The following is a 57,671-nucleotide window of genomic DNA, read 5'->3' as shown; positions in this document are numbered from 1 at the left end:
ATCCGGGATATTTCTCTGGAACTGGGTGGCAAGAACGCAGGCCTTGTGTTCGCCGACTGTGACATGGACAAGGCTATCGAGGGCACCATGCGCTCAGCGTTCGCCAACTGTGGCCAGGTATGTCTGGGCACTGAGCGGGTGTACGTCGAGCGTTCCATTTTCGACGAATTCGTGGCTCGTCTGAAAGACGCCGCAGAGGGACTGAAAATCGGTCCGCCCGATGATGCCGACGCCAACATTGGGCCGCTCGTCAGCCTCAAACACCGTGAAAAGGTCCTTACCTATTACCAGAAAGCTGTCGATGACGGCGCCACGGTCGTGACCGGCGGTGGTGTGCCCGAAATGCCTGAAGAGCTGTCCGGCGGCGCCTGGGTTCAGCCCACCATCTGGACCGGCCTGCCGGAAGAGTCGGCGGTGATTACCGACGAAATCTTCGGCCCCTGCGTGCACCTGCGACCCTTCGATACCGAGGAAGAAGCCATCGGGCTGGCCAACAGTCTGCCTTATGGACTGGCTTCGGCGATCTGGAGTGAAAGCATCAGCCGGGCTCATCGCGTTGCTGGTCAGATTGACGCGGGCATCATATGGGTCAACAGCTGGTTCCTGCGGGATTTGCGCACTCCCTTCGGTGGCAGCAAGCAGTCCGGTATTGGCCGTGAGGGCGGTGTCCACTCCCTGGAGTTCTACACCGAGATGAAAAACATCTGCGTGAAATTGTGAGCTGACCATGACTGCACCTGAAAACAGCCCCGAAATCGGACGTGAGATAACCGCTGCCGGCTACCGCACCAACGTGCACGACCATGGTGCCGACAATGGCAAGAGTGATGTCCCGGTAATGATGATCCACGGCTCCGGGCCTGGCGTTACCGCCTGGGCCAACTGGCGCCTGGTAATTCCGGAGCTGGCGAAGAACCGCCGTGTGGTGGCCCCGGAAATGCTCGGCTTTGGTTACACCGAGCGCCCGGAAGACAACACCTACAACCGTGAGCGCTGGGTGGCCCATGCCATCGGCGTGATGGACGCGCTGGATCTGGAGAAAGTGGACCTGGTTGGCAACTCCTTTGGTGGAGGCCTGGCCCTGGCCCTGGCCATTGAGTACCCGGAACGGGTTCGCCGCCTGGTCCTCATGGGATCCGTGGGCGTCAGCTTTCCGATCACCGAAGGGCTGGATGAAGTATGGGGTTACGAGCCTTCCCTTGAAAACATGCGCCGCCTGATGGACGTGTTTGCCTTCAACAAGGGCCTGCTCACCGACGAACTGGCGGAAATGCGTTATCAGGCTAGCATCCGCCCCGGTTTCCAGGAGTCCTTCGCCGCCATGTTCCCGGCCCCGCGTCAGCGCTGGGTAGACAATCTGGCCAGCCGCGAAGAGGACATCCGGGCACTGTCCCACGAAACCCTGGTGATTCATGGCCGGGAGGATGAGGTGATTCCCCTGCAGACCTCCCTGACCCTGGCGGACTGGATCGACCGGGCACAGCTTCACGTCTTTGGCTGTTGTGGCCACTGGACCCAGATTGAACATGCCAGCCGGTTCGCCCGGCTGGTGAACGATTTTCTGATCGAGGCCGATCAAGCAGCTGCAGGAGCACAATAATGGAACAGACACGTATTCAGGCCCTTGGTGATGAACTCTACCACGCCATGCTCAGCCGGAAAGCGGTCGCTCCGCTGACCGGGCGCGGCGACGACATCACCATCGACGATGCCTATCACATTTCCCTGCGCATGCTGGAACGCCGGCTGGCGGATGGCGCGTCGATCATTGGCAAGAAGATCGGCGTCACCAGCAAGGCCGTGCAGAACATGCTGAACGTACACCAGCCGGACTTCGGTTATCTGACCGACGACATGGTGTTCAACAGTGGCGAAGTCATACCCATCAGCGACCGGTTGATTGCGCCCCGCGCCGAGGGCGAAATTGCGTTCATTCTCAAGAAAGACCTGACCGGCCCCGGCGTGACCAATGCTGATGTTCTGGCCGCCACCGAATGTGTCATGCCGTGCTTCGAGATCGTCGACTCCCGTATCCAGGACTGGAAGATCGCCATCCAGGACACGGTTGCCGACAACGCCTCCTGCGGCCTTTTTGTGCTGGGTGACCAGGCCGTGTCTCCTCGCAAGGTGGACCTGGTGACCTGCGGCATGGTGGTGGAGAAGAACGGCAGTGTGATCAGTGCCGGCGCCGGTGCCGCCGCCCTGGGTTCCCCGGTGAACTGCGTGACCTGGCTGGCCAATACCCTGGGCGAGTTCGGAATCACCCTGAAGGCCGGCGAAGTCATCCTGTCCGGCTCTCTGGTTCCACTGGAACCGGTCAAGGCCGGTGATTACATGCGCGTGGATATTGGTGGCATCGGCAGTGCCTCAGTGCGCTTCGCCTGATCGGGATTAATGAGGACAATGTTATGAGCAAAAAAATCAAAGCCGCGATCATCGGCTCGGGCAATATCGGCACGGACCTGATGATCAAGATCCTGCGCAATGGCCAGCACATTGAAATGGGTGTGATGGTGGGCATCGACCCGGAATCCGACGGCCTGGCCCGCGCCAGCCGCATGGGCGTGGCCACCACCCACGAAGGGGTGGACGGCCTGGTGAAGATGCCAGAGTTTGCCGACATCGACATCGTGTTCGATGCCACCTCCGCCAGGGCGCACATGCACAACGAAGTGTTCCTGCGCGGCCATAAAGAGAGCATCAGGATCATCGACCTGACCCCGGCGGCCATCGGCCCCTACTGCGTGCCGGTGGTCAACCTGGAGCAGAACCTCCATGAAGGCAACGTCAACATGGTGACCTGCGGTGGCCAGGCCACGATTCCCATGGTGGCGGCGGTGTCTCGTGTCGCCAGGGCCCACTACGCGGAGATTGTGGCGTCGATTTCCAGCAGGTCCGCCGGCCCCGGCACCCGCGCCAACATTGACGAATTCACCGAGACCACGTCCAGGGCCATCGAAGTGGTGGGCGGCGCCCAGAAGGGCAAGGCCATCATCATCCTCAATCCGGCCGAGCCACCCCTGCTGATGCGGGACACCATCTACGTGCTCTCCGATGCAGCCGACCAGGCGGAAGTGGAAGCCTCGGTGGAAGAAATGGTCCAGGCCGTCAACAGCTACGTGCCCGGTTATCGCCTCAAGCAGAAAGTGCAGTTTGACGTGATTCCGGAAGACCAGCCCATGAACGTCCCGGGCCTGGGCCGCTTCAGCGGCCTGAAGACCTCCATCTTCCTGGAAGTGGAAGGCGCCGCCCATTACCTGCCGGCCTACGCCGGCAACCTGGACATCATGACCTCTGCCGCGCTGGGTACCGCCGAGCGCATCGCCGAATCGCTGGTCAAGTGAGGAGACTGAATCATGACCTTTAACCCTGGCAAAAAACTCTACATCTCCGACGTGACCCTGCGGGACGGCAGCCACGCCATCCGCCACCAGTACTCCATCAGGAACGTGCAGGACATCGCGCGGGCCCTGGACAAGGCGAAAGTCGATTCCATCGAAGTGGCCCACGGCGACGGCCTGCAGGGCTCCAGTTTCAACTACGGCTTCGGCGCCCACACCGACCTGGAGTGGATCGAAGCGGTGGCGGAAGTGGTCACCCACTCGAAAATTGCCACCCTGCTGCTGCCTGGCATCGGCACCGTCCACGACCTGGACGACGCCTACAGCGCCGGCGCAAGAATCGTAAGAGTGGCCACCCACTGCACCGAGGCAGACGTCTCCAGACAGCACATCGAACATGCCAGAAAGCTGGGCATGGACACTGTGGGCTTTTTGATGATGAGCCACATGCAGACCCCGCAGGGACTGGCGGAACAGGCAAAATTGATGGAAAGCTACGGCGCCACCTGTCTGTATGTGGTGGACTCCGGCGGCGCCATGAACATGAACGACATCCGCGACCGCTTCCGGGCGCTGAAAGACGTCCTCAAGCCCGAAACTGAAACCGGAATACACGCCCATCACAACCTGGCGCTCGGCGTGGCCAACTCCATCGTTGCGGTGGAAGAGGGCTGCGACCGGGTCGATGCGTCCCTGGCCGGCATGGGCGCCGGTGCCGGCAATGCCCCTTTGGAAGTGTGCATGGCCGCCTTCGACAAGATGGGCTGGGAGCATGGCACCGACGTGTACGCCCTGATGGATGCTGCTGATGACATCGTGCGTCCGCTGCAGGACCGTCCCGTAAGGGTGGATCGCGAGACCCTGGCGCTGGGTTATGCCGGTGTCTATTCCAGCTTTCTGCGGCACTCCGAGGTGGCGGCGCAGAAATATGGTCTCAAGACCGTGGACATTCTGGTGGAGCTGGGCCGTCGCCGCATGGTGGGTGGCCAGGAAGACATGATCGTGGATGTGGCGCTGGATCTGCTGGCGGCCCGGAAGGAGCAAAACGCATGAGCAAGACATTAAGCCGCGAACAGATGCTGGCCCTGGCCGAGCATGTGGAAAACGCCGAACTGAAGGCTCAGGACATCACCAAGGTCACCAACGACTACCCGGACATGACCTTCGAGGATGCCTACGACGTGCAGTGGGAAATCCGCCGCCGGAAGGAAGAGCGGGGCAACAGAATCGTTGGCATGAAAATGGGCCTGACCTCTTGGGCGAAGATGGCGCAGATGGGTGTGGAAACGCCGATTTACGGCTTCCTGGCGGACTACTTCAGTGTCCCGGACGGCGGCGTGGTCAACACCAAAGAGCTGATCCATCCGAAGATTGAAGCCGAGATTGCTTTCGTCACCAAGGCCCCGTTGAAAGGCCCCGGATGTCACATCGGTCAGGTTCTGGCGGCAACGGACTTCGTGATCCCCGCTGTGGAGATCATCGACTCCCGCTACGAGAACTTCAAGTTCGACCTGGTGAGCGTGGTTGCCGATAATGCCTCATCTACCCGTTTTATCACCGGTGGCCAGATGGCCGACGTTGCGGATCTGGACCTGAAAACCCTGGGGGTGGTGGTCGAGAAGAACGGTGAAGTTGTCGACGTGGGTGCCGGTGCCGCTGTTCTGGGCCATCCGGCCTCCAGCGTAGCCATGCTGGCTAACCTGCTGGCGGAGCGGGGTGAGCACATTCCAGCGGGCACGTTCATCATGACCGGTGGTATTACCGCCGCCATCACCGTCGAGCCGGGTGACAATATCACGGTGCGTTATCAGGGGCTTGGTACTGTCTCCGGAAGGTTCATCTGAGGCCTAAACAAATAACGCTCCATGGAGCATGCAATCTATGAGTAATGCCGTCGATCTGCATCTGTATTTCAACTTTCGCAGCCCATACTGCTACCTGGCCAGCAGGCGCATGTTTGAGGTGTTCGACAGGTATCACCTCAATGTTCTCTGGCGGCCACTGGGGGGCTGGCACGGCCGTTCCGACCCGGACCGCGCAAAGATCAAGATGCCGATTGCCCGGCAGGATGTAGCACGATGGGCACGCCGGTTTGGCATGCCACTGACTCCGCCGCCAAAAACCACCGACCCGACCCGGGCGGGTGCAGGCTCCCTGCTTGCGGAAAAGGAAGGTTTACTCAGGCCCTACCTGGTGGCGATGATGCGCTCCGAATGGTCGGAGGGCCGGGACATAGGTGATACCGAGGTGCTGCTCTCAGTCGCAGAAAGCGTCGGGCTGGACAGGGAAGACTTTGCCCGGGCAATTGATGATCCTGAAAACCATGCCCAGCTTGCCCGGAACTGGCAAGAAGCGCAGGAGAAGGGAGCTTTGGGGGTTCCCACCTTTGTCATTGGTGATCAGATTTTCTGGGGACAGGACAGGCTCGACTTCGTGGCGGAGCACCTGCGGGAACTGGGAGCGGCACATTGATGGGCAGGTTAAGACTGATCGACAAACCCGAATGCCCGTTTTGCTGGCGAGTCCGGATTGCCCTGGCGCTGCAGGGAAGGCCTGCGGAAAGCCTGGACCGGTCAGACCCGGAGGTACTTGCGGAATGGCGGGAGCTATCGCCCAACCGCACCGTCCCTGTGTTGGTCGACGAGGACCTGGTACTGACCGACTCCGGCCCCATTCTGGAATATCTGGCAGAAACCGGCCCGGCATTGCTGCCTGACTCTCCCCGGCAGAGGGCGAAGGCACGAAGCTGGATGGTATACGGTGATCACGTTCTGGGGCGCTGCATTCGGGAGGTAGTGTTCGAAAAACGTGATAAGCCTGAGAAAGAATGGGACCAGGACAGAATTCGTGAGGGTGCCCGTGGATTCAGGGAGGGGCTGCCCGCATTGGAGGCAGCGTTGGGTGAGGAGCACTTCCTGAACGGATCCCAGCCAGCCCTGGCAGAGTGCGTTCTGTTCCCGAGGTTTGCGCTGGCCTGGGCCTATGGTGTGGGCATTCCTGAAGAGTTTCCCCGCATTCGCCAGTGGTTTGGACGTATGGCCGCTCATCCGGCTTTTGTGTCTGCGAGCCCGGAGCGATTCAGGAACCTTCTGGTTGATCTTACTTGAGGAGACACCATGCCAATAGCACAGCTATACATTCTTGAAGGCCGAACGGATGAACAGAAAGAGCGTCTTATCAGAGAGGTCTCTGAAGCCATGTCCCGCTCTATTGACGCTCCTATTGAACGGGTGCGGGTGATTATCACCGAGATGCCCAAAAACCATTTCGGGATCGCCGGCGAGTCGGCCAGCAAAGCCAGGCCCTGACGGGCCTTTTCCGTAAAAGCGGACTGCCGGAGGCACCGTGACCAGACTGCCAGTCCTGTATCTGTGTTGTGAAACCAGAGCACTGAATGCGTCCAAAGGACAGGCCAGCCTGTTTCGTCTGATCGGGCGTGATCGTCCCGTGGAAAGCGTACTGTTTATTACGGCAGAAGAGGATTCCAGACAGCCGGAAATCGTGTGCCAGAACGACAAGGCCGAGCTGGCTGAGCGACTGCAATCTTCCATGAAGTCCCAGGGGTTCGACATTCCCATCAGCGTGCCTCTGGAACCGGACCTTTTGCTGCTTGCCCGGAGCATGACCCAGTTGCTATCTGCGGAAGTGATTGAGCTGCGGCTCAGTATCGGCATGACCAGTCAGCGTTATCTTGAAATCGGTCAGTGCATTGAAAATTTTCGAGACAGGGGTGTGCTTCTGATCTGTCTGGACCGGATGCAGGCCGAAGAAAGCGCAGCCAGCCATCCTCAACCCCATGATAGCTATATGCGAAACCTGATTAAGCAGTGGGAAGATGAGCAACGCTGGGTAAGGGTGCTGGCGAACTCCAGTCTGCGAGACAATCACTCTTCCTCGGACCCTGGCAGCCCTGTGTCGGACCCGACGCTCTGTGTTCTCAATACGGCGTTTAGCCTGGGAGGAATGAAAGCGCCGGAGCGCCTGTTCGGATTTTCGCTCAATGAAAACAGCCAGGCTCTCGCCGGCTATGGCTGGATGCAATAAGCGACGACAAACGCGGGGAATCCTGTAGATGCTGAGACTGCTGATGGTGGGTGCCGGCGGCATAGGCGGATATTACGCAGCAAGGCTTCTGGACGCCGGCCACGAGGTTGTACTTACCGCCCGTGGCGCACATCTGTCTGCCCTCCGGGAAAACGGCCTGACGGTTCGTTATGGCGCTCGTGAAATGGTCTCTCAACCAGATGTGGTTGATCATCAGCAGCTTGTCTTCCGTTATCAACCGGACGATTTTGACGTTATTTTGATTGCCCTAAAGGCCACAGCGACTGCATCGGTGGCGAATGAACTGGGAGCCTGGCTGGGGCAGGGGCGATCGCCTGTGCTTTCCCTTCAGAACGGCGTCGATAATGAACCACTTCTGGCTGAAGCCATAGGCGCTAATCGAGTCTTTGGTGGGCTGGCGATACGGATTGGCGGCCATATTGTGGCGCCGGGTATTATCGAAGCTGAAGGCGTCGCCCAGATTGTAATGGGCAGATGGCCCAAAACCGGCGATCGCCCCGATTCCCGTGACGAGCTGCTGCAGAGACTGGCTGCCGGCTTCAACGAATCCGGCATCCCCACCTCCCTCTCCGACAATATCCGTTACGAACTCTGGCGCAAGCTGGTCATCAACAATGGGGTGAACCCATTGTCTGCGCTCACTGGCCTGGACACCCGAAGCCTCACTCACCACCCGGAATTCGCCAAGGTTGTTTATGGCATGATGGCCGAAACTGTAGTGGCTTCCAGAGCCGATCAGGTCAATCTCACCCAGAAAGACCTGGATGAAATGTTCGAACTGATCAGCAACTTCAACGCCATCAAAACCTCCATGCTGATAGACAGGGAAAAAGGCCGGCCCATGGAGCTGGAAAGCATTGCCGGTGCGGTACTTCGGCGATGTGAAGCGATGGGAGTGCAGGCGCCCTATACTTTTCTGGTGAATGCCCTTTTGCGCGCATCAGAAAATAGGGCCGGGCTCAGGTAAGGCGGCTTTCACGGCCACACATCCGATTATTAAGTGGTCAGGTCGGGATTTCTTGTTCAAGCCTGTCCCGGTAAGGAGGATCGCCCCATGAACACCGATACCGATGTAATCTTCATTTCCCATGGCGGCGGGCCCAGGCCACTGCTGGGAGGTCCGGGCCACCGTGAAATGGTGGATCAGCTCACGAAGTTTGCCGGAACCCTGAGTAAACCTTCTGCAATCCTGGTGATCAGCGCCCACTGGGAAGAGTCCCTTCCCACGGTTACCGCTGGAGCCCATCCGCAGCTGATCTACGACTACTACGGATTTCCGCCGGAGGCCTACAGCATCGAGTATCCCTGCCCGGGTGAGCCGGAACTTGCGCGCCAGGTTTACCAGGCGTTGGAGCAGGCCGGTATCCCTGCGCGGCTTGATCATGAAAGGGGCTTTGATCACGGCCTGTTCGTGCCGCTCAAACTGATGTATCCGGAGGCGGACATTCCGTGTGTGCAACTGTCCCTTGTAAACAGCCTGGATGCCGGCGCCCATCTCGCAATTGGCCATGCCTTGCAGGCGCTGGACTACGATAACCTGCTGGTGATTGGCTCCGGTTTTTCGTTCCATAACATGGCGGCATTCTTTTCAGCAGAGACTCCGGAGATTCGGGCTAGCAACCGGGCATTTGAAGACTGGCTGGAAGAAACCTGTGCCGATACCGCTATGCAGGAATCGGCGCGGGCGGAGCGTCTGGCTCACTGGGATCGCGCACCCCACGCCCGCTTCTGTCATCCGCGGGAAGAGCACCTTCTGCCGTTGCATGTCTGCTACGGGCTCGCCAACAAGCCAACTGATAGCCACATGTCAGCAACAATCCTGGGGAAAAAAGCAGGGATGTTCTACTGGAAAATGAAGGCGCCGAGATGATGCTCGCGGAGAGTGGACATTCTTGTCTCGCTGATTGTGGTCCTGCTCTACCTGGCGTTACTTCATCAGAGCCTGGGCGAAGATATCACTCTGCTTGCTGCATTCAGCCCGGGTCTGCTGCTCGGGTGAGTGTTTCTGGATGTACCGACAACTCGAAGACGGAGACCATTGGTTGTGCGCACACGCCGGGAAATTGTAAGCGGCCGGTAATCCCATCCTGAAACACAGGTTGCTTGAGCCAGAGTGGCACCTGTTGGTCTGTACATGTTACGTAAAATGAAAACCGAGTATTAACTTCCGATACTCAGCGGGAGAACGTGGCGCACCTTGAATTTGGCCAATCTCGCCTTGATTTGAATCTCGGCTGTTCACCCACTCCTCACCCTCCGACGTCCCTTTCCGCCCCGGAAGGACAGCCATTCCGCTGGCAATAATCAAAACCCGCAATATGAACCGGATTGGGAGTGGCGTCGTTACCTAGTCACGAGACTCTCCGCTTTTGCCTAACAATCCTGATACATCTTCAGGCCGAATGGGCCGCCCCAGAAGGTAGCCCTGAATCAGGTCGCATCCAATACTTTCAAGCAGCGCTCGCTGGGTTTCATGCTCTACCCCTTCAGCGACAACCTCGCAGCCCATGTTTTGTGCAATCTGAATAATGCCGGTAGCGAGCTTCACCGCCTCTGACTGGTGGGGCAAATCGTCAATAAAGCTCTTATCGATCTTGAGGGTATTCACCGGCAGGCGACGAAGGTGCGACAGCGATGAATAGCCAGTTCCGAAATCATCCAGCGCCAGCTTGATTCCGAGTCTGGACAGCTCGTTCATTGTTTCAATGGTCTGCTCGATGTCCTGAATCAGGCTTTCTTCAGTCAGTTCCAGAGAGAGGCGCGCCGGGTCCATTCCTGTTTCCCTGAGTATTCCTTTAATCGTGGCAACGAATTCCGGGTTGTAAAATTCTCTGGAGGGAATGTTGACAGCAACTCTCGGAGCCCCGATCTTAACCTGCGCACTCCAGGTCCGCGCTTCCAGGCAGGCGCTGCGGAGCACCCACAAGGTGAGGAGGTGTGAGAGCCGATCACTTCTCTCTGCGATTGGCACGAACTCACCCGGGCCAATCATTCCCAACTCCTGGTCCTCCCACCGGGCCAATGCTTCAAAACTGGCGATCCGGCTCCCATCCGCCAGGAATATGGGCTGATAATTGAGAGTCAACTGGTCCTGTAGCAGCGCTGTTTCCAGTTTTGCCTCGATAGAATGACGCCGAATCGCCTGGGCGTTACCCTCATGGGTAAATACATGCACGCGGTTTTGAGCAGTGCGATCTTGCAGCGCAATACGCGCCCGGTCCATCAGCTGGCTGGCCTCGGTTCCGTCGGCAGGGTAGACGCAGACACCGGCGTCGATTTCTGGTCGCAGACTGCCCACGCTTATTATGACTGGTGCACTGAGTCTCTCCAGGATCCGGCCGGCGATATCAAACGGTGCTTGCGAGGGCTCCATGGGAATCACAAGTACAAATTGCGCTGCGCCAGTTCGTCCAGCAGCCAAGATGCGATCAGCGGGCGTTGTAATGCGATCAGCGAGGGTTTGCAGGACCTCATCCCGGACGCTGCGCCCATGAAGGCGCACAAGGGTATCAAGATTGTCCACTTGCAGATGAAGAACCGCGAGTTGCTGCCCAGCTTCATTGGCAACGGTGATCAGACTGTCCAGAGTATCGGTAAGAAGGGTCTCGCCAGGCAAGCCTGTAGTGATATCACGCAGGGTGACATCCTGAATGGCGCGATGCCGGGCCTCAAGTTCGAAATCGCGATTGATTTCCTGCTCAACCATCCTGGTAAAGCATTCAAGCCATACCCGTTCTCTGGAGTTCAGCTTCCGGGGCAGGAAGTCGTTCAGGCACAGGGTTCCGAGGGGTTGTCCGGTCGGTCCATACAGCACACAGCCGGCATAGAAGCGAAGCTGATAGGATCCGGTAACAGCAGGGTGGTCCTGGAAAACATCATCCTCAAGAGCATCTGGTATCTCAAGATAACCTCTGTGCAGTGCCCAGGAACAGACGCTCTCATTCCGGGGTATTTCGCATTCGCTTATTCCAACAATCGACTTGAACCACTGCCGATGTTCGTCAACCAGAGAGACCGCTACAACGGCCACATCAAAGATTTCTGAGACCAGGTGAGTGATGCGGTCAAAGCGCTCCTCTCGCTGGGTATCCAGGATATCGAGTGAGAAAAGCTCTTTAAGCCGAGCCTGCTCATTGGTATTCCGCAAAACCGATCCTCCATAAATCAGGCAGCCAGGAGAGGTGGAATAACCAGGAGGTGACTGTCATCTCACCGAGCTTGCCTGCCAGGTCAGATTCCACCACCCAGTCTTCTCTGAGAAGCTTAAACGCTTCTTTGCATTTTCCCGGTCGAGAACTCCGCAACCAGGGTATGAAGTTCGGTGGCCATGGTTGCGAGATTTTCGCTTGCCAATGCCGCCTGGGCCGATCCCTGTGTCGTTTCATCGAAAGACTGGTTAATGTTGCTGATATTCTTGTTTATTTCCTCGGCAACACTGCTCTGCTGCTCAACCGCACTGGCGATCTGGATGTTCATCTCGACAATGCGATTATTGGAAAATCCGATGGATTCGAGGGCAGCGCCCGCAGCTTCGGCCTTGGTCACTGCTTCCTTGCTTTCGCTTTGGCTGTTTTCGATCCGCAGGACGACTTCGTTGGCACCGCTCTGAACCTTGCCAATAATTTCGTTAATTTCTTCAGTGCTTTGTTGCGTTTTTCTGGCCAGGTTCCTTACTTCGTCCGCGACAACGGCAAAACCACGGCCATGTTCACCAGCACGAGCGGCTTCAATGGCTGCGTTCAGGGCCAGCAGGTTTGTCTGGTCTGCGACTGAACGAATGACATCAAGCACGGAACCGATGGCCTCGCTGTCTTTGGCGAGTAACCGAACCGCTTGCACAGACTGGTCAACATAATCTTCAACGGCATTGATCGTCGTTACGACAGTAGACACGATGGCCTGTCCCTGCTGGGTGTTGGTCTGGGCATGGCCGGCCGATTCGCGGGCGTCATCGGCATTTCTTGCGACTTCCTGAATGGTCGCTGTCATCTCATTGATCGCGGTGGCAAGCTGCTCCACTTCCTCCTGCTGCATCCGCATGGTCTGACTGGTCTGCTCGGAGATGGCAGACGTTTCCTCGGCGGAGGAGGAGAGACTGACGCTGGTCTGGGCCACCTTCTCAATGACCCGCTCAAACTTGTCCATCGTTTTGTTAAAGGACTCGGCCATATCGCCCAGCTCGTCTTTCGCCAGGATGTCAGCGCGGGCACTTAAATCCAGATTTTTACCGACGCGGCTGATCGTCCGGATGAGGCTCTGGGTCTGACGGTTTATTCCCCGGATAATCAGGAAGCCAAATACCGCCGAAACTGCAAGAACCCCCAGACCCCCAACAGAGTTCCAGACCAGTGCTGAGAATGCGCCTGCTTTATATTGCTCAGCCACTTCCGCGGCCGCAGCGCTGCCCTGGTCTACAAGCTCACTCAGTGAGTCGATACGGTTCTGGGCAAGGTCAAGCCAGTCAGCAGTCGTCAGGTCCAGCGATGAAACATCGACGTCCTGATCGAGCAGCGATGTCTGGATGCGCTGGACGCGCTGATTCCCCGGGGAACCCATAAAATTGGCGACAGCAGTCTGACCTCCCTGGAAGCCTGTGCCCTGGGCGTCATCCAGTGAATTGTGCTGCTCTGTTACCAGCGGCGCATGACGACCAAGCAGGGACCTGGTGTATTGACCGCTGGCAAAGGCTTCCGCAAGCACGGCCCGCTCCGTCGATGCCGCCTCCTTGGCCTCTACCAGAAACCCCCGGTAAGTGAGCCTTTCCACGATTTCAGGTTCCGTGCTGGCTGCTGCCACCAGACGAATCGCATCGATGATCGCGTCTGTTTTCACCGAATATCGGCGGATCGCTTCCGCTCCGGCAATCTGGCCACGGTCAACTGAAGCCCGTAACCTGCTGAGATCCGAGAGTTCGGCTTCAAGACTGGTTAGCTCCGAACCGAGACCACCGCCCATCAGTTCCGGGGAGAGGGTTTCGGTCAGAGCGTTGAGCGATCTCAGCTGGGTGTCCAGTGACTGTCTCTGGGATGCCAGCTGGCCGGTGCCCTCTTGAGCCCCTCCGGTAACAATCGAGGCTGACAGCGCCCTTTCTGCCTGAAGCCCGTCAAGAGATTGTCGAAGTGTCTCGCTAAGCTGGAGCCCTTCCAGAACGAGCGCTGCCCTGTCTTCAAGACGGACATTCTCCAGGACGCGATCCAGCACATAATAGCCAAAGCCGGTCAGGGGAATGAGCAAAACGAGAAAGAGCTTGGTGCGGATAGCCAGATTCATAAAACAGTTCCTGAACTTTTCTTGATTCTTTTTGGACGTTGCCGGGCAGCCATTCTGCCAGACTTTTTATCTGATTATGCACTGAGCGCATTTTCTTTTATTCGCAAAATTTCCCGATATGTAATTTCCGCCTGGAGAGATACAGATTCCGAAAGCATTTGACCTTGATATTTTGCAACAAAGTGTTGCTGATAGCTTCTGAGCACCTCCAGCTATTCAAAAAGCCTGGAATCAGCTCCTCTCAAAGATCTAACCGATAAATAATCAAAATTACCTCGTTGGGGAAAGGTAGACGTTTAACGACAAAAGAGGAAAAAACATGACCTGACTAATTGTCATTTTTTGTAATAGATATAAGCGGCTCAGAGGGCGTGACCCTGACGCCGTTTTAGTACCGCTCATTGTCAGAAAAATCCGGCCAGAAGCTCTATGGTGCCCCCGTGACTGTCTTTGAGACGAGTCCATTCTAAAGATTCGGTCTTTGGATTGTGCAGGAGCCGGGCAAGCGGGCGCTGGCTCGTTCGCGCGATAATGGTTGTTGCGGTCACTTGACAGGGTGGGGAGGGAGAAGGTGCTTACATATTGCTTACAAATGATCCTGCAGAAACAACAAAGCCCGCGGAAAGCGGGCTAAGTCATTGAAATAATGGTGCCCGGAGGCGGAATCGAACCACCGACACGCTAGAAGTTAACAGAAATTACCGCTAAATCAATGGTCTAAATTAATATTTTGATTCGCGTTGGTCTCATAATTGTACCGCCTCAATGTCTCTGAGCAACAGCCGTTGGAATTTCGCCATAGAATTCGCTGAGCAGGTGTTTGGTAGGGGGGCGCCTGCCGATAGAGGGGTTAAACTTCCTCAGTTAGGATGGCATGTGTAGTGGTCAACTAACCCCGAACAGTATTTTAAGTTTTTCTTCCGCAACCACCGGCGGCATGCCGTCATTGAACGTATGAGGGCGCTGCCGGTTGTAGTAGTCCATCAGGTAGTCGCCAATATCCTTCCTGGCATCGGGAATCGACCGATATCCAAGTGAAGGGATCCATTCGCTCTTCAAGCTTCGGAAGACCCGTTCCATCGGGGCATTGTCCCAGCAATTTCCCCGGCGACTCATGCTTTGCTCCATGCGGTAGCGCCAGAGTCTCTGACGGAATAATCGACTGGCATACTGACTGCCCTGGTCGGAGTGGAACAGAACTCCAGTGGGCTTCCCTCGTTGCTCATACGCATGATCCAGGGCTTTCACTACCAACTCAGCATCAGGCCGGTCTGATAGCGCCCAGCCGACAATCCGGCGGGCATAGAGATCGAGAACGACCGCCAGATAGCTCCATCGCTGACCAGCCCACACATAGGTGATGTCACCGCACCATGCCTGGTCCGGGTGGCTGACGCTGAACTCACGATTCAGCCGGTTTGGAATGTCCGGCCTTTCCACAGTGGCCTGCTTGTAAGCGTGAGGACCAGGTTGTTTGCAGATCAGCCCCAGCTCACTCATCAGGCGGCGAACCTTGAAGCGCCCGATCACAACGCCTTCATCATTAAGCATGGTGGTGATCATACGGCTTCCCGCTGAGCTTCGGCTCTTGCGAAAGATCCGGTTCACATCGGCCCGCAGAACCACTCGTTCGGCATCCACTACGGACCGCCTGCGGCGATACTCGTAATAGCTGGACCGCGATACTTCAAACGCTTTACAGACCATCTCAACCGGCTCCTGCTCACTCAACTGGTCTATCAGCGCGTACGATTCATCTCGTCCGACATCAAGAGAGCGGTAGCCTTTTTTAGTATCGATTTCTCCCGTTCCAGGCGCTCGCAACGCGCTTCCAGTTCCTGGATCCGCTGCTGCTCCGGCGTCAGCGCTTTGGACTTGGGTGTAAGCCCGCCACGTTCCTCTGAAAGCTGTTTTACCCATCGCCTGAGGGCGTTCTCGCCGACATTCAAAGAGCGGCCGGCCTCGGCAACAGTGTAGCCCTGGTCAAGCACCAGACAGGCGGCTTCCTGCTTGAACTCCGGCGTAAAAGATCGTCGTTTCCTGGTCATCAGACACCTCGCTTATGGTGGCGATATTACCACCTACGTTGGTGTCCGGAATCATTGAACCACTACAATGAGCTATTCGATTTGTCGGCTGACATCTTGGGAGAGTGGAAGCTGAAAGAAACCATGTCAGATTATCCGAAGGCTAGAATTCGTGTGGTATTTTCCGGAGCATCAATGTTGGATTCGCATATTTTAACCAACCATGACCAAAATCCGCCGGCGCTCAGTGAGCTCTGCGGTCGATTCCTGACGTACCGCGACTTGATTGAGTGCGGTGAAACACAGGAGCATACGGGCATCTCTAATTTGCCGAACCAGTACGATAGCTACACCGCGCTTTTGGAGTTGGCTACAGAACTGTTAGATCCTATCATCGATAATTTCGGAAAAATTAAACTGACCTATGGATTTTGTTCTGCGGAGTTGAGCCAAAAGATAACTGGCCGGATAGCTCCCAAGCTTGACCAGCATGCCGCCCGTGAGCGTAATCGGCGGGGCAACCATATTTGCGACAGGGGAGGAGCGGCTGCTGATTTCTTGGTCGAATCCATCGACATGATTTCGGTAAGCTGCTGGATCGCGGAAAACCTTCCTTTTGACCGTATGTATATTTATGGTCCTGATAGACCAGTTCATCTGAGCTACGCCGAGTGTCCCAAACGTCAGGTTACACTGATGAAAGCCTACGGCTCTGAGAACAAGTTGATTCCGCGCACAATGAGTGCCGAAAAATTCCGTGCAATACTTTCACCCAATAATCGGCTGTTCTGACTGTTAGTTTGGCTTTGCGCAGGTAGCGACTAGGGCGGCACTCCACAAGGGTGCAAACGAGATACTGATAGCGGAAGTACGCATGGAATTTCTGGAAACTGAACCGACCCTAGATAATTACTGGCGATCCATCATCCTATTTGGCCGCAATACCGCCTCATATAAATTTGCGTTGGCAAAGGCGTTGGTCGAACTTGGTGCAACGCCGGGATCTGACCTGATAACCCTGGGCGAATTGGCCGAGCCATTCAGCCGGCACTTATGCGCTCATCTGAAAGAAGTCGACAAGCAGGGGGCTCGCCCCACAGGCCGGTTTCTTGATGCATGTCGAGATTTCAATGCAGAGCGGATCGGCAAGGATGAGCTCGTTAGAGCCACCAGCAAGCTGGGTTTTATAAATGTCATTGACGCCTTCCATGTTGTTAATCAGGGAGAGGTTGAGCAGAAATTTTTCATCGATGAGCGAAAGGAAAGTAAAGGAATCAGAATTACCACCAACCTCTATGAGTTGTTTGCGGGCAAAGGCACTCATTCTCTTCTTAACGAAACAGAGGCGCGCTGGAGACTGGTAGAAACCGCCTGGCAGCTAAACATGTCCCGCCAGTTGGTTGCAGTGCGGGTCGATGAGGGTGGCGAGACACTGTTCGCTGACGTCAATCACAAGCGGGTTGGTATCACAAGCTGCAGAGACGCCCTGAATGGCTATCAAAAAGGACGATGTTTCTACTGTTTCAGGCCCATCGAAGTCACTTCAGGCCATCCATCCTTAGCCGACGTGGATCACTTTTTTCCGTTTATGCTTGGCCCGCTAATGCCGGACATTAATGTCAACGGTATCTGGAATCTGGTTCTTGCCTGCAATGGTTGCAACAGAGGCGAAGGCGGAAAGTTTGCGCGCGTCCCCTCTCTGAATCTTCTGAAGCGACTGAGTAAAAGAAACGAGTATCTTATCACCAGCCACCATCCTTTGCGGGAGACGCTTGTGCGGCAAACTGGGATTAAGTCAAAAGACCGTCAGCAATTTCTTCAAGGCTGTCACGGCATGGCTGTGAGCAATCTCCTCCATAGGTGGGAGCCTTCGGTCCAAGGGAACCCAGCATTTTGAGCACTTCCATCTCCTACTACACCGAGAACGCCAAGGCGTATTTTGACTCAACAGTGAGCGTCGATATGACGCCGCTTTACGAGGCGTTTCTGCCGCTGGTGCCAGATGGTGGTTCAATTCTGGATGCTGGGTGTGGGTCGGGAAGGGATGCTCTGGCATTTAAGTCTCGTGGGTACTCTGTGACGGCGTTCGATGCATCGGGGCCCTTGTGTAAGCTTGCGGAAGGTCATCTGGGACAGGAGGTCAAGTTACTTCAGTTCAGTGAGGTTTCTTGGGAGGAACAGTTCGACGCGGTGTGGGCGTGCGCTTCGCTGCTTCATGTGCCTCTTGACGAGTTGCCCGGCGTCTTTAGCAAACTGATGGCAACTTTGAAGAGAGGCGGCGTCATGTACTGCTCATTCAAAGTAGGCGATGGCGTTGTCACGAAGGAGGAAAGAGTATTCACAAATCTTTCTTCACAACTTCTCTCAGACATTGTGGAGCAAACAGGTTGGAAGGTGTCATTGACGACTTGGATAAGCGGCGACCAGAAAGGGCGGGAGGAGCAATGGCTAAATACACTCATTCAGTTAAAGGCTTAGGGTTTATTTTCATTCAATAATTCACTGGTGCTTTATTAATCGTTTTTAGAATTTGATGCTGGGCTCATAGGGTGTGATAGTTATCATGAGCTTAGCGGTTAAATACACTAAATTATTATTTCAGTTGTTATTATTAAAATACAGTTGAATGATTATTTCGTTTTGTGTATATTAGGTTCTAATTGACTACTTCGTAGGAAGTGTTTGTAGGCTGGTGTGCATCGGCATGGTTTGTGTTTTTGGTGTGGGCGCTGATATTTTTATGAGTGCCTTAATATCGGAAATCGCATATTTAATAGTCGAATGTAAAAAGGGGGTGATGCGTATAATTGTGAAAAAAACTAAAGATGTTCGCAAGAAGTTTAGCAGTCGAGCCGCCAGCCCTATAAAACAGTTCCTGCCTTTCAGGTTTAACCTGCTGATGATCTGGTGAAACTCCGGTGAAAAGGCTTTTTATTTGGCTACCTGGCCTTAGATTTTCCGCTGTGCTAGATGTTTTCTAGTTAGCCTCAAGGGGCCATTCGGGAGGGGGGTCAGCTTGTAGGCTTTTTCCTACCCGGTACCTCATCAATGTCTTCTTTCGATTTTCGGGTCCACTGATACCATGCGGCCTTCCCTTCCGTGGGAACTGTAGTGACCAGTTTGTCACTGTATTTTCCACACCTGCTTCAGCCGATTCACGGTATGGCTCCACTTCGGAGTGGTCGGTTTGCAAACGGTATTCTGGTTTCCGAACAAACCAACTTCGCTGAAAGCGTGCGCCTTATCCACGGTATGCAGCCATCGGACAGGCACCAGATACTCGGCGGTTTCGTCCTCTGTTCCCGACGATAGATGCGGGTACTTCTGAGTAAGGCCCATTTCCATGAGCGTTTTGGGGCCTTCTTCGGTGTCAAATTGATACTCGTCAGCCCGGCAACGCTCTCCGGTCACAATGCCAACCCCGACGTAGCCCGTTTTAGGGATATTGACCCACACCCGGTCGCCCTCGGAGAGCATGGACAGGGTCTTCGAGTACCAGTTAGCACCACCGCCCGCTATAAACCCGAAGCGCCGGGCCAACTCCCATGGCCGGTCATCCCCGAAGGACGTGTAGAACTCGCCGTTCCAGGGCTCTTTCTTACCCTTGGTAATGGCCCGTTCCTGGTTCTCGTCCGGATCTATCATCCAGGCTCGGCTCAGGTAGTGATTGCCGTTGTCCTCAAAGGCGGCGAAGAACAGAGCATTGATGGAAATCTGGGCGTTGTAGTTCAGGTAGTTAATGATCCGCTCGGTGCTTGCGTCCAGCTCGGTGGCGACCACGACCATCTGATGACTGTCGTTGATGGTAATGTCGGCGAGTGGCGTGCGGAAACGGGCCTCAAAAGCTTCATCGAGGCTGGCATGGGGGCGCGAGTATTTCTCCGCGAACTCAAGATAGATTTCTGCGATATCAGAGTCTGAAAGGTCTACGACCCAGGATGCGTAATCGATGGTCTGGGCCACGACATCTCTCGGTGTTTTGTTGCGCTTCAGCTCCACGATAATGACTGAGCCATTTGCGTCCATGGCGAGCAGGTCAACGTACTTGTCGTAGCTGGTGCGCACCTGCCGGCCGATGAGAAGCCAGTCCGAATTCAGGATAGCGATATCCTTCATGACCTGGTCTTCCAGCAGGGCTTCGTCCGCCAGAGCGGACGGTTTCAGCTTTTGCGGGTGGTCGCTTATCTTCCAGATGCCTTGTTCGATTGCCATGGTTTGATCTCGTCAGTTCGGTGGTTGAGGGACGCTGAGGCGGCTTTCTCGTTTCTCCTCTGACCTATCAGTCGCCATTCTTTACGCTGGCGCTCTTTTTCTTATAACCAAACGTTCTACGTTTCTGCTTGAGAAAGTAGTCCTGAGCTCCTAATATTGCCTGCAACACGGCCCCAATCGGTGGATCCGCTCTGCGGTGAAGCTGCTGCGGGGTTTTTTATTGCCTGCTTTTCGGGAAACACTCCCAATTCCGCCACTCGTCCGCTACTCCGAAGGCTCCCCAGCCAATTCCTAGTGGTTCGTTTTCCGGAAACTCCTCGAGTAAATCAGAGAGCCTTTGCCACCAGCTCGAAGCGGGATTGATGGCACTCAATAGCTTCTGGCAGATACACAGCAGCAGGAATGGTCGGGCAAGAACATGCTCATTCCCGCGCATCCAGGCATTGTCAAAGTCTGGTGCTACTCCGGTAGGCGGCTTCTGAGGCTGGTCTACCACGTTGCGATTCCACAGACGGCTATGGTGCGCGCAAACGTTGCGCAGGTAGTTCAGGCTTCGCAGCCATGAAGCCAGAGTGCGGCCGTTCTGGATGCCGTACTTATCAGCGATGCCGTCCTGATCCTCGGGGCGCATTCCGTCATATAGCTCCGACAGTGTGTTGAAGTCCCACACTTCACAGGCAATCCAGATGGGCAGTGGATGACCATACTTGTTCTTGTTGTGCTTAATGAAGTCCTCTTTGGAGCGAGCGATTTGCGTTGCCTGCTTCTTCATCCAATCCACGTGCCGAGGTAGACCAGTGGTGTTGTCTGCGTCCTTGGCGAAGCCCTCAAAGAGCAGGTCCGGGTTCAGGTAGGCGAAGGCATCATGCTTGCCAAGCGTGTGCGCTATATCGACTCGCAAGGCGACTTCGATGCGTTCCAGGGCGTCCAGAACCAAAAGCCTGAGCTTCTTATCAAAAACATATAGGCGGACAGCCGCGTCGAAGGATGAACCCGGCTTGAAACTATCCAGAACGGCATTGGTAGGTTTAGTCTTTTTCCCTTTCTTGATGCCTTTTCCGATGGGGCAGAACAGCCCGGAGCGCTCACGGAACGGATGCCAGTAACCGCTCAGCCGGTAATAACCGATACGCTCAAGGTACTCGAGCGCCTTCCCTTCATCCGTGACGGCAAGGCCTCTGGTTATAAGCTTGTCGAGTTGCTGGCGATAGCTGAGCCAGGGTTTTTCGTACACGTCAGAGTTGTCCTTTTCTCGTTAGTGAAGAGCTTTATCTATGACCGTTTCAGCCAGCTGGCAGCGGGTTTCGCTGGCCTGGTTCAGGCGCTCCTTGAGTTGGTCGCAGAGGGCCATGAGTTCACTGACTTTTTGCATTATCCAGTGCTGTTCGTTTGCTGGCGGAAGGGCGATGACATATTTGCGCATATCTCCGACATTAACGTGTTTGGCACCTATTCCTTTGTGTAGGGATAGCAGGACCTTTAACGCAAGAGGATTTGACAGTGTAAGCCTAAGAAAATTTGGCTCTGAAAAACGTGATGGCCGAAAAAGCATAACTCGTTGCCCGAGGCAGCACTCCAATTCCTGAGGAATCACGACAGATTCGCCGACACTACCTTCTCGGGCAAAAACAATATCGTTGGCTCGGGGTTGCAGCCGGGCATTTCTTTTTTCAAAGGTGTCGTCAGACACATACCTGAACCTATCCTGATTCAGCTTCCCATCTTTGAAGGAATTGGTGTCCAGGCAAAGCCTGCCTTGCTCTATGAATTTCGGCGTTGAGTGTGGGCAGTCAACTATGTTTATGAAAACGTCGTCGAGCCTAGCCCATGCCCAACCATTCGGTAATTTAAAGCGCTTCTCGTCGTTCTGGATGGGTGCGAGTTTTTTGGGCTTTTTGACGACACCCTTGGCGATAAGCTGATATTTTTCGTCAGATATTTGGTTCAAAAGTGTTAGTGCGGACTCATCCCCCTCATCCTGCTCCACCAACCGCCCCATCACCGCCAGTTGCACGATGGTCTGCTTGAGCTTGTCGATGCTCTGTTCGGAGGTGAACAGGGTATCGAAGTGGGCGGCGAGACGGGCCCAGTTGTCGGCCAGTTCGGTGGTGTTTTCGGATTGGGTGAGGGTGCCGAGCAGGGTGTCCACGAGGGTTTCGTGGGCTTCGAGCTGGTCACTGGTTTGCTGTTCCAGCCGGTCGCAGAGGGCCATGAGTTCATCGACTTTTTGGACGATGCGGTGTTGCTCTTCTAATGGCGGAACCGGAAGCGGAATTGACTCCCACTTGCCTTTATTCAGTATCGATATCGTAGTGCTTGAAGATTTTTCCCAAGCTGCGTCTTGAAAATACGGCGATTTGAGACAGAGGAGAAGAAATTGTGATGTCTCTGGAATATATGGAGTAATAGAGTTGATTTGCTGGTTGAACGTGCACTGCTGTTCAATCAGCCCACATTTTCCGATAGTGCCAATGCAGACCATCAAAATGGAGTCTCTCTCGGCCCATTTTCCCAGCGCGGCCTTGCCCGCCTCGCTAAGTCCTTCATTGTCATAGCAGATGTCGCCATTTTCTGAGATGTCGCCCGGCTTTAAAAAAGGAATGTCATCACCGAATAATTCGTTCTTCGACTTCGCGGGCGTTGAGCCTGTTTGTGTATATCCGAGTGCGCCCAACGAATGCCAGCTCCAACCCCTCGGAATATCGAATGGGTAGTCTTCTTGCGGCACTGAGTTAACCGCTTTCGGCTTTTTTATCCTTTTTGAGGCGACAAGCCTGGCTTTTTCCTCTTCCATGCCAGAGATGAGAGCGGAGCTTGATTCAGCGGGTAAACCTTGGCTTACGAGCTTGCCGCGAACCGCCAGCTCCAGAATCAACTCCCGAAGCTTCTTAACCCCGGTCAGCTCGACCTTGCCATTACTCCCCCGCCCACTGCTGGACTTCTTCGTAACTGCCCCGGTCCACAAATCCAGATGCTCAGTAATTAATTCTCGCGCACTCACGCCGCACCTCCGTCGGTGTTGTGGCTGAGTGCATCGGCCAGGATGTCGCGCAGTTGGTGCCGAATCTCTTGGATTTCTGCCTGCTGCTGTTCGTATTTGGCCAGCAGTTCGTCTGGATCGTGGTCAATCCGGTCGGCCTGGTGGGGGTTCTTGATGTCCAGGTTGTAGTTGCGGGCTTTGATGTCGTCGATGGACACCTTCCATGCCTGCTCGGTCTCCTCGCGGCTGGCGAAGCCCTCTGCCTCCTTGCCCCACCATTCGATTTCGGTCTGGAATTCCTCGAATCGCATTGGCTTGGTTTTGTTGTAGCTCTTCACTCCCCCTGGATAGGGGTGCTCGTAGTACCATACGGCTTCCGTGGGCTTGCCCTTGGTGAAGAACAGCAGGTTGGTCTTGATGCCGGTGTAGGGGCTAAACACGCCGTTCGGCAGGCGAACGATGGTGTGCAGGTTGCACTCGTCCAGCAGCTTTTCCTTGAGGCGGGTTTTCATGCCTTCGCCGAACAGGAAGCCGTCTGGCAGTACCACGGCGGCGCGGCCACCGTCCCGCAACAGGTGGATAAAGAGGGTCATGAACAGGTCGGCGGTTTCCCGGGTGCGGAAGGCGCTGGGAAAGTTGGTTTCGATGCCATCTTCTTCCATGCCCCCAAAGGGCGGGTTCGCCACAATGATATCTACCCGTTCCTTTGGGCCCCAGCTGATGAGCGGGTGGGCCAAGGTGTTATCGTGCTTAATCTGGTCCGGCACCTCGATGCCGTGGAGCACCATGTTGGTGGTGGCCAAGAGGTGAGGCAGAGGCTTCTTCTCGACGCCGTGAATGGTGCGCTGAAGGGTTTCCTCATCCTGCGGGGTGTTCACGTAATGCTTGCGCTTGTGCTCGATGGTGCAGGTCAGGAAGCCACCAGTGCCGCACGCCGGATCCATTACCTTCTCGTCCAGCTTTGGGTCGAGCCGGTTGACCATGAATTCGGTCACCGCTCTTGGGGTATAGAACTCACCAGCGTTGCCAGCGTTTTGGAGGTCCTTGAGGATCTGCTCGTACATGTCGCCTAGCTCGTGGCGTTCGGCGGATTTGTTGAAGTCGATGCCATCCTGCAATTTGTTGATGACCTGGCGCATGAGCTGGCCGGACTTCATGTAGTTGTAGGCGTCCTCGAAGACATTGCGAATGACCACACCCCGATAGTCGTCACCGCGCGGCTGGAGGTTCTGGAGGCCGGGGAACAGGTGGTTGTCCACGAAACCTTTGAGGTCCTCGCCTGTCATGCCTTCCGGATCTGCCGCCCAGTTGCGCCAGCGCAGGTTTTCGGGAATGGGGGAGCGGTAATCGTCGTAGAGCATCTCCCATTCCTGCTCACGGTCGTCAAAGATTTTGAGGAACAGCATCCAGACCAGCTGGCCGATGCGCTGGGCGTCTCCGTCTACGCCTACATCTTTGCGCATGATGTCCTGAATTGATTTTATTGTGGTGCTGATTGCCATGGGTACTGCGTTCCTTTGTTCACTTGGTTGGGCGATGTGCTGGTCGGTCAGTCAGTATTCGATTTACTGGCTTATGCGGATTTCGGGGGATGGGGTGACTGTTCGTAAAGGGCGTCTTCCAGCTCTCTGACAGCATCCGTGTAGCCGGGTTTCCCGCCGAAGGCGTGTACGAGCTCCAGGGGCGAGCCGAGCTTGCTGAAGGGATCCAGCTTGAGAACCTGGACGTCCTCAATGGGCTCGATGCCGGAGTCAGTATATTTGGTAAGCAGTGCGTCCATAACCTGTCGGGTCGCGCCTTCATATTTACTGAAGTAATTGTTGCTGCGCACCGCTGCTGCTCTCTCTTTGCGACTGAGCGCGGGCTGGTCGTACACAATGTGGCAGATGACGTCGAAAGGGTCGGGCTCTGCTCCCAGTTTTTTGCCTACGTCCTTGATGAGGTCCTCCCAGAAGATACCGCTTTCGGCCAGCTCTTCGATGATGACCTGTTTTCGCTCGGCACCATTCCATCGGCGCAGAAAGTCGTCAAGCGAGGCGTACTGCTCTTTCACTTTCTTGCGGGTGTAATCCTTGAGGCTCTCGGTAATGAGCTTGCCGTCGGGGCCCATATACTGAACACGCTCCGCGATTACGGCAACCTCGACGTTATCCACAACAAAGCGCTTTCTGGTGCCGCCCTCGCCGGGGCCGCTTGTATCGCCGCCAGGGGTATCGGTCGTCCAGGTTTCCCCCGGTTCCACTTCGTAGCCTTCGGCTTCTTCTCCAGCCTCAAACTCTGCTGTGCCCGGGTGAGGGGGCTCTCGCTCATCGTCGGGTACCACAGGATCATCATCTTTGGGTCGATAGACCTTTACGGGCTCACCGTCGAACGCGGGGTCGGCAAACAGCTCGGTCGCTTTTTTGAAGTCGAGGATTGTAAACCAGTGCTTGTTGAAGTCGTCGTTGATGCGGGTGCCACGGCCGATAATCTGCTTGAATTCAGTCATGGACTGGATGCGCTGGTCCAGCACGATGACTTTGCAGGTCTGGGCGTCCACGCCGGTGGTCATCAGTTTGCTGGTGGTGGCTATGACGGGGTAGCGTTCTTCCGGATTGATGAAGTTATCCAGCTCCGCTTTGCCTTCCTGCTCGTCACCAGTGATGCGCATGACGTACTTCCGGTTTTCGCCAACCCGTTTTGGGTTCAGGTTCACCAGCGCCTGGCGCATGCGCTCGGCATGGTCGATGTCTTCGCAGAAGATGATGGTTTTCTGGAAGGGGTCGGTGTTCTCCAGCAGCTCGGTTACTTTCCGGGCAACGACCAGGGTGCGCTTTTCCAGTACCAGGTTGCGGTCAAAATCCTTCTGGTTGTAGATTCGGTCATCAATCAGTTCGCCGTGCTTGTCAGTCTGGCCCTTGCTGGGCCGCCAGCCCTGCAGATCCTTGTCCAGATCCACCCGCACCACCTTGTAGGGCGCGAGGAAACCGTCTTCGATGCCCTGCTTGAGGGAGTAGGTGTATACCGGTTCGCCGAAGTAATCGATGTTGGAGACCTCTTTGGTCTCCTTCGGGGTGGCGGTCAGGCCGACGTGGGTGGCTGCGGAGAAATACTCCAGGATCGACCGCCAGGCTGAGTCCACGGCCGCGCTGCCTCGGTGACATTCGTCGATGACAATCAGGTCGAAGAAATCAGCGGAGAACTGTTTGTAGATATTCTGCTCTTCCTCGCTGCCTGTGACAGCCTGGTAGAGGGAGAGGTATATCTCGTAGGACTTGTCCACCGTTCGGTTCGTGACTTTGGTCATGGCTTGGCCGAAGGGTTTGAAGTCGTTGTTTTTGGTCTGATCCACCAGAATGTTGCGGTCGGCAAGAAACAGGATCCGCTTCTTTTGCTTGGCTTTCCAAAGCCGCCAGATAATCTGGAAGGCGGTGAACGTCTTGCCGGTGCCCGTCGCCATGACCAGCAGGACGCGATTCTGGCCTTTGGCCACGGCTTCCACAGTGCGGTTGATGGCGACGGCCTGATAATAACGAGGTGTGCGGCCGCTGCCGTCGTCGTAATAGGGTTGCTCGACGGTCTGGCGGGCTGTCTGGTCGATGTTCTTGTACTGGCAGTACCGCTCCCAGAGAGTGTTGGGGGAGGGGAACTCGTCGAGGGACAGAGTGGTTTCTGTCTTCTCACTCAATCCGGTCCGGTCATGGAACAGAAAGCCGTCACCGTTGCTGCTGAACACGAACGGGATATCCAGCGCATCGCTGTAGGCCAGAGCCTGTTGCATGCCGTCGCCGAGGCTGTGCTTGTTGTCCTTGGCCTCGATAACCGCAATGGGTTGATTCTTCTGGTAGCTGAGGATGTAGTCGGCGCGCCGTTTCTTGCCGCGTAGATGCATCCGGCCCCGGACGATGATGCGGCCTGCAGTAAAGGAAAACTCTTCACGCACTTGGTCTTGGATGTCCCAGCCAGCTTGTTCTATGGCAGGCGTGATGAACTTGGTGCAGATGTCCCTCTCAGTGAGCTTCTTCTTATCCATGCGCGCGCAGCCGTTACTTCAGATTGGCAAGTATCTGAGTTACTGGAATTGTTTCAGGTCAGAGTAGCCCATAACCGCGCTTCTCAGAAGCCTGGGGTTGTTACCAAGGGTGTTTAAATTTTGTCGCAAATATTTGTGAGCGGGTATTTGATAGCGGGGTATCGCAAGTTCCCCCCGTGGGGGCGACGGTTTTCCTGCATGTGCAAAATTGAGACTCCTCGCTTTAACGTCGATTTACGGGGCGCGTAGGCAAAGACCGGCGGCCCCTCTGTGTGCCGCCTCTAAATATCACTTCCTGGCTTGCTTGGTTTTGGGCGGGTTTCACCTGCCGTCGTTCGAGTGATTCTTACCGGCATATTCTTTGGGTACATAACGACCAGTTTCTGCATCACGACACATCGAGGGCTATCACAAGAGAGTCTGTAATCTGGCACCCAGAGAGACTCGCTGAGCTGATCCTAGAGGCCAGCTCTCAGCATTTTGGAGGCAATGTGTATAGTGCGCTCTTGTAAGTGTAATGGATAAAAAAGCGGCGGAGCCTAGGCAATAGGGGCATCTATACGTCAAGTATTGTCTTCTTTGCGAGTGATTGTGATTTCGTAATTATATGCAGACAGGCGCTTTTGAACGCTTAGCAAGGGCTTAATTGCATTCAATATCAGTTCTTCAGCATTCGCCTTTACAATTTTACTTTCGATGGGAAGACTGCGAATAGCTTCGCTGAACTCCGGGTTTCTCTCAAGCCGCTCCATATGCACAGCCAGGTCTAAGTGCTGATCCATTACTTTCTTTGACGTTAATAGTTCTGGCTTCGCCTGCTCGAGACCCTGTAACTGCGTGGAAATTAGAGCAGTCTCCATCTCAACTTTCTTGGTTTCTGCCTCAATCTTTTGATTCTCAGCGATTAGCTTGTTGGTTTCATGATTCTTTTTACGCTCTCGAGTAACCCAGGAGTAGGTGGTAGCAGAGGCTCCAATAAAAGCTACAAGGTGGGCCAGCAATGGAAAGTTCGCTGCCGAAGCTGAGGCAATTTCAAAAATCTGGCTACCGGTACGAACGCTGGTAATGAATATGCTGTCTGCAGCTGAGACGCCTTGAAAGAAAGGCGTCATGGAGTGTCTTATGGCCTGTAACTCTCTTTCAAACTGGTCTTCTTGGCTTTCCTCGTCGTCAAAGGTTTCAAATTTGTATGCTGACTCGTGCCGCTCGTTGGGTTTGTCTTTGTATTTTGAAAGGAAAAAAATGTTGTTGTAGGCGGCGTTTAAAGTCGCAAGCACCAGTGATGTATTGTAGGGCGAAATGTCGCCTCCACCGATTCGTACGATGATGCGTTCTTCTGAATCGTCATCAATTCGTCTGCTATTCTTGCTAAATTCATCTAGGAAAATTGACTGTTCGAGCTGGGATCTGCTTAGCGGTCTTATTAGATTTGCAAGCTGTGATTTGCTCGAAAATATGCACTCGTCCAAGTTAGATTCAAAGAAACTTGCCTCACGCAAGTCTGCTTCGGACAAGCGGGCTCCCGTCAAATCAGTTCGAAAAAAATTGGTCCCGCGCAGGCTAGCGCTAAAGAAATCAGCTCCTTCAGCGACCGTGTTTGTGAAGTTTGCGCCGTTAAGCAGGCTTTTTCTGGCGACCACTTGGCTCAGGTTACTGTCGCGGAAGTCAGCGAGCGCAAGGTTAGCCTTGATGAAATAAGCACCCACTAAGCTGCAGTTCGTTAACTGAGTTCGCCTCAGGTCGGTACCGATGAATAGGGCATGCGATAGGTCTTCTTCGGCAAATTGCCTGTCAGAGAGGTCCATGTTCGAGAAATCAGCTCTCTCACCACTAGGCAGCTTTTGAAGCCACCTTCTGTGCGCTTTGAATATGCGTTCTAAATCCGGAGCTTCCATACGCCCCAAGCTCCTTTAATTTAGTCCAGAAGTTTTCTCGTGTTCCATCGAACGCCAAAAGGCTGATTAACCTGGATATACCATCTCTTTGATGGATGTGCCGGTTTGATTTCTTGCAATTCTAGCCTGCCTATTGCTTCTGTTGGCACCGATTCGGTGGACCACCACGCGCGCCTTTATGAAACTCTAGCTCCATGAGCGAATAACTGTGGTTTATTGTCCGCAGAATCTGGCATGAGTTTAGCAACAATTTTAAGCGCTGCTTGGTGATTCGATTGGGTATACTCAACCAGACCCAGTTTGATCAGGTCGGGGTGAAGAGGAACAATCCGGGAGCTCTGCAGATTCTTGACCGTTCTGCTCTCCCCCCCGAGGACTGATATCGATAACCCATTGTCCCTGGACTTCCCGAACGTCTCGGGCGTCGAGTGGGGCTATTTCCTCCAGTCGGGCCCCGGTGTAATAGAGAACCAGCGGGAGCCAGATGGCTGATGAGCCAAGCCCTCGGGGTGGAGAAAGGAACCACGAGCCCCCAAATACTCTGTCCAGTTCTTCCGGCAGGAACTCGGGTTGCTTGCCCTGATCCTGCCTGCTTGTTCGTGGCGGGAGGGTCACGCTTTCTAGGGGGTTGGACTCAAGGCCGCTTCCCGGCATGTCCAGCGCCGACCGGAACAGGGCGCTGCAGTGAATCATCCGGTTCCTGACAGTAACCCTGGACAGCGTTTTCAATCCTTTAGCATCCGCTTTGGCTGCCCGCTCACGAATGGGTAGCTGCCTGATAGCTTTTGATGGACGATTGGGTAGCTCGTAAAGGAAGTCCCGGTATTCTCTGAGCTGATCCGGTGAAATCTCGTTCAATGGCAGGTCCCCCAGAAACTCTGCCAGGCCGGTAATGGCTGCATTATAGTCATCGATGCGCGCCCGGGCGGCTTGCTCTCCCTGCTCGCGGTGCAACCGCTTCTGATACTCAGCCCAGGCTTCGGTGATGGTCATGCCTTTGGGCTTCGTTTCCTTGGTCAAGACCTGTTTCGCCAGCGTGTGGCTCGGAGATGAGTAACGCCCCAGTTCACGCCGGGAAAGGTGGTCAACGAGCGTCCCGACTCTTGCCGCTATTCGCTTTGCCAGCCGCTGATAGTCGGCAGACTCGCGGGAGAGGAAAAGCCTGTGTTCTGTCAGCAGTCGGCTGAGTTCGTCACCAAGGGCTTCCTCCACGAGAAGGACCAAAGCCTCATCGCCTTTTGTTTTGACCGTTTCTGCGATGGCGTTCAGGAAAGGGGAGTCGGGATATCGATGGTGCGCTCCGGTAGCTCGGTCCGTCTCTTCGACCCAGTGATACCAGAAACGATAATTGTTGGACCTTTCTGCCCGATCCAGCGTCTGTTCCAGCCAGCGGTCGGCGAGGACGTCGGTATCGTGAGTGGACAACAGCGGTTCGCCCTTGGCCTGCCTGCGGGCATTTTCCAGCAACTGGGTGAATTCAGCGTAGACGGGACCAAATCTGAGCTTGGCAATCTTGGGCTCTTTAGTTCCCAGAGAAGGCTTGAGTTCACGTTTGCCAATAATTTTTCGCAGCTGGGCAGGGACGCCAACTCGGCAGATGTAAGTGCCGTTTCTGTCTTTGACTGGGTTTGCCATACGAAGGGACATTGTACGCCTCCTTTGTACCACTGAGGAGGCGAGAGACTTCTGCTAACTGACTCTGATTCGAGGATTTTTCGGTGAATCAAAGCCTTGGGAATAATGGTGCCCGGAGGCGGAATCGAACCACCGACACGAGGATTTTCAATCCTCTGCTCTACCAACTGAGCTATCCGGGCAGTTGCAGTACTGCGGTGCAACGGGGCGCTATTAAACCGGTTTCGGTTTCGTGAGTCAAGGTCGCGCGGTGAAAAATCCTGATCTGGATCAGGCTGGTTATGGAGTGACCAGCCGGCGGTTTCAGGACTTCTCTGGCGGTACGTAACCCTCGGCGCTGTCGAAGGGCTCGTTGTTGAGGAAGCGCTCCATCTGGGCCTGCAGGTATTTGCGGGAGTTGGAGTCCATCATGTTCAGGTGCTTTTCGTTAATGAGCATGGTCTGCTCCTTCTGCCACTCCTGCCAGGCCTTTTTGGAGACGGTTTCATAGAGCTCCTGGCCCTTCTTTCCTGGCATGGGTGGGAAGTCCAGTCCTTCCAGTTCTTCCTTGTACTTGCGGCAGTATACGGTGCGGCTCATGTGGGCTCCTGTTGCGGCGTGCCGGTGATGATCTGCCCGGGATGATAACAGATCAGAGCAGAGCGGGCTGTTCGGCTCCGGCAATTAGTAGGCGGATGGGAGCAGGAAGACCCAGTTTCAGGGCTTCGTCCCTGTGAGTCCAGCGCTGGTTGTCGGCGTCAGCCACTGCACTGGCGCCGCGGACGTTGAGAATCGCGGGCTGTATGTGCAGGTGATAGTGGCTAAAGGTGTGGCGAAAACCGTTTTCGGGCCGGGCGTCGTCACAGTCCAGGCCGAGCCGCTCACGGCAGGCTTCGGCCAGTTCTTCCGGGGTCAGGGCAGGGTCCATTTCCGGCAGGCTCCAGAGCCCGCCCCAGATCCCGGCAGGCGGGCGCCGCTCCAGCAGAATACGGCCTTCGCTGTCTTCCAGAATGACCATCCAGGTGGTCTTTTCCGGCTTTGCTTTTTTCGGCTTTGAGCCGGGATAAAGGTGGACTTCATCCCTTGCCCTGGCTTCGCAGTTTTCATTCAGGGGGCAGTGGGCGCAGTCCGGTCGGCTGCGGGTGCAGACCATTGCCCCCAGATCCATGATGGCCTGGGTGTAGTCACGAACCCGGGTTTCAGGGGTGTGCTGTTCGGCGCAGGCCCAGAGCTGGTTCAGTACTGAGGTCTGTCCGGGCCAGCCGGGCACGGCGTGATAGCGGGCAAGTACCCGTTTTACGTTGCCGTCGAGGATGGTGGCATAGAGGCCGAAAGCCTGGGCGAGGACGGCGGCCGCGGTGGAGCGGCCAATGCCGGGAAGGGCTTCAAGCTGTTCCTGATCGGCGGGAAACTGTCCTCCGTGATTTTCCACTACCAGTTGCGCGGCTTTCTGGAGGTTGCGCGCCCGGGCATAGTAGCCGAGGCCCGACCAGTGGCTGAGCACGTCGTCCACTGGCGCCTCGGCCAGGGCTTCCACGTCCGGAAACCTGGCCATGAACGCCTGATAGTAGGGGATGACAGTGCCAACCTGGGTCTGCTGCAGCATGATTTCAGAAACCCACACCCGGTAAGGGGTGCGGTCATGATGCCAGGGAAGATCATGCCTGCCGTACTGGTCATACCAGTCCAGCAGGCGCTGGGCGAAATGATCAGGCACTAGTTAAACAGCCCCTTGATCTTGTCCTTCACCTTGTCGGCTGCCTCTCCCTCAAGCCGCTTGTCCAGCTCCTTGCCGAGCTTTTCGTCCACGGCTTTCTCGACTTCCTTTTTGGCCTTGCCTTTGGCAGCTTTTGCGGCCATGTCCTTCAGGGTGTCGCGGAAGCGGGACCCGTCGAAGGAGCAGAGGCCGGCCGGGTCTTCGCTGAAGTTTCCACGGCACTCCACGGGGATCACGGCGCCTTCTACGTATTCTGTGACCCGGCAGGCTTCGTCGCGATGAACCTCGCCCACAATGCGCAGGCCGATTTCATAGTCCAGCATGCTGGTGTCCAGCTTGACGGTGCCGTCCCCGCTGAGCTCCATGCCGGCCAAGGCGGCAACCAGCTCAGTGTTGTTGAGTGTGTTGCCGTCGATCTTCATGGTGCCTTTCATGTCGTTGAAAGGCGTTCCCGTGCCCCAGTCGGTGGTGGTCAGCTCTTCCCCGTTGGCCAGGGCAATGCCCCTGCAGGCCATGCGGGTCAGGTTCATCTGGGTGAACTCACCCTCTGCCAGGTTGAAGTTGATCTCGCCTTTGGCGTTGCCTCTCAGGGCTGAAATCCGGTTGCCGCTGGTGTTCACGTCCATGTTGATGTTGGCAGCACCACTCAGCGCATCGACTTCCGCAAGGTCGGTCAGGAGCGGCAGGGTCTGAACGTTCTGGACCTTGTTGGAGATGGCCCAAGTTGGATTGTCGGAGCGGGCGTCGAGGGTGACATTGGCGTTGAAGTCCCCTTCATAGAGCCTGCCGCTGAACTCGTTCACCTTGATCAAGCCCTTGTCGGCGGTTACGCGGTTTTTGATGTCGGCAATGGTCAGGTTGCTGACAATCAGCTCGCCGAGACCGAGGTTTATGTTCAAAGCCAGTTCCCGCAGGGTTTCCAGGGGAAGCAGGTCGCTTTCCGGTCCGGCCTCTTCCGCCTGCTCAGGCTGTTCTTCCGTCTGGGCGGTTTCCTCGCTCTCCGGTGGCAGGTAGCGGTCTGCGTTGAAGGCGTCGCCCTGCAGATCAAGGCCGATGGCGCTGTCTGCGATACCGTAGCTGGCGCTGCCGCTGAAAGTGCTGTCATCAACCTTGATGTTGAGGTTGCTCAGTTCTGCTTTGCCAGCAGGGCCGCCGATGTCGGTGCTGAATGCCAGGGCCTTGAGCACGTCTGGGTCGGCTGTTTCCGGCGCCTGCTGGCCCATGCTGGAGAGCAATTCCCTCAGGGAGAATTCGGGAATGTCCACATTGCCGCTGACCTCCGCCTTGTCGCCGAAGCCGGACACATTGAGACTGGTGTTGATCTCAAGGTTTGCCAGGCTGGCACGGAGGTTTTTGATGGCTGCGGTCTCTGCCGTTGTATTGGCATCAATGTCGCCACTGATGCCGGCATTTACGGTTTTGCCGCCGAATGGCTCGCCACTCAGCTCAAAGCTGCTTTCCAGGTCGGCGACAGAGAAAGTGTCCATTGCCTCATTGGCCGCCAGGCTGGCGCTTATATCACCCACTACGGTGAATTCAGGCTCGCCTGTGACAAAGCGGAAGCCAAGCGCCAGCGGAAAGTCCTGGCCAAGAGCTATGTCGTTCGCTGTCAGGGTGAAGTCCTCCAGCACGAGGGACTGGCCGGTGCTGGCATCGTCGTAATGCACCTGGGCATTGGTGATGCGGACTTCTTCCACCGCGAAGTTCAGCGGCTCCTGAGTGGCTTCTTCGGCCGGGGCGGGTTCGGCGTCTGCTGCCGGCTCTTCCGCCGGGGCTTCACCTTCCGGCATGATTCTGGTCCAGTTGCCGGTGCCGTCCTCTGCCACCCGCAGGCGGGCATCCAGGCCATCCAGGATGAAGGTGTTTACCTGGGGCGCCATGGCAAGGAGTGACCAGAAGTCCACCTTCGCCACCAGCTTTTCCAGGGCAACGAACCTTTCCTGGTCAAGAGTGGCTTCCACGTCGTTCAGTTCCAGGCCCAGGGGGAAAAGCGACCAGGAAATGTCGCCGGCAAGATCCAGCTCCAGGTTTGTGCTGTCTTCCGCAGCCTGCTCAATCTGTGGTTTGTAGGTGTTGGGATCAATGGTGAAAAAGGCGATTCCGATGGCCACCACAGCCAGGATAACTATGCCGACGAGGGCCAGCACCAGGTAACGGACAGCTTTCATAAATTGAGCATCCTTTCAGTTTTAAAGCACAGTTTTAAAGCACAGTTTCAGACCAGCAGTTTGTACCGGTGTAAGCTACGCCCGGTTCTGGGCGCTGTCTGTTTTATTTCTTTCAGAATAACGCACACACTGCGAAATTAAAGCTGATCCTATATGACAATGGGTCAGGGTTCAGCCAGAATATGGCGGTGCGCAAGAACCAATGCAGTCTGAGAGCCGGGAACCGGGGTGGAAATATGACTTCCCGCCTGTGGCGCGAATGGATCAGACGACACCAATAACAAACAGGAGGAATCCCGCGTGGCTATCACGGTATCCATTGAACTGAATCGGGAGATTGAGATCCCCGGCCCCTACGATGACGTATTTGATCTGCTGGCGGATGTACCCCGCTCGGCCAGCTACTTTCCCAAGGTCAACAAGCTGGTGGACCTGGGCGACAATACCTACCGCTGGGAAATGGAAAAGATCGGTGTCGACAAGCATTCCATCCAGTCCGTCTACGCCAGCAAGTATCACGCCGACAAAGACAACGGCAAGATTACCTGGGAGCCGGTGAAGGGTGAGGGCAACGGGGTTGTCCAGGGTTCCTGGAAACTGAAGGCGAAGGATGACAAAACCACCCACGCCACCTTCCACACCAAAGCGGAGCTGACGCTGCCTCTGCCTGGCCTGCTGAAGCTGGCCATAAGCCCGGTTATCAAGCACGAGTTCAACAGCCTGGTTGATACCTACATGGCCAACCTGAAAAAGGCGTTCTGAAGTATCCGGACGGAGGACTGCCGGGGCCTGGCCACGGTAGTTCCCCGGGCAAAGGGACAGGACGACGGCTGACATAACAGGTATAATCCGTGGACATCCGTTTTCCGGCACCTGCCGCCTATTTATTCTGGAGACCCCATGGCCGAACGCAAGGCTCGGGTAGAACGCAATACCCTCGAAACGCAGATCACCGTTGAGATCAACCTCGACGGCACAGGCAAATCCCGCTTTGACACCGGCGTTCACTTTCTCGACCACATGATGGATCAGATTGCCCGCCATGGTCTGGTGGATCTGGATATCGTGTCGAAGGGCGATCTGCACATTGATGACCACCACACGGTGGAAGACATAGGGATCACTCTTGGTCAGGCGTTCAGACAGGCCGTGGGAGACAAGAAAGGCATCCGCCGTTATGGCCATGCCTATGTTCCGCTGGATGAAGCCCTGTCCCGGGTGGTGATCGACCTGTCCGGCCGTCCAGGCCTGCAGATGGATGTTCCCTATACCCGCGCCTCTGTGGGTGGTTTCGACGTGGATCTGTTCAGCGAGTTCTTCCATGGTTTCGTCAACCATTCCATGGTGACGCTGCACATTGACAACCTGAAGGGCAAGAACACTCACCATCAGATCGAGACCGTCTTCAAGGCCTTCGGCCGCGCCCTGCGCATGGCTATTGAACCTGATGACCGGATGGCAGGCATTGTGGCCTCCACCAAGGGTTCACTCTGATTCAAGCCTCTGCTGTCACTGATCCGGAGTTTTTCCTGATATGAAAACCATTGCCATTATCGACTACGGCATGGGTAACCTGCATTCCGTCAGCAAGGCGGTTGAACACGTTGCGCCGGATGCCCGGGCGCTGGTCACCTCGGACCCGGAGCAGATCCGCGGGGCGGACAAGGTGATTCTGCCAGGTGTTGGCGCCATTCGTGACTGCATGGCTGAGATCCGCCGCCTCAAGGTGGACGAACTGGTGCGGGAGGTGTCTGTTGACCGGCCCCTGCTGGGCATCTGCGTGGGTATGCAGGCGCTGATGTCCCGCAGCCAGGAAAACGGCTGGGTGGACTGCATCAACCTGTTCCCCGCGGAGGTCCGTTTCTTCGGCAATGACCTGCGGGAAAATGGTGTCCGCCTGAAAGTCCCCCACATGGGCTGGAACGAGGTCCACCAGACCATTGAGCATCCCCTGTGGCACAACATCCCCGACGGTGAGCGTTTCTACTTCGTGCACAGCTACTACGCTGATGCCGAGCACAATCCCGACATGGCCGGGCGCACCCGCTACGGCATTGACGTGGCTGCCGCCGTGGCCCGGGATAACGTGTTCGCCACCCAGTTCCACCCGGAAAAAAGCCATCGGGCCGGACTGCAGCTGCTGAAAAACTTTTCCCAGTGGTCGGGCGCCTGACCACTGCATTGCCATTTGACTGACAACGGAATTCAACGCTCATGCTGATTATCCCCGCCATTGATCTTAAAGACGGCAAATGCGTCCGATTGCGCCAGGGCCGGATGGAAGACTCCACCGTGTTTTCCGATGATCCGGTTGAAGTGGCCGCCCGCTGGGTGGATGCCGGTGCCCGTCGCCTGCATCTGGTTGATCTGAACGGCGCTTTTGCCGGCGAGCCGGTGAACGGCGAGATCGTCAACGCCATCGCCAGGCGTTTTCCGGACCTGCCGATACAGATTGGCGGTGGCATCCGTTCCCCGGAAACCATCGAGGCTTACCTCAAAGCCGGTGTGCAGTGGGTGATCATTGGCACCAAAGCGGTCAAGGAACCTCAGTTCGTGACTGATATGTGCAAGCGCTTCCCGGGTCGCATCATTGTCGGCCTTGACGCCCAGGACGGACGTGTGGCTACCGATGGCTGGGCCGAGGTATCGGAAGTCAGGGCAACGGATCTTGCCAGGAAGTTCGCCAACGATGGAGTGGCGGCAATTGTCTACACCGACATAAGCCGGGACGGCATGATGCAGGGGGTCAATGTGGAGGCCACTGTGGCCCTGGCTGAGGCCAGCGGTATTCCGGTGATCGCCTCCGGAGGCGTGACCAATATGGAAGATGTTGTCGGGCTGGCAGAGGTTGCCCATCGTGGCATCCTGGGCGCCATTACCGGCCGGGCCATCTATGAGGGCACTCTGGAAGTTGCCGAAGCCCAGGCCTGGTGCGACAGCTTCAAACGGGCGGAGCGCTGATCATGGCACTTGCGAAGCGCATCATTCCCTGCCTGGACGTCGACAAGGGCCGCGTAGTCAAGGGTGTCAATTTCGTTGATATTCGCGATGCCGGAGATCCTGTGGAGGTAGCCCGCAAATACAACGAGCAGGGCGCTGACGAGATCACCTTTCTGGACATCACGGCCAGCCACGAAAGCCGGGAGACCACCTATGAAACCGTCGAGCGCATGGCGTCAGAAGTGTTCATTCCGCTGACTGTCGGCGGCGGCGTGCGCACCGTGGACGACATTCGAAAACTGCTCAATGCCGGTGCGGACAAGGTCAGCATTAACACCGCTGCGGTATCCAACCCGGAATTCGTGCGGGAAGCGGCGGACCGGTTCGGCAGCCAGTGCATCGTGGTGGCCATTGATGCCAAGCAGGTGGGCGCCACCGGTGAGATGCCGCGCTGGGAAATATTCACACATGGCGGTCGCAAGCCCACAGGGCTGGATGCGGTTGAATGGGCGGTGAAAATGACCGAGATGGGGGCAGGTGAACTGCTGCTCACCAGCATGGACCGGGACGGCACCAAACTCGGCTTCGATCTGGCTCTGACCCGGGCTGTGAGCGACGCAGTGTCAGTACCAGTTATTGCTTCCGGAGGTGTTGGCGAACTGCAGCATCTGGCGGACGGCGTGACCAAGGGCGGCGCGGACGCGGTACTGGCGGCCTCGATCTTCCATTTTGGCCAGCACACGATTCCCGAGGCCAAGGCTTTCATGAAAGCCCAGGGGATTGAAATCCGGGACTGACAGCAAGTCTGGCCAGAGGCCAATAGGGGTCAGATCATGCTTGATCTGACCCCTGGTTTTTGTTGTCTGTGGCAAAAGTTTTACTCTTTCCTCGCCAGGGCCGGTGAAATCGTCCGCTTTTCCCCCTCCGCAAACATCTCCCGGTTGTCATTCCTGATGGCCCAGATTCCGCTGACGGTTGCGACGGCTATGCCCTGTTCGTCCAGGGTTGGCAGGATCTTTTCCAGGTAGTCTACGGTTACCCTGTGGGGATGACCTATGCCGATGGCGGTGCCGTTTTTTCTGGCCTGGGCTATCAGTCTCTGGAACTGGGCGTCCACGTATTCTTCGGTCTGCTCGTGGTCCAGGAACACATCCCGGCTGAGGGTGGGGATCTGGTGGGCGGCGGCTGTGCGGGCGGCAATGCTTGAGGCGATGGTGCGGCTGTCCACGAAATACAGGGGGTAGTGCGTCAGCTCCGCCATGACCCAGTCCATGTTGGCCTGCATCTGGGTGAGCAGGCTGCCCATGTGGTTGTTCACTCCCCGCACATGGGGAACCGAGCTTAGCGCGCGGCGAAGGGTTGTGGTGGTGGCCAGCTGGTTCATGCCAGCGTCCAGGCCTCCCGGGCCCAGCCCGAAATTCCGGGTATTGGCCATGGGAGCGTGCAGCATGATCTCTTTCTGCCTGCGGTGCGCCGCCTCGGCCAGCACCGTCGTATGCCGCCGGTAGGGCAGAAACGCCAGGGTGATGGGCTGTTCCAGATCCACCAGCCGCTGGCCTTCGGTCAGGCTGTGGCCCATGTCATCAATGATGATGGCAATGGTCGGCGGCAGCCCGTCATCCGGTGCCGCCGACGCCAAAGACGTCAGCAGCATGGCTGTCAGCATGCCTGCCACCACAGGTACAACAGATAAACCCATGGGGGTCACTCGGCTCCAGATTTTCTGTGGCCGAGGATCTGCATGCCTTTCAGCAGGTTCAGCGCGGATCTGAGCTGATAGTCCCGGCTGATTGCCTCCCGTGATTCCGCTTCTTCTTCAGCGTCCTCCGGGCGGGCATCCGGGGCGGCTTCACCCTCGCCATTCTCCAGATGCCCACTTAGGTCGGCTTCGGTGAACCTGGGGCCGCTTTCAACTTCGGTCAAACGGGCCTGTTCCACGGTGATGTCCGGCTTGATGCCCTTGGCCTGGATGGATCGGCCGTCCGGCGTGTAATAGCGGGCCGTGGTCATCTTGATGGCGTGGGTATCATCCAGGGGAATAACTGTCTGAACCGAGCCCTTGCCGAAGGTATCGGTTCCCATCAGGACTGCACGGCCCTGGTCCTGCAGGGCGCCGGCCAGGATTTCTGACGCGGAAGCCGAGCCTGAGTTGATCAGAACGACGATGGGCGTGCCGTCTGAGACGTCCCCGGGCTTGGCGCTGAACCGCAGTTGTGAACTCTGGATGCGTCCCTTGGTGTACACGATGAGACCTCCATCCAGCAGGGCGTCGGCTGCTTCCACGGCAGCCTGGAGAATACCCCCCGGATTGTTGCGCAGGTCGATGACAAGGCCGTCCAGACCGCCGTTGGCATCTGCTTTCAGCTTCTCGATCGCACTGACAAACTGGCTGCCAGTGTCTGACTGGAACTGGGTCAGACGGACGTAACCATAGCTGTCGTCAATAAGCCGTGATTTGACACTTGTGACCTTGATGACGGCCCGCTCAACCTTGATTTCAATGGGCGCGCTCTCGCCGTCCCGCAGGATGGTGAGGGTCAGGGTTGTCCCCGGCTTGCCCCGCATGATGCCAACGGCTTCCTCCAGGGTCATGCCTTTCACCGGTTTTTCGTCGAGCTTGATGATGAGGTCACCTGCCTGCACGCCGGCCTCTTCTGCTGGCGTGTCGTCGATGGGGGCAATGACCTTGACGAAACCATCTTCCATGCCCACTTCTATGCCCAGGCCACCGAACTCGCCGGAGGTGCTCTCTTCCAGCTCTTCAAAGGCCTTGGGACCAAGATAGGTGGAGTGGGGGTCGAGGCCGCCCAGCATTCCCTTGATGGCATTTTCCAGCAGGGTCTGGTCATCGACCTCCTCAACATAAGCGGCCTTGATACGGCTGAACACCTCGGTGAACTTGCGGAGGTCTTCCAGGGGCAGCTGTGTTTCCGGGTCGGGCAGGCGGATTTCCACCTTGCGGCCTTCCGATATGGCATCCAGGAGCTGCTGAACTTCCGTCTCCCGGTTTTCGTTCACCTCTTCCTGGGTGTGGGCAAGGCCTGGCAGGCCAAGCAGGAAACATGCACTCAACAGTGCGCTGACAATAAGGGAGTGGTGTCTGTGGCTTGCCCGTGTCATTCACATATCCTGTTGTTCTGGTGGTCTGGTGTTGGCCTGTCCGGCGCTACCGTGGCTGCTGCTCTGACAGTATGGCGGGCCACCTGTCTTTTGTCAGCTGTGAAAGGCTGTTTCACTGGCGCGCTAGCCATTTCTGGGGGTTCTGCGGCTTGCCCCCGTAACGGATTTCGAAATACACACCAGGTTTGTCATTGCCTCCCGACTGGCCGGTAACAGCAATGGTTTCACCAGCCTTTACCCAGTCCCCGGGACTTGTCAACAGGCTGCTGTTGTTTCCGTAAAGGCTCATGTAGCCATCGCCATGGTCGACGATGGTCATCAGCCCAAATCCCCGCAACCAGTTTGAAAACACCACCCTGCCATAATGCACGGCGGTTACATCGGTTTCTCCCTGGGTGGTGATCAACAGGCCGTTGTGGCTGAGCTTGCCCTGGGCCAGGCTGTCACCGAAACGCCTGGTCACCTTACCACGGGCCGGCCAGGGAAGCTTGGCGCGCAGGGCCTTGAATGGTCTGGTCTCGTTTGGCGCCGGAATGCTGGCAATGGCCTCCTCGACCTCCTTCAGGAGTGACTCGAGGCGGGCCCGGTCCTCGCGAAGTGATGCCCGTTCGGACTGTCGTTCTCCAATGTCTGTTTTCAGGACTGCCAGAGTCTGCCGGCGCTGCTGTTTCTTCTCTTCCAGCTGCTGCTGCCTTGCGTTGACGTCCTCCTGCAGGCTGGCAATCCGGGTCCGGGAGGCAAGGACTTTGTTCCGGGTCTCTTTCAGTTCGGCGAGAGTGGCGTTGAATTCCCGCAGCCGGTTGACGGCATCCTGGCTCAGGTATTCGTAATAGGTCATGGTGCGGGTGATTTTCTGGGGGTCGATTTCGTTCAGCAGCACCTTGATGGCCGGAGCATCTCCCGCCATCCAGGCCTGGCGGATCTGCAGCCGCAGGCTGGCACGCTGGCTGTCGAGTTCCCGTGTGAGCCCTGACTCCCGTTCCCGTAATTTTTCAAGTCTGGCCGCCTGCTCCCGGCTCTCGGCCTCCAGCTCCCGACGTTCCCGGGTCAGACGGTTGATGGCCTGGTCCGTCTGTACCAGTTCCCGTTCAAGGCTGCTGCGGTCTTTTTCCGCCTGCCGAAGCCACTGGTCAATACGGCTGATCTGCTGTTTCAGCGCTTTCAGCTGGGCTGGTGTGGCTTCCGGCTCGCCTTCCGACCCATGGGCGGGCAGGCAGATGACTGCGAAGCCCAGTGCCAGCGCAATCAGCGCTGAACGAGACAGGTTACCGACCCCGGTCATCCCGTCACCTGTTGCCCAGCAGGCTGTGTCCTGTCATCTCGGGTGGGGGGTCCAGTTTCATCAGTTCCAGCAGTGTGGGCGCGATGTCGCTCAGGGCGCCATCGTCCGCGAATGACACGGTTTGCGGGCCGACATAGACCAGAGGTACCGGCCCCAGGGTGTGGGCAGTGTGAACCTGACCGGATTCCGGATCCTGCATCTGTTCACAGTTGCCATGGTCGGCGGTGATCAGGCCCTGGCCGCCAACTTTGCGAAGCGCTTCGGTTACCCGGGCGACACACTCATCAATGCATTCCGCAGCCTTGATGGCGGCGTCCAGCTTGCCGGTGTGGCCGACCATGTCACCGTTGGCATAGTTGCATACCACAAGATCGTACTTCCCGCTCTTTATGGCTTCCACCAGCTTGTCGGTGACTTCCGGTGCGCTCATCTCCGGCTGCAGATCGTAAGTGGCCACGTTCGGGGAGGGCACCAGAATGCGGTCCTCGCCCTCGAAGGGCTCTTCCTTGCCGCCATTGAAAAAGAAGGTGACATGGGCGTATTTCTCGGTCTCGGCAATGCGAAGCTGGGTCTTGCCCAGGTTTGCCATAAATTCCCCCAGGCCGTTCGTGAGTTCGGCAGGCGGATAGGCGCAGGTTGCATTAATGTCGGCGGCGTATTCGGTGAGCATCACAAAATCGGCGATTGCAGGCTGGCGCTTGCGCTCGAAGCCGGAGAAGTCACGTTCCACGAACGCCCGGGTCAGTTCCCTGGCCCGGTCAGCGCGGAAGTTCATGAAAATCACCGCGTCGCCATCACCGACAAGCCCATTCGGCTGGTCCCGGTCGTGGATGCGTGTCGCCTTGACGAACTCGTCATTCTCATCACGCTCATAGGCCAGCTCAAGGGCCGCTACCGCATTGGGTGCAGTGAACTCGGCTTCGCCCAGGGTGATCAGGTTGTAGGCGGCTTCCACACGGTCCCAGCGGTTGTCCCTGTCCATGGCAAAATAGCGTCCAACGATGGAGGCCACCCGGCCAACGCCAAGGGCTTTCATTTTTTCTTCGGCTTTTTGGAGAGAGGCCATGGCGCTGCGGGGCGGCATGTCCCGGCCATCGAGAAATGCGTGGATGTAAACCTGCTTTGCGCCTCTTTTGGCTGCAAGCTCCGCTGCTGCGAGAATGTGATCCTCATGGCTGTGAACGCCCCCGGGTGACAGCAGGCCCATGAGATGTACGGCCCCGTCCCGCTTTACGGCTTTGTCGATGGCATCGCACAGAACCTGATTGCTTTCAAACTGGCCGTCTGCGATATCCTTGTCGATACGGGTCAGGCTCTGGTAAACAACCCGCCCGGCACCCAGGTTCATGTGACCGACCTCGGAATTGCCCATCTGACCCTTGGGCAGACCCACGAACATGCCTGAGGTGTTGATCAGGGTTTTGGGCTGCTCCTGCCACAGTTTGTCCCAGCAGGGGGTGCTGGCATTGCTGATGGCATTGTCGTCGCTTGGGTCGCGGTGACCCCAGCCGTCCAGGATAATCAGTGCAGTCGGCGTGCGGGTTGCGGTCATTACTCAATCCGGTCAGGTTAAAAAATTGAATCCCGATTCTAACCGGTTTGACTTGTGCAGGCTATTCGCCGCCGCCTTCTGTAGGCGGCGGCGGGTGTGTATAATCCGGCGAAATAATCCAGCAAGGTGGCTTAATGGACAGGTTGTTTGAGTTTGTGGTCAATCATTACATTCTTGTGTCACTGTTTGTGGTGCTTCTGGCGGCTCTTTTTCTGCTTGAAACCCGCAGGGGCGGCCGGAAAATCAGCCCCCAGGCTGCCGTGGGCCTGATTAACCGGGATGAAGCCGTTATCCTGGATATCCGTGACCGCAAGGAAGTGAAGGAGGGATCCATTTCCGGCTCCATTCACATTCCCCTCAGCGGCCTCAAGGACAAGCTGACTCAGCTCAACAAGCACAAGGACAAAGAGATCATTGTGGTGGACAAGATGGGCCAGCACTCCGCCACGGCCGTTAAACAGCTCAATGCCGAAGGTTTTGACAAGGTTTCCCGGCTGAATGGCGGCATCGCAGAATGGCGGGCCAGCAATCTTCCTCTGGTCAAGAAGTAGGCGTGTTCCGGTAACCGGAACAATATGCAATAGTTGGTCCCCGGCCCGTCCGGACTGACTGAAAATAAACAGGGCGGCCCCTGCCGCCCGGACAAAGACAATAAGGATTGAACATGGCTGACGACCAACAGGCCGCCGCAGGCAGCGAAGACCAGAACCAGCCGCAGTTCGCGCTGCAGCGGATCTACATGAAGGACATGTCCTTCGAATCTCCGAATTCCCCGCTGGTATTTCAGGATCAGTGGAAGCCCCAGGTCAATCTGGACCTGAACACCAGCCATAACAAGATCAGCGACAACCAGTACGAAGTCATCCTGTCACTGACCGTGACTTCGAAGATCGAGGAAAAGGTTGCGTTCATCGTTGAGATCCAGCAGGCAGGGGTTTTCGTGGTGAAGGGGATTGAGGGTGCGCAACTGGGCCAGATGCTCGGTGCCTATTGCCCGAACATCCTGTTTCCCTACGCCCGTGAAGCCATTGATGGCCTGGTGAACAAGGGCAGCTTCCCGGCCCTGATGCTGGCGCCCGTGAACTTTGACGCCATCTATGCTCAGGCACTGAAGCGCAAACAGGAAGAAGGCACTGGCGAGCAGAAGGAAGAACAGACCCACTAAAGGTCTGTCAGGGCGGGGTCATTCCAGATGACTCCGCTTCGCCGCCTTCCCGCTGATCCCCCGCGGTTCCCCCTTTTATTGCCCACCCTCGAACCCCAGCTGTCGCCAGGCCTCATAGACCACAAGTGCTGCGGTATTGGAAAGATTCAGGCTCCGGCTTTCAGGTCGCATGGGCACCCGCAGCCGGTGCTCTTCCGGCAGCTGACTACGGACTTTTTCGGGCAGGCCCCGGGTTTCCGGGCCGAACATCAGGTAGTCACCAGCCTGGTATGCCACTTCGTGATAGGAGTGGGTTCCTTTGGTGGTCAGGCCAAACAGCCGGCCTGGCGCCTCGCTGGCAAGAAATGCCTCGTAGCTGGAATGCACCCTGAGAGTGGCATATTCGCTGTAGTCCAGGCCGGCACGTCGCAACTGTTTGTCCTCCAGGGTGAAACCCAGGGGCTCAATCAGATGCAGGCGGCAGCCGGTGTTGGCGCAGAGCCGGATGATATTGCCGGTATTCGGCGGGATCTCCGGCTCATAGAGCACCACATCGAGGATCGGCACTCAGCGTTCGACTGCCAGGGCCACGCCCATGCCGCCACCTATGCAGAGGGTTGCCAGGCCCCTTCTGACGTCACGGCGGGCCATCTCATGAAGCAGGGTCACCAGAATCCGGCAACCGGAAGCACCAATGGGATGGCCCAGCGCGATGGCACCTCCGTTTACGTTGACGCGCTCCGGATCCCAGCTCAGGTTACGGTTGACGGCAATGGCCTGGGCGGCGAAGGCTTCGTTGGCTTCGATCAGGTCCAGTTCACCGACGGTCCAGTCGGCCTTTTCCAGACAGCGCTGGGTGGCGGGAATGGGACCAGTGCCCATGACCGCCGGATCCACGCCGGCATTGGCATAGCCCCGGATAGTGGCCAGGGGGGTAAGGCCCAGCTCTTCAGCCTTTTCTGCGCTGCACACCATGACAGCAGCTGCACCATCGTTCAGTGATGAGGCGTTGCCCGCGGTCACTGTGCCGTCCTTGCGGAAGGCCGGCTGCATCTTCGCCAGCTTCGCTATGTCTATGCCTTCCCGGGGACCTTCGTCACGGTCAATGACCACCGGATCACCTTTACGCTGAGGCACGCTGACCGGGACTATCTGGCTGTCAAAATAGCCGGCTTTCTGCGCTGCAACGGCCTTTTGCTGGGATGCCGCCGCAAAGGAATCCTGTTCTTCCCGGCTGATATCGTATTTTTCCACTACGTTCTCGGCGGTGATGCCCATGTGATAGCCGTTGAAGGCGTCCCACAGACCGTCCTTGATCATGGTGTCCACCAGTTTCCAGTCGCCCATCCGCTGGCCTGTGCGGCTGTTGGGAAGCACATGGGGTGCCTGGCTCATGCTTTCCTGGCCGCCGGCAATCAAAAGTTCCGCGTCGCCGCAACGGATGGCCTGGACTGCCATCTGAACCGCTTTCAGACCGGAGCCGCAGACCTTGTTGATTGTCATGGCGGGAATGGAGGAGGGCAGCCCGGCATTGATGGCGGCCTGACGGGCCGGGTTCTGGCCCACTCCGGCAGTGAGCACCTGACCCAGGAGTACTTCGTTGATCTGGTTTTCGTCGATGCGGGTTTCTTCCAGCAGGGCGCGAATTACTGCCGCCCCCAGGGCATCTGCCGGCAGGCTCGACAGGCCGCCCCCAAAGCTTCCGATAGCCGTTCGCTTGGCTGCAACAATGACGACGTCACGCATGCAAGTTCTCCAGTCAGGTGTGGGATAAGATCGGGGTGCATTGTACCCCAGCCCCGGAAGAGCGCCCAAGCCCGCCGCTGACTGGCGGTCTTGCCGAAGGTGATATGGGAGCGGCTGGTCAGCTCTTTTCTGTCTGTTTCGGATTTCCCTCTCTGGCGTTCAGCTCCCGGATGCGTTTCAGGCGTTCGTCACGGATGGCTTCGCCCAGGGCCCGGCCGCTGTAACCCTCGCCCATCAATTCTCTGGGGCTTACTTCACGGGCCACTTTTTCCGCCTGCTTCAGCCGTTCTGCAATCCCTGTGTCGAGCGGGGGTTCCAGGCACTGACAGACGGACAGCAGCTTTTCAAAGCGTTCAGGGCGGCGCCAGACATCGCAGGTTTCCAGCAGTGTGAGCTGGTCAGCGGCGCTGGTTGCCGCCTTCAGGTCCTCCCCGTGGCGGGTAACCAGCGTCGCCAGATCCTGGTATTCATTGGGAGCCTTCAGCGCCTGAGCGCGTTCTTCCGCAGGCTGGGGAAGCAGCGGAGAAAGCAGGGCGGCAAATCGCGCTTCGGGGGGCTCGTCCCGCTCGGCAGTGCAGTGGAGGGCGGCCATCGCCTGGCGCCGCTGTTGCGTTTCTGCCAGCTCCGGGATGAGGCCGGCCAAGGCGTTGCAGCTGTTGAGAACATCGAAAAAGACCGTAGGCGCCCGCTCCGTGAGGGCGCGCTGCATTTCCTGCCACACACGTTCCGGAACCAGGTGGTCGAGCTCTCCATCGGCAACCATCTGCTTCATCAGGGCCATGGTTTCGTCTGCCACGCTGAAACCCAGGGGCGCGAACCTTGCCGCAAACCTGGCAGTTCTCAGCACCCGCAGTGGGTCTTCTGCAAAGGCTTCGGAGACGTGGCGCAGGGTTTTTGCTTCGAGGTCCCGCCGGCCGTTGAAAGGATCTACCAGGTTGCCTTCAGTATCCCGGGCCATGGCATTGATGGTCAGGTCCCGGCGCTGCAGATCATCTTCCAGGGTCACGTCCGGGGCACTGTAAACGGTAAATCCGTGGTAGCCGTGACCCTGTTTGCGCTCAGTGCGCGCCAGCGCGTATTCCTCGCCGGTTTCCGGATGAATGAAAACCGGAAAGTCGGCGCCTACCTGGCGATAACCGCGTCTCAGCATCTCTTCCGGCGTGGCGCCCACGACCACCCAGTCCCGGTCCTTGACCTCACGGCCGAGCAGGGCGTCCCGAACGGCACCGCCTACCAGATAGATTTCCATTGATGTGCTCCCGGATTCATGAGGTTGATTCCGGATTATCAGGTGCCAGCCCGGTCAGGGCAAATGGGCGCGGAGGGAGGCAGAAGCAAACCCGGCGCGGGAAATGCCCACCGGGCCGATAATTCAGGTAGTCAGGCTTGAACTGGTGGCCCAGGAGGACGCCTCCAGCCATTTGAGGGCGTCTGTCCTGCTCATCGGTCGCGCCAGGAAGTAGCCCTGGATGTAGTCACACCCGAGCTCCCGCAGCAGGTTCTGGGTAGCTTCATTCTCGACGCCTTCGGCTACCACTTCGTAACCCAGGTCGTGGCACATGTTGATGGTGGTCCGAACAATGGTGGCATCGCCCTGGTTGCTGTCCATCTCCATCACAAACGAGCGGTCGATCTTGATTTCGCTGACCGGGAGCTGCCGGATATAGGACAGCGACGAGTGGCCGGTGCCAAAATCGTCAATGGACAGCTTCACCTTCGCCGCCTGAAGCGCCCGCAGCACAGCCAGGCTCCGCTTGGGGTCAAGCATGGCTGCGGTCTCGGTGACTTCAAGCACCAGTCGGCGGGCTGCCACCTGGTTCTTTTCCAGCAGCCCGCAGACTGCTTCACAGAAGCCAGGTTCGCGCAGGTTCATGGCCGAGATGTTGACGGAGACTGTGGCGTCACAGCCGACTGCATCGAGACCGTTGCAGAAGGTCAGGGCTTCCTGCAGAACCCACTGGGTCAGTGGTTTGATCAGCCCGGTCTGCTCTGCCATGGGGATGAACTCATCCGGCGGGACGAAGCCGTGCTCCGGGTGGAACCATCTGAGAAGTGCCTCGAAGCCGGCTACACGTTCCGTGCTGAGGTGAACCTGGGGCTGGAAGTACAGGGTCAGCCCTTCGGTGCGAAGCGCTTCCCGGAGCTCGGTCATCAGAGTCAGCCGGCGCGGACTATAGGGATTCATGTCGGCCTGGTAAATGGCTATCTCACTGGTTCCCACTCCGGCCTGGTCAAGCGCAATAAAGGCGTGACGGAGCATGGATTGGGCATCCTCTCCGGCATCCTCGCAGAAGCTGGCGCCGATAACGAAGTTGAGTTCCAGCATCAGCCCCATGAACTCGATGGGCTCGGCGAAGCGGGCCGTGAGCTCTGCCGCCTGGCTCATCAGGCGCTCCTGGTCCTCGTCCTGAAGCGCGAAGGCAAAACTGACCCCCTCAATGTGGGCCACACAGATGGTGTCTTTGCCATTGCCCTCCAGATAGACCGCGTGCACGGTCTGCGCCACCAGCTGGTTGATCCGGCTGGCAAACAGACTCAGCAGCTCGTCAGCATGACGGTGGCCGAGGGTCTTGTTGACGTCATCGAAGCGTCGCAGGTGAAGCATGAAGATGGCAGTGACTGCGCTCTCGTTGTTGCTGATAGCCTGGTCGACGATGCGTTCGAAGAGGCTGCGGTCAGGCAGGCCGGTGACTTCGTGATGGCTGGACGCCCGTAGCAGGGCCGCTTCGGTTTCCCGCTGGTTTTTCATGGCATCCAGGACGGCCTGCTTTTCCTGGAAATAGGCTTTGCGCTCACGGTTGAACCTGTCTGCCAGCGCAAATGAAAACAGCAGCGCCTGAGCGGATGTTCCGATGGGTATGCCATGGTTGGCCATGAAGGAGGAGGGGGCGATGCCCAGCTTGTTGAGCACCGTGAAAAGCGCACACACAAGTAGCGCTACCCAGGCAATAGTGAAGAGACGGGCGCTTTTGTCGCCACGCATCCAGAAGGCAACGCCCGCCACCAGATTGGCCAGTCCCACAGGCACAGCCATCATCACCGACAGGCGGGTGGAGATGTCGTAGGAAAATATGAAGGCACCGATTACACACATGGCCGTGGCAGCAATGAGGACAAGAAAAAGGCGGTTCCAGCGGGGGTGCCGTGTACCCATCTCCAGATAATCTCTCGCGAACAGGCACATCGCCAGTTGGTAGAGCGGGACGGTTATCAGAAGCATGTAGTTGTGAAGAGCTGGAGAGTCAGGGTAGATGTACTGAAAACTTGCTCCGTTCAGGCCTGCCATAACCAGAAGGGCAGAGCCAACCAGCAACACATAGGAAAGATAGGCGCGCTCGCGGAAGGAGAAAAACAGGAAGAGGTTGAACAGTGTCATCACCAGCATTACACCGTAAAACATGCTTTCCATGGTCAGCTGCGTATCGCTCTGGCTGGCGAAGGCATTGTTCTGCCAGAGAGTAAGGGGAACCTGAAGGGCGCCGGACGTCTGGATTCGCAGATAGAATTCGCTGGTCGTGTTGGCGGGAAGGGTGACCGGGAAAACGAAATGGCGATGAGCTATGGGGCGCGTATCGAAGGGCCTCCTGTCACCAGTCTGCGCCATCAGTTCCGGCTGGTTATCACGCAGTGCATAAAAATCCACCTTGTCGAGCATGGGGTATGCCAGTTCGATGAGGCGCTCGAGAGGCTGGGCACTGTCGTTGGTCAGCCGGATCCGGAACCAGTAAGTGTCCGCTGTGTAGCCCAGATTTATGTCGTCGGAAGTTTTCTGCCACCGGGATTCCGGCAGCCTGGTGACCTCTGACGGACCAGGTTCATCGTTGGTGACGATGAACCTGGTGTGGCTGGTCAGTTCGACGGATCTGGCCGACGGATCGACCATTCCGGCATGGGCAACCCCCGACACCGTCAGCAGCAGGAGCAAAAGAATCAGGGCAGGCCGGAAGGGCATTGCCGGGCACGGGCTTCCGGGCAACTGAATCTGCCTGTGGCGATAAGTTACCTTACGCAACATGGTTGTCAGTCCGATTTCCGGTTGCTCAGAATGCAGCACCCAGCTCGATGGCAGCACCAGTGTCTGTATCACTCACCAGTGCCGCAAGATCAACCCTGGCCCCGAACACTGACAGGCCAATGCCCGCGGTGAACTGGGTGTCTTCCTCGATACCATTGTCATCATCGTTGCTGGCCAGGTTCTGACGGGCACCGACTCTCAGCTGCGCATAGCGGAAGGCGTCGAACTCGGCGCCGACGGCTACCCACTGGGTATCATCGCCATAGCCGAAGGCTTCCCGTTTGGTCAGGTCAATTTCAGCCGTAACCACATGCAAGTCGCCGGAATGGGCGATGCCGGCTGTTATTCTGGGGTCGAGCTCAAAGTTCCGTCCGCTGACCGAATCCAGATCCATGGGGATCAGGTTGCGCACCGCAAGGCCGGTGTTCCATTCGCGGTTCTCGCCGAAGGCATAGGCGAGGCCCAGATCCAGGTTGAAGCCGCTGTCGTCTGTTTCGTTTTCATCATCCGTGGCATCGTCGTCCTCAAAAGAACTGACTTTCTCCACGTGTTCAAATGTTCGCAGCTGAACATATTTTGGGGCAACGCCGGCCTCTACTGAGTTGCCGTTGGACAGTTCAAAAGACCGGGCGAAGCTGACCCCGAACTCAGCAATGGAACTGGCCAGTACAGTCCCGTTGGAGCTCAGGTTGTCCCCCAGATTTCGACCTTCGAGGAGAACGTCCGTCACGGTGCCATTTTCAATATCTTCCAGGTCTTGCAGATCCTGGTCGGAGATGTTGCCGCGGACGGTTGCCCTGACGGTAGCAGCAGCGAAAACACCAATGGACACAGTGTCCATGGGAATGGCGAGGCTCAGACCGAGACCCGCGTCGGCCCTCATGGTGTCACGATTGAGCGCGCTCAGTTGCTGGCGCAGTTCGCCGGCGCCTGTCTGGACTCCCGGTACATCGCTGTTGTTGGCGCTTGCTTCAATTGTATCAATCGTGTCCTGGATATCATCGATCTGATCAATAACGTCTTCATCGTCCGCCACTCGCACATTCAGGGAGGGCAGAATCACGCCAAAATCATCAGACCACTCATGGTGCTTCGAAGCCAGCATGGCAGGGTTGGCGATGTTGGCTGTTGCCGGGTGCGCGACAGCCACCCCGGTTCCGCCCATGGCGAATGAGCGGGCAGTGTTGAATGGCTGGGCGCTTGCAAGGGCAGAGGTGGTCGCAACCGAAAGGCTGATGGCCAGGGCAAGACGCGAAACCGGGGATGAAATCATTTGACGGAAACTCCGTGATTGTTCTTTTGGTAGAAATTGTCTGGCCTGCGGAATCCTGTGCAGGTGAACCGGAACAGGTTCACAATCTAGGTTAACGCAAGCCCTTGATTTGCTCATGGGTTACGGGGTTACGAATTGTCGGTCCTTTGTAAACACGGATGGTTTTCCGGATGGTTTTCGCAGAAAAGCGGCAGAATTCTGCCTTCCTCTGTGTTCCGGGGGCCCGCGCGTCTTTTTTTGGTCCGGCTTTCTGTCAGTATCTGGCAGCCCTGTCAGGAGTTTTGGCGGGTGTGGCCCTTGTGGCACGAATCTTTCATGTATCCGCTAAAATCTTCTGGAAGGCGGCCAGGCTGTTCCCTTCCCGTAACCGTGCACATGAGCTCCCGAGTGGAGGCAGGTCAATGAGTCCCAGCATTACCAGAACTTATCTCCAGCCAGCGGTTGTTTCGCTGCTGCTTCTCGGCGGTCTCCCGCTGAGCGCCAGTGCCTCTGAAGCAGAGTCTTTGCCGGCGAACGTGGTTTCGTCTCCTGCTCCGGATTATCCCGACCCGGATATACAGGTTGCGTCCCTGGAGGAAGAGCCCTATCCCGTTCATATGGTGATTTCCAAACCCGTCGATGCCGACCGCAAAAGGCTTGAGGAGCTGAAAGCGGCCATGGAGCAGGATGACAGCGAGGAGGCCTTTGCTCCAGGTCTGCGTTGCCCCGGGGAGGATGCCCAGCGCTACAGGAAGCGTGTCAGTGTTGCGGGCTTTGCCCTGGAGACGCGCACCCAGGCGTCAATGGGAAATCTGTTCAGCGCCGAGCACGAAATGCCGGCCATGCTTTACCAGCACCTGCTGACCTCCGGCGAAGTTCAGCCGTATTTCGTTCCGGGCCGGCAGATGTATGCCAGCCTCGACTCTGCGCCCACCTTCAGCCGGTCAGACAACCGTCTGGAAAAGTTCTCCGGCCTGAGCCGGGAGATGGGTGTCCAGTTTGTGATATCCGGAGTTATCCGAACCGTGGCAGTGGCGGATGAGGACACCTGGGGTACTTCCACCCTGAATACCATCAGGCGCACCCTCAGAGAGAGAAATAAAACCCGGCATTTCGCGGTTGATCTGGCGGTGCACGATGGCTTCAGCGGTCGCGTCGTCATGGAAAAACGTTACGCAACCAGCGGGGAGTGGACGCCGGGCCTTACTGAAAATGTGGGATTTGGTACGGCGGAATTTGCTGCCACCCCCTATGGTGAGGCAGTGGAGAATCTGATTTCGAAGATCTCCGGGGACATAGTCGATACCCTGGACTGCCAGCCGCTGCTGGTCAGGATAACCGAGGCCGATGGCCGCCGGCTTGTTCTGGATGCCGGCGTAAAATCCGGCCTGAAGCCTGGGGACTCTCTCCGGCTGCTTCGCAGTTCCAGCTCCTGGAGCCGGCACGGAGCGCCGCCCGAGTTGCGGGATACCGGAGTTGATGTGGTGCTGAGCCAGGTCACCCTGGATTCGGTGCGGGGCAGTATTGATCAGGAAGTGGGGATGATTAACATCCAGCCGGGGGATTACGCGGTCATCTGGTAAAACCGGACCCCGGGGGCTCGCTGAGTCCGGAGCCGGAGAAACTGCTGTTGATGTGGCTGTTAGTGGGCCACGGCTTCCTTTGCCGCGATATCCCGGATCTTGCCCACCATGGCCCGCAGGCCGTTGCCCCGGGTAGGGGAGATGTGGCGGAAGAGGTCCAGGCGCTCAAACAGCTCGTCGATGTCGGTGCTCAGAAGCTCCCTCGGGGTACGGGCGTTGAGGGCCACCAGGATGATGGCGGCGAGGCCGCGAACGATCATGGCGTCCGAGTCGATCAGCAGGTACATTTTTCCGCTGCTTTCATCCAGATGGTGGGTAAGCCAGACCTGGCTCTGACAGCCATGCACGAAGTTTTGTTCAGTGCGTTCTTCCTGGGGGAAGGGTGGCAACTGTTTGCCCAGGTCAATGATGTAAGCGTAACGCTCTTCCCAGTCGTCCAGAAACTCCAGGTCGGCGATCACGTCATCGATGGTCACGGTGGTGCCCAGCGGATTGTTGCGAAACTGTTCTGCCCTGGTGTCCATTTAAAACATTCCCAGTTCAAGCTTGGCTTCGTCGGTCAGCATGTCGCTGTTCCATGGCGGGTCAAAGGTCAGGTCAACGGTCACCTTGTCCACGTTGGGTACATGCTCCACCTTGCGTTTGACGTCATCGGTGATTACCGGCCCCATGCCACAGCCAGCCGCGGTGAGGGTCATCAGGATCTTCACCTGGTTGCCCTCTTCGGTGCCGTTTTCAATCTGGCAGTCGTAGATCAGCCCCAGGTCCACTACGTTGACCGGAATCTCCGGGTCATAGCAGTTGCGCATGGCCTCCCACACCTGGTTTTCGTTGATGGTGCCGTCAGCAGGAGTCTCAAAGCTGCTTTCCAGCGGCTGCTTGCCCAGGGCGTCAGCGTCGTGACCTTCGATCCGCGCCAGGTTGCCATTGACGGCCACGGTGAAAGTGCCCCCCAGGGCCTGGGTGATGGTCACGAAGGAATCCTCCGGAATCATGATTTCAGTGCCGGAGGGCACAAGGCGGGCCTCCACCTTGCGCTTGGTCAGGACAACTTCCCGTTCTTGCATGACGCTTTCTGGTCTCCTCTGGCGCTGGCCGTGGTGTTCGGTTAAATCACGGCGAAGCTTTCGCCGCAGCCGCATTCAGCGGTGGCATTGGGGTTTCGGAAGTAGAACATGGAATTGACCCCTTCGGTGATGAAGTCAATTTCCGTGCCGTTGACGATGGGCATGTGCTGGCGTTCAACAAAAATGCTGACGTCGTCCACGGTGAACACCTGGTCGTCAGGGCCAGTCTGTTCCACCCACTGGGTTTCGTATTTGAAGCCGGAGCAGCCGCTCTTCTTCACCGCAAGCCGGATACCTTTGGCATCCGGCTTTTTTGCCAGCTGCTTGCGCACGTGGTTGACCGCTGTGGGTGTCATGGTGACCCCGACAGTCGGCGTAAAGGTTTCTGCCGTCATCGAATCGCCTCCATCAAACGAAAAGGCGCTGGATTTTTCGCAGAGCTGCGAACAGCTTTTCCACTTCTTCCAGCGTGTTATAAAATGCGAAGGATGCCCGGGCAGTGCCCGGCACCCCGTAAAAGTCCATCAACGGCATTGCGCAGTGGTTACCGGTGCGGATTTCAATGCCCTGCTGGTCCAGCAGGGTTCCGATATCACTGGGGTGCAAACCGGCAATTTTAAAGGACAGCACCGGCACCTTGTGTGCCGCTGTGCCGATTACTTCCATTCCCGGTACCGTTTCCACCAGGCTGTTTGCCCGTTCCAGCAGGGCGCGTTCGGAAGCTTCCATGGCCGACCTGTCGATGGTGGCCAGGTAGTCTATGGCGGCACCCAGGCCCACAGCTTCCGCTATGGCGGGCGTACCTGCCTCGAATTTGTAAGGCAGTACGTTCCAGGTGGTGCGCTCGAAGGTTACCCGCTCGATCATTTCCCCGCCGCCCTGGTAGGGAGGCATTTCTTCCAGCAGCTGTTCCCGGCCATACAGCACGCCAATGCCGGTCGGGCCGAACAGCTTGTGGGAGGAGAATGCATAGAAATCGCAACCCATGGCCTGAACGTCCGGCTGGAAATGGGGTACTGCCTGGGCGCCGTCAATCACCGTAATGACACTGCGACTCCTGGCCCGGGCGATCAGTTCCTCGACCGGATTGATGGTTCCCAGGGCGTTGGAGACCTGGGTGATGGCCATGATCCTGGTGCGATCCCCCAGCAGGCTGTCGAAGGACTCCATGTCCAGCTCGCCTTTTTCCGTGACCAGCACGGGCACCACTTTCGCGCCTGTGCGCTCAGCCAGCATCTGCCAGGGCACGATGTTGGCGTGATGTTCCATGTGGCTGACCAGTATTTCGTCGCCGGGTCTCAGCTTCGGCGCCAGACCGTTGGCGATCACGTTGATGGCCTCGGTGGTGCCACGGGTCCAGATGACTTCACTGGGGCTCTTCGCGTTCAGGAAGGTTCTGACCTTCTCCCTGGCGCCCTCGAATGCCGAGGTGGCCCTGTCACCCAGGGTGTGGGCGCCACGGTGCACGTTGGAATGGCATTCCCGGTAATAACGGTCCATCGCATCCAGCACGGCGACGGGTTTCTGGGCTGACGCAGCATTGTCCAGGTACACCAGCGGCTTGCCGTTGATGGTCTGGGCGAGAATGGGAAAATCCTGACGGATTCTGTCCACATCCAGCCTTGGGCTGGCTACTGTTTTTGCCTCAGAAAGATCTGACATAGCCGTTCAGGACTCCACGAAGGTCTGTTCAATAAAGTGATTGAGACGTGACTGGGACGTCTCCCTGACTGATGCCACCGGAATCTGCTCGATCAGTTCGTTGATGAAAGCCATGGTGAGCAGCGTAGTGGCTTCACGCCGGCCAATGCCACGGGACACCAGATAGAAGATCGATTCCTGGTTGAGCTGACCGATGGTGGCCCCGTGGGCGCACTTGACGTCATCGGCGTAGATTTCCAGCTCGGGCTTGGTGTCTATCTCGGCGCCGGTGGAGAGCAGCAGGTTCTTGTTGCTCATGTTCGCACTGGATTTCTGCGCATCCTGGTGGATGTGAATCCTGCCATTGAAAATCGCGTGGGACTGGTCCGCGGCGATGTTCCGGTAGGTTTCCTCGCTGTTGCAGTGAGGCGCAACATGCTCAATGGTGGTGTGGTTGTCGTAGTGCTGTTTGCCCTGGGTAACCACTACGCCATTGAGCTTGCACTCCGCTCCCGGACCTTCCAGACGTACCTGCAGGTCGTGACGGCGCAGGGGGCCACCAAAGCCAACGGTGTGGCTTTCAAAGCGGCTGTTGGCTTCAAGTCGGGCGCCGGTAGCGCCGATATGCTGGACGTTTTCGCCATCCAGGGACAGGCGCACGCTGGTCACGTTGGCGCCATCGGCAAGGGAAAATTCGGTCACTGCATTGACCATGGCCGCTTCGGTGCCGCTGCTGATGTATTCTTCCACAAGTGTGATTTTGCTGTGGCGTCCTGCATCCAGATAGATGCGCGGCCAGGCCGAACCGCTGCCCGTGGCGTCAGTTTCGCATATGACGAACAGGGGCTGGTCCAGCACGGCGTCGGCTTTAAGCCGGACAAGCAGACCGTCTTCGAATCTCGCGCTGTTCAGCCGCGCCAGCTGGACTGCGTCGCTGTCCAGAGTGTTGTCGAGGCGCTCGGCGAGCTCACGGGCTTCGTCGTCGTTCAGATCGGCAAAGCGTTTGATCTCGATACCGGCGATGTCCGGATAGTCGCTGGCTTCCGGCACCATGACGCCGTTGCGGAAAACCACATGATAGCCGTCTACGGCGATGGCCGGACCGCCCTTGCCTCCGGCCGGCAGACTTGCAGCCAGAGTCTCATTCAGCTGCAGGTAGCGGCTGGAGTATTTCCAGTTTTCGGTCTTGCGGGTCGGCAGCGGCATGTCCACGAGGGATGTACCCCGTTGCCTGCGCAGCTCCAGCAGGGGCTGCGGCAAAAGCTGGCCTGTCGTCTGGAGAAAGGCGCTGGAAAGCGTTGGTGCTGGTTTCATTCCACCTCTCCTTAGCTGGCTACAGCTTCGTTGATGCCCAGCCAGCCGTAACCGCGCTCTTCCAGTTCCAGTGCCAGTTCCCGGCCCCCGGATTTGACGATGCGACCGCCGGCGAGAACATGGACATAATCCGGCACTATATGGTTCAGCAGGCGCTGGTAGTGAGTCACCATCAGCACGGCGCGATCCCGGGATTTCAGGGCGTTGACGCCATCGGCGACCACCTTGAGGGCGTCGATGTCCAGGCCCGAGTCGGTTTCGTCCAGAATGGCCAGTCTTGGCTGAAGAACCAGCGCCTGCAGGATCTCATTGCGCTTTTTCTCGCCGCCGGAGAAGCCTTCGTTGACACCACGCTTCAGGAAATCTGGGTCAAGGTCCACCTGCTTTGAGGTTTCCCGCGCCAGCTTCATGAACTCGGCCGCATTCATCTCGGGTTCACCCCGGTGACGGCGCAGGGCGTTGACCGAGGTGCGCAGGAACTGCATGTTGCTGACACCGGGAATCTCGATAGGATACTGGAATGCCAGAAAAATCCCCTCCCGGGCCCGCTCTTCGGTTGCCAGTTCAAGCAGGTTCTCGCCGTCCAGCAGGACTTCACCTTCGGTGACTTCGAAGGCCTCGTTGCCCGCCAGAACCTGGGACAGGGTGCTCTTGCCGGAGCCATTTGGCCCCATGATGGCGTGAACTTCCCCGGCCTTGATCTCCAGGTTGATA

At 57.1% G+C, this 57,671-nt stretch carries 51 protein-coding genes and 1 tRNA gene (2 of these 52 running past the window's edge); 23 read left to right on the top strand and 29 right to left on the bottom strand.

Annotated features, from left to right (window positions below; translation table 11 throughout):
* The 12 genes from LG327_RS01070 to LG327_RS01015 all read left to right on the top strand — a co-directional run.
* A protein-coding gene (locus LG327_RS01070) for a 2-hydroxymuconic semialdehyde dehydrogenase (protein WP_404364897.1) crosses the window boundary here: on the top strand, positions 1-720 show its 3' portion. Its footprint begins 741 nt before the window's first position; only the last 720 of its 1,461 coding nucleotides appear in the window; its start codon lies off the left edge, out of view; its stop codon occupies positions 718-720.
* 7 nt (positions 721-727) lie between these two features.
* A complete protein-coding gene (locus tag LG327_RS01065) occupies positions 728-1,600 on the top strand; it encodes an alpha/beta fold hydrolase (RefSeq protein ID WP_404364896.1) in 873 nt (290 codons plus the stop codon).
* On the top strand, positions 1,600-2,385 hold the full coding sequence (gene dmpE, locus LG327_RS01060) for a 2-oxopent-4-enoate hydratase (RefSeq protein WP_404364894.1): 786 nt from the start codon (positions 1,600-1,602) through the stop codon (positions 2,383-2,385). The genes LG327_RS01065 and dmpE overlap by 1 nt, the downstream gene beginning before the upstream one ends.
* Before the next feature lie 23 nt (positions 2,386-2,408).
* Positions 2,409-3,344 carry an acetaldehyde dehydrogenase (acetylating) gene (locus tag LG327_RS01055; protein ID WP_404364892.1) on the top strand — a complete coding sequence of 312 codons (936 nt, stop codon included), beginning with the start codon at positions 2,409-2,411 and terminating at the stop codon, positions 3,342-3,344.
* Positions 3,345-3,356: 12 nt separating this feature from the next.
* Positions 3,357-4,394 carry a 4-hydroxy-2-oxovalerate aldolase gene (gene dmpG, locus LG327_RS01050; protein ID WP_404364890.1) on the top strand — a complete coding sequence of 346 codons (1,038 nt, stop codon included), beginning with the start codon at positions 3,357-3,359 and terminating at the stop codon, positions 4,392-4,394.
* Entirely contained in the window at positions 4,391-5,185 is a 795-nt protein-coding gene (dmpH, locus tag LG327_RS01045; RefSeq protein ID WP_404364888.1) for a 2-oxo-3-hexenedioate decarboxylase, read from the top strand. The genes dmpG and dmpH overlap by 4 nt, the downstream gene beginning before the upstream one ends.
* 37 nt (positions 5,186-5,222) lie before the next feature.
* Positions 5,223-5,813 (top strand): 2-hydroxychromene-2-carboxylate isomerase, encoded by a 591-nt coding sequence (locus tag LG327_RS01040; RefSeq protein ID WP_404364886.1) that lies wholly within the window; start codon positions 5,223-5,225, stop codon positions 5,811-5,813.
* On the top strand, positions 5,813-6,448 hold the full coding sequence (locus LG327_RS01035; protein WP_404364884.1) for a glutathione S-transferase family protein: 636 nt from the start codon (positions 5,813-5,815) through the stop codon (positions 6,446-6,448). Before LG327_RS01040 ends, LG327_RS01035 begins: the two co-directional genes overlap by 1 nt.
* A 9-nt stretch (positions 6,449-6,457) precedes the next feature.
* The gene (locus tag LG327_RS01030; RefSeq protein ID WP_404364882.1) at positions 6,458-6,649 is read left to right on the top strand and encodes a 2-hydroxymuconate tautomerase; all 192 of its coding nucleotides are present in this window, start codon (positions 6,458-6,460) and stop codon (positions 6,647-6,649) included.
* Between the two features lie 37 nt (positions 6,650-6,686).
* Positions 6,687-7,385 (top strand): hypothetical protein, encoded by a 699-nt coding sequence (locus LG327_RS01025; protein WP_404364880.1) that lies wholly within the window; start codon positions 6,687-6,689, stop codon positions 7,383-7,385.
* Positions 7,386-7,413: 28 nt separating this feature from the next.
* A complete protein-coding gene (locus LG327_RS01020; RefSeq protein ID WP_404364878.1) occupies positions 7,414-8,373 on the top strand; it encodes a ketopantoate reductase family protein in 960 nt (319 codons plus the stop codon).
* 87 nt (positions 8,374-8,460) lie between these two features.
* Complete coding sequence (locus LG327_RS01015) at positions 8,461-9,276, top strand: DODA-type extradiol aromatic ring-opening family dioxygenase (RefSeq protein WP_404364876.1); 816 nt, start codon at positions 8,461-8,463, stop codon at positions 9,274-9,276.
* A gap of 477 nt (positions 9,277-9,753) precedes the next feature.
* Here the strand turns inward: LG327_RS01015 and LG327_RS01010 are convergent, their stop codons facing one another.
* From LG327_RS01010 to LG327_RS01000, 3 genes are all read right to left on the bottom strand, one after another.
* Entirely contained in the window at positions 9,754-11,553 is a 1,800-nt protein-coding gene (locus LG327_RS01010) for a putative bifunctional diguanylate cyclase/phosphodiesterase (RefSeq protein WP_404364874.1), read from the bottom strand.
* 116 nt (positions 11,554-11,669) lie between these two features.
* A complete protein-coding gene (locus tag LG327_RS01005) occupies positions 11,670-13,676 on the bottom strand; it encodes a methyl-accepting chemotaxis protein (protein WP_404364872.1) in 2,007 nt (668 codons plus the stop codon).
* 885 nt (positions 13,677-14,561) lie between these two features.
* A protein-coding gene (locus LG327_RS01000; RefSeq protein WP_404362163.1) for an IS3 family transposase occupies positions 14,562-15,724 on the bottom strand; the annotation gives its coding sequence in 2 pieces (ribosomal slippage) (positions 14,562-15,469 and positions 15,469-15,724; 1,164 coding nt in all).
* Between the two features lie 54 nt (positions 15,725-15,778).
* On the opposite strand from LG327_RS01000, the gene LG327_RS00995 reads away from it, so the two are divergent.
* The 3 genes from LG327_RS00995 to LG327_RS00985 all read left to right on the top strand — a co-directional run bounded on the left by LG327_RS00995 (position 15,779) and on the right by LG327_RS00985 (position 18,181).
* Positions 15,779-16,495, top strand: a complete 717-nt coding sequence (locus LG327_RS00995; protein ID WP_404364870.1) for a hypothetical protein — start codon at positions 15,779-15,781, stop codon at positions 16,493-16,495.
* 82 nt (positions 16,496-16,577) lie between these two features.
* On the top strand, positions 16,578-17,600 hold the full coding sequence (locus tag LG327_RS00990; RefSeq protein WP_404364868.1) for a hypothetical protein: 1,023 nt from the start codon (positions 16,578-16,580) through the stop codon (positions 17,598-17,600).
* Complete coding sequence (locus LG327_RS00985; RefSeq protein WP_404364867.1) at positions 17,597-18,181, top strand: class I SAM-dependent methyltransferase; 585 nt, start codon at positions 17,597-17,599, stop codon at positions 18,179-18,181. The genes LG327_RS00990 and LG327_RS00985 overlap by 4 nt, the downstream gene beginning before the upstream one ends.
* Positions 18,182-18,826: 645 nt before the next feature.
* On the opposite strand, the gene LG327_RS00980 is transcribed toward LG327_RS00985, so the two are convergent.
* The 11 genes from LG327_RS00980 to LG327_RS00930 all read right to left on the bottom strand — a co-directional run bounded on the left by LG327_RS00980 (position 18,827) and on the right by LG327_RS00930 (position 34,301).
* Positions 18,827-19,915: an endonuclease NucS domain-containing protein gene (locus LG327_RS00980; RefSeq protein WP_404364865.1), complete on the bottom strand. Its 1,089-nt coding sequence runs from the start codon at positions 19,913-19,915 to the stop codon at positions 18,827-18,829.
* Between the two features lie 217 nt (positions 19,916-20,132).
* Positions 20,133-21,149: an Abi family protein gene (locus tag LG327_RS00975; protein ID WP_404364863.1), complete on the bottom strand. Its 1,017-nt coding sequence runs from the start codon at positions 21,147-21,149 to the stop codon at positions 20,133-20,135.
* Positions 21,150-21,170: 21 nt separating this feature from the next.
* Positions 21,171-22,916, bottom strand: coding sequence for a restriction endonuclease subunit S (locus tag LG327_RS00970; protein WP_404364861.1), 1,746 nt, complete (start codon positions 22,914-22,916; stop codon positions 21,171-21,173).
* Positions 22,913-24,397: an N-6 DNA methylase gene (locus LG327_RS00965; protein ID WP_404364860.1), complete on the bottom strand. Its 1,485-nt coding sequence runs from the start codon at positions 24,395-24,397 to the stop codon at positions 22,913-22,915. Before LG327_RS00965 ends, LG327_RS00970 begins: the two co-directional genes overlap by 4 nt.
* A gap of 71 nt (positions 24,398-24,468) precedes the next feature.
* Entirely contained in the window at positions 24,469-26,907 is a 2,439-nt protein-coding gene (gene hsdR, locus LG327_RS00960) for an EcoAI/FtnUII family type I restriction enzme subunit R (protein ID WP_404364858.1), read from the bottom strand.
* A 563-nt stretch (positions 26,908-27,470) separates the two neighbouring features.
* A complete protein-coding gene (locus tag LG327_RS00955) occupies positions 27,471-28,802 on the bottom strand; it encodes a pentapeptide repeat-containing protein (RefSeq protein ID WP_404364856.1) in 1,332 nt (443 codons plus the stop codon).
* 285 nt (positions 28,803-29,087) lie between these two features.
* The gene (locus tag LG327_RS00950; RefSeq protein WP_404364855.1) at positions 29,088-30,449 is read right to left on the bottom strand and encodes a DUF6538 domain-containing protein; all 1,362 of its coding nucleotides are present in this window, start codon (positions 30,447-30,449) and stop codon (positions 29,088-29,090) included.
* Between the two features lie 94 nt (positions 30,450-30,543).
* A tRNA-Phe gene (locus LG327_RS00945) sits at positions 30,544-30,619 on the bottom strand.
* 121 nt (positions 30,620-30,740) lie between these two features.
* Entirely contained in the window at positions 30,741-31,016 is a 276-nt protein-coding gene (locus LG327_RS00940) for an oxidative damage protection protein (RefSeq protein WP_404364853.1), read from the bottom strand.
* A 52-nt stretch (positions 31,017-31,068) separates the two neighbouring features.
* A complete protein-coding gene (gene mutY, locus LG327_RS00935) occupies positions 31,069-32,133 on the bottom strand; it encodes an A/G-specific adenine glycosylase (protein ID WP_404364851.1) in 1,065 nt (354 codons plus the stop codon).
* Positions 32,133-34,301 carry an AsmA family protein gene (locus LG327_RS00930; RefSeq protein ID WP_404364849.1) on the bottom strand — a complete coding sequence of 723 codons (2,169 nt, stop codon included), beginning with the start codon at positions 34,299-34,301 and terminating at the stop codon, positions 32,133-32,135. The genes mutY and LG327_RS00930 overlap by 1 nt, the downstream gene beginning before the upstream one ends.
* Before the next feature lie 300 nt (positions 34,302-34,601).
* Here LG327_RS00930 and LG327_RS00925 point away from each other — a divergent pair, with 300 nt between their 5' ends.
* The 5 genes from LG327_RS00925 (at position 34,602) to hisF (ending at position 38,038) form a co-directional block, all read left to right on the top strand.
* Positions 34,602-35,063 (top strand): SRPBCC family protein, encoded by a 462-nt coding sequence (locus LG327_RS00925; RefSeq protein ID WP_404364847.1) that lies wholly within the window; start codon positions 34,602-34,604, stop codon positions 35,061-35,063.
* 138 nt (positions 35,064-35,201) lie between these two features.
* A complete protein-coding gene (gene hisB / locus LG327_RS00920) occupies positions 35,202-35,795 on the top strand; it encodes an imidazoleglycerol-phosphate dehydratase HisB (RefSeq protein ID WP_404364846.1) in 594 nt (197 codons plus the stop codon).
* Positions 35,796-35,835: 40 nt separating this feature from the next.
* On the top strand, positions 35,836-36,474 hold the full coding sequence (gene hisH, locus LG327_RS00915; protein WP_404364845.1) for an imidazole glycerol phosphate synthase subunit HisH: 639 nt from the start codon (positions 35,836-35,838) through the stop codon (positions 36,472-36,474).
* A gap of 41 nt (positions 36,475-36,515) precedes the next feature.
* Positions 36,516-37,262 (top strand): 1-(5-phosphoribosyl)-5-[(5-phosphoribosylamino)methylideneamino]imidazole-4-carboxamide isomerase, encoded by a 747-nt coding sequence (hisA, locus tag LG327_RS00910; protein ID WP_404364843.1) that lies wholly within the window; start codon positions 36,516-36,518, stop codon positions 37,260-37,262.
* A 2-nt stretch (positions 37,263-37,264) separates the two neighbouring features.
* Complete coding sequence (gene hisF / locus LG327_RS00905; RefSeq protein WP_404364842.1) at positions 37,265-38,038, top strand: imidazole glycerol phosphate synthase subunit HisF; 774 nt, start codon at positions 37,265-37,267, stop codon at positions 38,036-38,038.
* 80 nt (positions 38,039-38,118) lie between these two features.
* Here hisF and LG327_RS00900 read toward each other — a convergent pair whose 3' ends face one another.
* The 4 genes from LG327_RS00900 to gpmM form a co-directional block, all read right to left on the bottom strand.
* Positions 38,119-38,907: a divergent polysaccharide deacetylase family protein gene (locus LG327_RS00900; RefSeq protein WP_404369567.1), complete on the bottom strand. Its 789-nt coding sequence runs from the start codon at positions 38,905-38,907 to the stop codon at positions 38,119-38,121.
* A 38-nt stretch (positions 38,908-38,945) separates the two neighbouring features.
* Entirely contained in the window at positions 38,946-40,361 is a 1,416-nt protein-coding gene (locus LG327_RS00895) for a S41 family peptidase (protein ID WP_404364840.1), read from the bottom strand.
* Between the two features lie 112 nt (positions 40,362-40,473).
* Positions 40,474-41,643 (bottom strand): murein hydrolase activator EnvC family protein, encoded by a 1,170-nt coding sequence (locus tag LG327_RS00890; RefSeq protein ID WP_404364839.1) that lies wholly within the window; start codon positions 41,641-41,643, stop codon positions 40,474-40,476.
* A 4-nt stretch (positions 41,644-41,647) separates the two neighbouring features.
* Positions 41,648-43,195 (bottom strand): 2,3-bisphosphoglycerate-independent phosphoglycerate mutase, encoded by a 1,548-nt coding sequence (gpmM, locus tag LG327_RS00885; RefSeq protein WP_404364837.1) that lies wholly within the window; start codon positions 43,193-43,195, stop codon positions 41,648-41,650.
* A gap of 134 nt (positions 43,196-43,329) precedes the next feature.
* On the opposite strand from gpmM, the gene LG327_RS00880 reads away from it, so the two are divergent.
* Both LG327_RS00880 and secB read left to right on the top strand, forming a co-directional pair.
* On the top strand, positions 43,330-43,746 hold the full coding sequence (locus tag LG327_RS00880; protein ID WP_404364835.1) for a rhodanese-like domain-containing protein: 417 nt from the start codon (positions 43,330-43,332) through the stop codon (positions 43,744-43,746).
* 113 nt (positions 43,747-43,859) lie between these two features.
* Positions 43,860-44,360: a protein-export chaperone SecB gene (gene secB / locus LG327_RS00875; RefSeq protein ID WP_404364833.1), complete on the top strand. Its 501-nt coding sequence runs from the start codon at positions 43,860-43,862 to the stop codon at positions 44,358-44,360.
* 75 nt (positions 44,361-44,435) lie between these two features.
* Here the strand turns inward: secB and trmL are convergent, their stop codons facing one another.
* The 5 genes from trmL to traF form a co-directional block, all read right to left on the bottom strand.
* Positions 44,436-44,900, bottom strand: coding sequence for a tRNA (uridine(34)/cytosine(34)/5-carboxymethylaminomethyluridine(34)-2'-O)-methyltransferase TrmL (gene trmL, locus LG327_RS00870; RefSeq protein ID WP_404369564.1), 465 nt, complete (start codon positions 44,898-44,900; stop codon positions 44,436-44,438).
* A gap of 6 nt (positions 44,901-44,906) precedes the next feature.
* Positions 44,907-46,085 (bottom strand): acetyl-CoA C-acetyltransferase, encoded by a 1,179-nt coding sequence (locus tag LG327_RS00865; protein ID WP_404364831.1) that lies wholly within the window; start codon positions 46,083-46,085, stop codon positions 44,907-44,909.
* A 118-nt stretch (positions 46,086-46,203) separates the two neighbouring features.
* Positions 46,204-47,334 carry a multifunctional CCA tRNA nucleotidyl transferase/2'3'-cyclic phosphodiesterase/2'nucleotidase/phosphatase gene (locus tag LG327_RS00860; protein WP_404364829.1) on the bottom strand — a complete coding sequence of 377 codons (1,131 nt, stop codon included), beginning with the start codon at positions 47,332-47,334 and terminating at the stop codon, positions 46,204-46,206.
* Positions 47,335-47,457: 123 nt separating this feature from the next.
* A complete protein-coding gene (locus tag LG327_RS00855; RefSeq protein WP_404364827.1) occupies positions 47,458-50,100 on the bottom strand; it encodes an EAL domain-containing protein in 2,643 nt (880 codons plus the stop codon).
* Positions 50,101-50,125: 25 nt separating this feature from the next.
* The gene (gene traF, locus LG327_RS00850; RefSeq protein WP_404364826.1) at positions 50,126-51,373 is read right to left on the bottom strand and encodes a conjugal transfer protein TraF; all 1,248 of its coding nucleotides are present in this window, start codon (positions 51,371-51,373) and stop codon (positions 50,126-50,128) included.
* 401 nt (positions 51,374-51,774) lie between these two features.
* On the opposite strand from traF, the gene LG327_RS00845 reads away from it, so the two are divergent.
* Positions 51,775-52,935, top strand: a complete 1,161-nt coding sequence (locus LG327_RS00845; RefSeq protein WP_404364824.1) for a flagella assembly protein FlgT middle domain-containing protein — start codon at positions 51,775-51,777, stop codon at positions 52,933-52,935.
* A 59-nt stretch (positions 52,936-52,994) separates the two neighbouring features.
* On the opposite strand, the gene LG327_RS00840 is transcribed toward LG327_RS00845, so the two are convergent.
* The 6 genes in view from LG327_RS00840 to sufC are tightly spaced (at most 41 nt apart) and all read right to left on the bottom strand, a layout consistent with a single transcriptional unit that may run on beyond the window.
* A complete protein-coding gene (locus tag LG327_RS00840; RefSeq protein ID WP_404364823.1) occupies positions 52,995-53,459 on the bottom strand; it encodes a SufE family protein in 465 nt (154 codons plus the stop codon).
* Positions 53,460-54,002 carry a putative Fe-S cluster assembly protein SufT gene (gene sufT / locus LG327_RS00835; protein WP_404364821.1) on the bottom strand — a complete coding sequence of 181 codons (543 nt, stop codon included), beginning with the start codon at positions 54,000-54,002 and terminating at the stop codon, positions 53,460-53,462.
* A 41-nt stretch (positions 54,003-54,043) separates the two neighbouring features.
* Positions 54,044-54,397, bottom strand: coding sequence for a HesB/IscA family protein (locus tag LG327_RS00830; RefSeq protein ID WP_404364819.1), 354 nt, complete (start codon positions 54,395-54,397; stop codon positions 54,044-54,046).
* A 13-nt stretch (positions 54,398-54,410) separates the two neighbouring features.
* Positions 54,411-55,664: an aminotransferase class V-fold PLP-dependent enzyme gene (locus LG327_RS00825; protein ID WP_404364817.1), complete on the bottom strand. Its 1,254-nt coding sequence runs from the start codon at positions 55,662-55,664 to the stop codon at positions 54,411-54,413.
* A gap of 6 nt (positions 55,665-55,670) precedes the next feature.
* Positions 55,671-56,957: a Fe-S cluster assembly protein SufD gene (gene sufD, locus LG327_RS00820; RefSeq protein WP_404364815.1), complete on the bottom strand. Its 1,287-nt coding sequence runs from the start codon at positions 56,955-56,957 to the stop codon at positions 55,671-55,673.
* Between the two features lie 11 nt (positions 56,958-56,968).
* On the bottom strand, positions 56,969-57,671 hold the 3' portion of the coding sequence (sufC, locus tag LG327_RS00815; protein ID WP_404364813.1) for a Fe-S cluster assembly ATPase SufC. The gene runs 56 nt beyond the window's last position; only the last 703 of its 759 coding nucleotides appear in the window; the start codon falls outside the window, past its right edge — the gene reads right to left on this strand; its stop codon occupies positions 56,969-56,971.

It is taken from the genome of Marinobacter sp. (genome assembly GCF_044799475.1).
Taxonomy (GTDB): domain Bacteria; phylum Pseudomonadota; class Gammaproteobacteria; order Pseudomonadales; family Oleiphilaceae; genus Marinobacter.
This window is presented reverse-complemented; position numbering and strand designations above follow the sequence as displayed.

Coding starts and splice junctions, on each gene's coding strand:
- LG327_RS01065 (WP_404364896.1), top strand. CDS start 728: ATGACTGCACCTGAAAACAGCCCCGAAATCGGACGTGAGATAACCGCT.
- dmpE (WP_404364894.1), top strand. CDS start 1,600: ATGGAACAGACACGTATTCAGGCCCTTGGTGATGAACTCTACCACGCC.
- LG327_RS01055 (WP_404364892.1), top strand. CDS start 2,409: ATGAGCAAAAAAATCAAAGCCGCGATCATCGGCTCGGGCAATATCGGC.
- dmpG (WP_404364890.1), top strand. CDS start 3,357: ATGACCTTTAACCCTGGCAAAAAACTCTACATCTCCGACGTGACCCTG.
- dmpH (WP_404364888.1), top strand. CDS start 4,391: ATGAGCAAGACATTAAGCCGCGAACAGATGCTGGCCCTGGCCGAGCAT.
- LG327_RS01040 (WP_404364886.1), top strand. CDS start 5,223: ATGAGTAATGCCGTCGATCTGCATCTGTATTTCAACTTTCGCAGCCCA.
- LG327_RS01035 (WP_404364884.1), top strand. CDS start 5,813: ATGGGCAGGTTAAGACTGATCGACAAACCCGAATGCCCGTTTTGCTGG.
- LG327_RS01030 (WP_404364882.1), top strand. CDS start 6,458: ATGCCAATAGCACAGCTATACATTCTTGAAGGCCGAACGGATGAACAG.
- LG327_RS01020 (WP_404364878.1), top strand. CDS start 7,414: ATGCTGAGACTGCTGATGGTGGGTGCCGGCGGCATAGGCGGATATTAC.
- LG327_RS01015 (WP_404364876.1), top strand. CDS start 8,461: ATGAACACCGATACCGATGTAATCTTCATTTCCCATGGCGGCGGGCCC.
- LG327_RS01005 (WP_404364872.1), bottom strand. CDS start 13,676: ATGAATCTGGCTATCCGCACCAAGCTCTTTCTCGTTTTGCTCATTCCC.
- LG327_RS00990 (WP_404364868.1), top strand. CDS start 16,578: ATGGAATTTCTGGAAACTGAACCGACCCTAGATAATTACTGGCGATCC.
- LG327_RS00980 (WP_404364865.1), bottom strand. CDS start 19,915: ATGGCAATCGAACAAGGCATCTGGAAGATAAGCGACCACCCGCAAAAG.
- LG327_RS00965 (WP_404364860.1), bottom strand. CDS start 24,397: ATGGCAATCAGCACCACAATAAAATCAATTCAGGACATCATGCGCAAA.
- hsdR (WP_404364858.1), bottom strand. CDS start 26,907: ATGGATAAGAAGAAGCTCACTGAGAGGGACATCTGCACCAAGTTCATC.
- LG327_RS00955 (WP_404364856.1), bottom strand. CDS start 28,802: ATGGAAGCTCCGGATTTAGAACGCATATTCAAAGCGCACAGAAGGTGG.
- LG327_RS00950 (WP_404364855.1), bottom strand. CDS start 30,449: ATGTCCCTTCGTATGGCAAACCCAGTCAAAGACAGAAACGGCACTTAC.
- LG327_RS00940 (WP_404364853.1), bottom strand. CDS start 31,016: ATGAGCCGCACCGTATACTGCCGCAAGTACAAGGAAGAACTGGAAGGA.
- LG327_RS00930 (WP_404364849.1), bottom strand. CDS start 34,301: ATGAAAGCTGTCCGTTACCTGGTGCTGGCCCTCGTCGGCATAGTTATC.
- hisB (WP_404364846.1), top strand. CDS start 35,202: ATGGCCGAACGCAAGGCTCGGGTAGAACGCAATACCCTCGAAACGCAG.
- hisH (WP_404364845.1), top strand. CDS start 35,836: ATGAAAACCATTGCCATTATCGACTACGGCATGGGTAACCTGCATTCC.
- hisA (WP_404364843.1), top strand. CDS start 36,516: ATGCTGATTATCCCCGCCATTGATCTTAAAGACGGCAAATGCGTCCGA.
- hisF (WP_404364842.1), top strand. CDS start 37,265: ATGGCACTTGCGAAGCGCATCATTCCCTGCCTGGACGTCGACAAGGGC.
- LG327_RS00900 (WP_404369567.1), bottom strand. CDS start 38,907: ATGCTGACAGCCATGCTGCTGACGTCTTTGGCGTCGGCGGCACCGGAT.
- LG327_RS00895 (WP_404364840.1), bottom strand. CDS start 40,361: ATGACACGGGCAAGCCACAGACACCACTCCCTTATTGTCAGCGCACTG.
- LG327_RS00890 (WP_404364839.1), bottom strand. CDS start 41,643: ATGACCGGGGTCGGTAACCTGTCTCGTTCAGCGCTGATTGCGCTGGCA.
- gpmM (WP_404364837.1), bottom strand. CDS start 43,195: ATGACCGCAACCCGCACGCCGACTGCACTGATTATCCTGGACGGCTGG.
- LG327_RS00880 (WP_404364835.1), top strand. CDS start 43,330: ATGGACAGGTTGTTTGAGTTTGTGGTCAATCATTACATTCTTGTGTCA.
- secB (WP_404364833.1), top strand. CDS start 43,860: ATGGCTGACGACCAACAGGCCGCCGCAGGCAGCGAAGACCAGAACCAG.
- LG327_RS00865 (WP_404364831.1), bottom strand. CDS start 46,085: ATGCGTGACGTCGTCATTGTTGCAGCCAAGCGAACGGCTATCGGAAGC.
- LG327_RS00860 (WP_404364829.1), bottom strand. CDS start 47,334: ATGGAAATCTATCTGGTAGGCGGTGCCGTTCGGGACGCCCTGCTCGGC.
- LG327_RS00855 (WP_404364827.1), bottom strand. CDS start 50,100: ATGTTGCGTAAGGTAACTTATCGCCACAGGCAGATTCAGTTGCCCGGA.
- traF (WP_404364826.1), bottom strand. CDS start 51,373: ATGATTTCATCCCCGGTTTCGCGTCTTGCCCTGGCCATCAGCCTTTCG.
- LG327_RS00845 (WP_404364824.1), top strand. CDS start 51,775: ATGAGTCCCAGCATTACCAGAACTTATCTCCAGCCAGCGGTTGTTTCG.
- LG327_RS00840 (WP_404364823.1), bottom strand. CDS start 53,459: ATGGACACCAGGGCAGAACAGTTTCGCAACAATCCGCTGGGCACCACC.
- sufT (WP_404364821.1), bottom strand. CDS start 54,002: ATGCAAGAACGGGAAGTTGTCCTGACCAAGCGCAAGGTGGAGGCCCGC.
- LG327_RS00830 (WP_404364819.1), bottom strand. CDS start 54,397: ATGACGGCAGAAACCTTTACGCCGACTGTCGGGGTCACCATGACACCC.
- LG327_RS00825 (WP_404364817.1), bottom strand. CDS start 55,664: ATGTCAGATCTTTCTGAGGCAAAAACAGTAGCCAGCCCAAGGCTGGAT.
- sufD (WP_404364815.1), bottom strand. CDS start 56,957: ATGAAACCAGCACCAACGCTTTCCAGCGCCTTTCTCCAGACGACAGGC.